The sequence below is a fragment of the Micromonospora sp. NPDC050686 genome (assembly GCF_040654475.1).
Taxonomy (GTDB): domain Bacteria; phylum Actinomycetota; class Actinomycetes; order Mycobacteriales; family Micromonosporaceae; genus Micromonospora.
On the sequence record NZ_JBFAID010000030.1, the window covers coordinates 1 to 57,671 of the forward strand.

The 57,671-nt window shown below is 72.3% G+C and carries 46 protein-coding genes and 1 pseudogene (1 of these 47 running past the window's edge); 18 read left to right on the top strand and 29 right to left on the bottom strand.

Annotated features, from left to right (window positions below; translation table 11 throughout):
* Nucleotides 1-122: 122 nt before the first annotated feature.
* Together AB0H57_RS19420 and AB0H57_RS19425 are read left to right on the top strand one after the other, a co-directional pair.
* The gene (locus AB0H57_RS19420; protein WP_357508275.1) at nt 123-845 is read left to right on the top strand and encodes an alpha/beta fold hydrolase; all 723 of its coding nucleotides are present in this window, start codon (nt 123-125) and stop codon (nt 843-845) included.
* A 74-nt stretch (nt 846-919) separates the two neighbouring features.
* Nucleotides 920-2,857, top strand: a complete 1,938-nt coding sequence (locus AB0H57_RS19425; protein WP_357508276.1) for a hypothetical protein — start codon at nt 920-922, stop codon at nt 2,855-2,857.
* A 25-nt stretch (nt 2,858-2,882) separates the two neighbouring features.
* Here AB0H57_RS19425 and AB0H57_RS19430 read toward each other — a convergent pair whose 3' ends face one another.
* Nucleotides 2,883-4,124, bottom strand: coding sequence for a hypothetical protein (locus AB0H57_RS19430; RefSeq protein WP_357508278.1), 1,242 nt, complete (start codon nt 4,122-4,124; stop codon nt 2,883-2,885).
* A gap of 159 nt (nt 4,125-4,283) precedes the next feature.
* Nucleotides 4,284-4,622: a DUF952 domain-containing protein gene (locus AB0H57_RS19435; protein ID WP_357508280.1), complete on the bottom strand. Its 339-nt coding sequence runs from the start codon at nt 4,620-4,622 to the stop codon at nt 4,284-4,286.
* A 130-nt stretch (nt 4,623-4,752) separates the two neighbouring features.
* On the opposite strand from AB0H57_RS19435, the gene AB0H57_RS19440 reads away from it, so the two are divergent.
* From AB0H57_RS19440 to AB0H57_RS19450, 3 genes are all read left to right on the top strand, one after another.
* Entirely contained in the window at nt 4,753-5,064 is a 312-nt protein-coding gene (locus AB0H57_RS19440) for a hypothetical protein (RefSeq protein WP_357508282.1), read from the top strand.
* 125 nt (nt 5,065-5,189) lie between these two features.
* Nucleotides 5,190-5,846: a response regulator transcription factor gene (locus tag AB0H57_RS19445; protein WP_357508284.1), complete on the top strand. Its 657-nt coding sequence runs from the start codon at nt 5,190-5,192 to the stop codon at nt 5,844-5,846.
* Nucleotides 5,847-5,855: 9 nt separating this feature from the next.
* Entirely contained in the window at nt 5,856-7,316 is a 1,461-nt protein-coding gene (locus tag AB0H57_RS19450) for a HAMP domain-containing sensor histidine kinase (protein ID WP_357508286.1), read from the top strand.
* Here AB0H57_RS19450 and AB0H57_RS19455 read toward each other — a convergent pair.
* From AB0H57_RS19455 to AB0H57_RS19470, 4 genes are all read right to left on the bottom strand, one after another.
* The gene (locus AB0H57_RS19455) at nt 7,313-8,263 is read right to left on the bottom strand and encodes a TAXI family TRAP transporter solute-binding subunit (protein ID WP_357508288.1); all 951 of its coding nucleotides are present in this window, start codon (nt 8,261-8,263) and stop codon (nt 7,313-7,315) included. The genes AB0H57_RS19450 and AB0H57_RS19455 overlap by 4 nt on opposite strands.
* 125 nt (nt 8,264-8,388) lie before the next feature.
* Nucleotides 8,389-9,051 carry a hypothetical protein gene (locus tag AB0H57_RS19460; RefSeq protein ID WP_357508290.1) on the bottom strand — a complete coding sequence of 221 codons (663 nt, stop codon included), beginning with the start codon at nt 9,049-9,051 and terminating at the stop codon, nt 8,389-8,391.
* A 426-nt stretch (nt 9,052-9,477) separates the two neighbouring features.
* On the bottom strand, nt 9,478-10,275 hold the full coding sequence (yaaA, locus tag AB0H57_RS19465; protein ID WP_357508292.1) for a peroxide stress protein YaaA: 798 nt from the start codon (nt 10,273-10,275) through the stop codon (nt 9,478-9,480).
* A gap of 21 nt (nt 10,276-10,296) precedes the next feature.
* Nucleotides 10,297-11,913 carry a hypothetical protein gene (locus AB0H57_RS19470; protein ID WP_357508294.1) on the bottom strand — a complete coding sequence of 539 codons (1,617 nt, stop codon included), beginning with the start codon at nt 11,911-11,913 and terminating at the stop codon, nt 10,297-10,299.
* Between the two features lie 184 nt (nt 11,914-12,097).
* Here AB0H57_RS19470 and AB0H57_RS19475 point away from each other — a divergent pair, with 184 nt between their 5' ends.
* Nucleotides 12,098-13,081, top strand: coding sequence for a phosphatase domain-containing protein (locus tag AB0H57_RS19475; protein WP_357508385.1), 984 nt, complete (start codon nt 12,098-12,100; stop codon nt 13,079-13,081).
* Between the two features lie 153 nt (nt 13,082-13,234).
* On the opposite strand, the gene glgB is transcribed toward AB0H57_RS19475, so the two are convergent.
* The 4 genes from glgB to glgA form a co-directional block, all read right to left on the bottom strand.
* On the bottom strand, nt 13,235-15,343 hold the full coding sequence (glgB, locus tag AB0H57_RS19480) for a 1,4-alpha-glucan branching protein GlgB (protein ID WP_357508296.1): 2,109 nt from the start codon (nt 15,341-15,343) through the stop codon (nt 13,235-13,237).
* Nucleotides 15,331-17,526 carry a maltotransferase domain-containing protein gene (locus AB0H57_RS19485; RefSeq protein WP_357508298.1) on the bottom strand — a complete coding sequence of 732 codons (2,196 nt, stop codon included), beginning with the start codon at nt 17,524-17,526 and terminating at the stop codon, nt 15,331-15,333. The genes glgB and AB0H57_RS19485 overlap by 13 nt, the downstream gene beginning before the upstream one ends.
* Before the next feature lie 89 nt (nt 17,527-17,615).
* On the bottom strand, nt 17,616-18,056 hold the full coding sequence (locus tag AB0H57_RS19490; protein ID WP_357508300.1) for a VOC family protein: 441 nt from the start codon (nt 18,054-18,056) through the stop codon (nt 17,616-17,618).
* 150 nt (nt 18,057-18,206) lie between these two features.
* A complete protein-coding gene (gene glgA / locus AB0H57_RS19495) occupies nt 18,207-19,409 on the bottom strand; it encodes a glycogen synthase (protein ID WP_357508302.1) in 1,203 nt (400 codons plus the stop codon).
* Nucleotides 19,410-19,505: 96 nt separating this feature from the next.
* On the opposite strand from glgA, the gene glgC reads away from it, so the two are divergent.
* Together glgC and pgm are read left to right on the top strand one after the other, a co-directional pair.
* Nucleotides 19,506-20,738 (top strand): glucose-1-phosphate adenylyltransferase, encoded by a 1,233-nt coding sequence (glgC, locus tag AB0H57_RS19500; RefSeq protein WP_357508304.1) that lies wholly within the window; start codon nt 19,506-19,508, stop codon nt 20,736-20,738.
* Between the two features lie 67 nt (nt 20,739-20,805).
* Nucleotides 20,806-22,449 (top strand): phosphoglucomutase (alpha-D-glucose-1,6-bisphosphate-dependent), encoded by a 1,644-nt coding sequence (gene pgm, locus AB0H57_RS19505; RefSeq protein ID WP_357508306.1) that lies wholly within the window; start codon nt 20,806-20,808, stop codon nt 22,447-22,449.
* Between the two features lie 12 nt (nt 22,450-22,461).
* On the opposite strand, the gene AB0H57_RS19510 is transcribed toward pgm, so the two are convergent.
* Together AB0H57_RS19510 and AB0H57_RS19515 are read right to left on the bottom strand one after the other, a co-directional pair.
* Nucleotides 22,462-23,385, bottom strand: a complete 924-nt coding sequence (locus tag AB0H57_RS19510; RefSeq protein ID WP_357508308.1) for an NAD(+)/NADH kinase — start codon at nt 23,383-23,385, stop codon at nt 22,462-22,464.
* A gap of 98 nt (nt 23,386-23,483) precedes the next feature.
* Nucleotides 23,484-26,582, bottom strand: a complete 3,099-nt coding sequence (locus AB0H57_RS19515) for a M14 family zinc carboxypeptidase (protein ID WP_357508310.1) — start codon at nt 26,580-26,582, stop codon at nt 23,484-23,486.
* A gap of 233 nt (nt 26,583-26,815) precedes the next feature.
* Here AB0H57_RS19515 and AB0H57_RS19520 point away from each other — a divergent pair, with 233 nt between their 5' ends.
* Nucleotides 26,816-27,721 carry an FkbM family methyltransferase gene (locus tag AB0H57_RS19520; RefSeq protein WP_357508312.1) on the top strand — a complete coding sequence of 302 codons (906 nt, stop codon included), beginning with the start codon at nt 26,816-26,818 and terminating at the stop codon, nt 27,719-27,721.
* Nucleotides 27,722-27,758: 37 nt separating this feature from the next.
* Here the strand turns inward: AB0H57_RS19520 and AB0H57_RS19525 are convergent, their stop codons facing one another.
* Genes AB0H57_RS19525 through AB0H57_RS19535 form a run of 3 tightly spaced genes read right to left on the bottom strand, consistent with a single transcriptional unit; the run spans nt 27,759 to nt 31,029 of the window.
* On the bottom strand, nt 27,759-28,658 hold the full coding sequence (locus AB0H57_RS19525) for an SDR family oxidoreductase (protein ID WP_357508314.1): 900 nt from the start codon (nt 28,656-28,658) through the stop codon (nt 27,759-27,761).
* Nucleotides 28,655-29,950: a glycosyltransferase family 4 protein gene (locus AB0H57_RS19530; RefSeq protein ID WP_357508316.1), complete on the bottom strand. Its 1,296-nt coding sequence runs from the start codon at nt 29,948-29,950 to the stop codon at nt 28,655-28,657. Before AB0H57_RS19530 ends, AB0H57_RS19525 begins: the two co-directional genes overlap by 4 nt.
* Nucleotides 29,951-29,958: 8 nt before the next feature.
* A complete protein-coding gene (locus AB0H57_RS19535) occupies nt 29,959-31,029 on the bottom strand; it encodes a polysaccharide biosynthesis protein (RefSeq protein WP_357508319.1) in 1,071 nt (356 codons plus the stop codon).
* 249 nt (nt 31,030-31,278) lie between these two features.
* Between AB0H57_RS19535 and wecB the strand changes: the two genes are divergently transcribed.
* The 6 genes from wecB to AB0H57_RS19565 all read left to right on the top strand — a co-directional run bounded on the left by wecB (nt 31,279) and on the right by AB0H57_RS19565 (nt 38,555).
* Nucleotides 31,279-32,403, top strand: coding sequence for a UDP-N-acetylglucosamine 2-epimerase (non-hydrolyzing) (gene wecB, locus AB0H57_RS19540; RefSeq protein WP_357508321.1), 1,125 nt, complete (start codon nt 31,279-31,281; stop codon nt 32,401-32,403).
* Between the two features lie 40 nt (nt 32,404-32,443).
* On the top strand, nt 32,444-33,334 hold the full coding sequence (locus AB0H57_RS19545) for a class I SAM-dependent methyltransferase (RefSeq protein ID WP_357508323.1): 891 nt from the start codon (nt 32,444-32,446) through the stop codon (nt 33,332-33,334).
* Nucleotides 33,335-33,377: 43 nt separating this feature from the next.
* Nucleotides 33,378-34,277 carry a class I SAM-dependent methyltransferase gene (locus tag AB0H57_RS19550; protein ID WP_357508325.1) on the top strand — a complete coding sequence of 300 codons (900 nt, stop codon included), beginning with the start codon at nt 33,378-33,380 and terminating at the stop codon, nt 34,275-34,277.
* A gap of 77 nt (nt 34,278-34,354) precedes the next feature.
* On the top strand, nt 34,355-35,695 hold the full coding sequence (locus AB0H57_RS19555) for a glycosyltransferase (protein WP_357508327.1): 1,341 nt from the start codon (nt 34,355-34,357) through the stop codon (nt 35,693-35,695).
* Nucleotides 35,696-35,700: 5 nt separating this feature from the next.
* Nucleotides 35,701-36,939, top strand: a complete 1,239-nt coding sequence (locus tag AB0H57_RS19560; RefSeq protein WP_357508329.1) for a glycosyltransferase family 4 protein — start codon at nt 35,701-35,703, stop codon at nt 36,937-36,939.
* Nucleotides 36,940-37,061: 122 nt separating this feature from the next.
* Nucleotides 37,062-38,555: a hypothetical protein gene (locus tag AB0H57_RS19565; protein WP_357508331.1), complete on the top strand. Its 1,494-nt coding sequence runs from the start codon at nt 37,062-37,064 to the stop codon at nt 38,553-38,555.
* 40 nt (nt 38,556-38,595) lie between these two features.
* On the opposite strand, the gene AB0H57_RS19570 is transcribed toward AB0H57_RS19565, so the two are convergent.
* From AB0H57_RS19570 to AB0H57_RS19595, 6 genes are all read right to left on the bottom strand, one after another.
* Complete coding sequence (locus AB0H57_RS19570; protein ID WP_357508333.1) at nt 38,596-39,579, bottom strand: glycosyltransferase; 984 nt, start codon at nt 39,577-39,579, stop codon at nt 38,596-38,598.
* Nucleotides 39,580-39,730: 151 nt separating this feature from the next.
* The gene (locus tag AB0H57_RS19575) at nt 39,731-41,155 is read right to left on the bottom strand and encodes an oligosaccharide flippase family protein (protein WP_357508335.1); all 1,425 of its coding nucleotides are present in this window, start codon (nt 41,153-41,155) and stop codon (nt 39,731-39,733) included.
* 130 nt (nt 41,156-41,285) lie between these two features.
* The gene (locus tag AB0H57_RS19580) at nt 41,286-41,942 is read right to left on the bottom strand and encodes a sugar transferase (protein ID WP_357508337.1); all 657 of its coding nucleotides are present in this window, start codon (nt 41,940-41,942) and stop codon (nt 41,286-41,288) included.
* A 95-nt stretch (nt 41,943-42,037) separates the two neighbouring features.
* Nucleotides 42,038-43,090 carry a GNAT family N-acetyltransferase gene (locus AB0H57_RS19585; RefSeq protein WP_357508339.1) on the bottom strand — a complete coding sequence of 351 codons (1,053 nt, stop codon included), beginning with the start codon at nt 43,088-43,090 and terminating at the stop codon, nt 42,038-42,040.
* On the bottom strand, nt 43,090-44,208 hold the full coding sequence (locus AB0H57_RS19590) for an aminotransferase class I/II-fold pyridoxal phosphate-dependent enzyme (RefSeq protein WP_357508341.1): 1,119 nt from the start codon (nt 44,206-44,208) through the stop codon (nt 43,090-43,092). Before AB0H57_RS19590 ends, AB0H57_RS19585 begins: the two co-directional genes overlap by 1 nt.
* 210 nt (nt 44,209-44,418) lie before the next feature.
* On the bottom strand, nt 44,419-44,859 hold the full coding sequence (locus tag AB0H57_RS19595) for a hypothetical protein (RefSeq protein ID WP_357508387.1): 441 nt from the start codon (nt 44,857-44,859) through the stop codon (nt 44,419-44,421).
* 213 nt (nt 44,860-45,072) lie between these two features.
* On the opposite strand from AB0H57_RS19595, the gene AB0H57_RS19600 reads away from it, so the two are divergent.
* A complete protein-coding gene (locus AB0H57_RS19600) occupies nt 45,073-46,032 on the top strand; it encodes an LCP family protein (RefSeq protein ID WP_357508343.1) in 960 nt (319 codons plus the stop codon).
* A gap of 43 nt (nt 46,033-46,075) precedes the next feature.
* Here AB0H57_RS19600 and AB0H57_RS19605 read toward each other — a convergent pair.
* Nucleotides 46,076-48,549: pseudogene (locus AB0H57_RS19605) on the bottom strand (Tex family protein).
* An 88-nt stretch (nt 48,550-48,637) separates the two neighbouring features.
* Between AB0H57_RS19605 and dgt the strand changes: the two are divergent.
* The gene (dgt, locus tag AB0H57_RS19610) at nt 48,638-50,149 is read left to right on the top strand and encodes a dGTP triphosphohydrolase (RefSeq protein ID WP_357508345.1); all 1,512 of its coding nucleotides are present in this window, start codon (nt 48,638-48,640) and stop codon (nt 50,147-50,149) included.
* 54 nt (nt 50,150-50,203) lie between these two features.
* Here the strand turns inward: dgt and AB0H57_RS19615 are convergent, their stop codons facing one another.
* The 7 genes from AB0H57_RS19615 to AB0H57_RS19645 form a co-directional block, all read right to left on the bottom strand.
* The gene (locus AB0H57_RS19615; RefSeq protein ID WP_357508389.1) at nt 50,204-51,292 is read right to left on the bottom strand and encodes an MBL fold metallo-hydrolase; all 1,089 of its coding nucleotides are present in this window, start codon (nt 51,290-51,292) and stop codon (nt 50,204-50,206) included.
* A 176-nt stretch (nt 51,293-51,468) separates the two neighbouring features.
* Entirely contained in the window at nt 51,469-51,648 is a 180-nt protein-coding gene (locus AB0H57_RS19620) for a hypothetical protein (protein ID WP_357508347.1), read from the bottom strand.
* Nucleotides 51,649-51,665: 17 nt separating this feature from the next.
* The gene (locus AB0H57_RS19625; RefSeq protein WP_357508349.1) at nt 51,666-51,941 is read right to left on the bottom strand and encodes an SDR family NAD(P)-dependent oxidoreductase; all 276 of its coding nucleotides are present in this window, start codon (nt 51,939-51,941) and stop codon (nt 51,666-51,668) included.
* Nucleotides 51,938-53,122, bottom strand: a complete 1,185-nt coding sequence (locus AB0H57_RS19630; RefSeq protein WP_357508351.1) for a zinc-dependent alcohol dehydrogenase — start codon at nt 53,120-53,122, stop codon at nt 51,938-51,940. Before AB0H57_RS19630 ends, AB0H57_RS19625 begins: the two co-directional genes overlap by 4 nt.
* A 514-nt stretch (nt 53,123-53,636) precedes the next feature.
* Entirely contained in the window at nt 53,637-54,398 is a 762-nt protein-coding gene (locus AB0H57_RS19635; RefSeq protein ID WP_357508353.1) for a succinate dehydrogenase/fumarate reductase iron-sulfur subunit, read from the bottom strand.
* Nucleotides 54,395-56,329 (bottom strand): fumarate reductase/succinate dehydrogenase flavoprotein subunit, encoded by a 1,935-nt coding sequence (locus AB0H57_RS19640; RefSeq protein WP_357508355.1) that lies wholly within the window; start codon nt 56,327-56,329, stop codon nt 54,395-54,397. The genes AB0H57_RS19635 and AB0H57_RS19640 overlap by 4 nt, the downstream gene beginning before the upstream one ends.
* A 1-nt stretch (nt 56,330) precedes the next feature.
* Nucleotides 56,331-57,062 carry a succinate dehydrogenase cytochrome b subunit gene (locus AB0H57_RS19645; RefSeq protein WP_357508357.1) on the bottom strand — a complete coding sequence of 244 codons (732 nt, stop codon included), beginning with the start codon at nt 57,060-57,062 and terminating at the stop codon, nt 56,331-56,333.
* Between the two features lie 29 nt (nt 57,063-57,091).
* Here AB0H57_RS19645 and AB0H57_RS19650 point away from each other — a divergent pair, with 29 nt between their 5' ends.
* Nucleotides 57,092-57,671 carry the 5' portion of a LysR family transcriptional regulator gene (locus tag AB0H57_RS19650; protein ID WP_357508391.1) on the top strand. The gene runs 359 nt beyond the window's last position, so 580 of the gene's 939 nt are visible here — the first part of the coding sequence; it begins with the start codon at nt 57,092-57,094; its stop codon lies off the right edge, out of view.

Genomic DNA, 57,671 nt, shown 5'->3' on the forward strand with positions numbered 1-57,671 from the left:
CGCCAACCCCCCTTCTGGGTACCCCCACACACCGGGCGCCGGCTCCCCCGGGGGAGCCGGCGCCTGACGCTTTCCCGACGGGCTCTCGCGCATCCGGTCCGGCCGGTGGCACACTGCCGCCTATGGCCGATGATCCGCTGCTGCTGCTCCTGCACGGCATGGGCGCCACCGGCGAGGTGTGGCTGCCGTGGGCGCCGCTGCTGGAACGGGACTGGGCCGGCCGGTGGCTGGCACCCGATCTCGCCGGGCACGGCTGGGCGCCCGGGCTGTCCGGGTACACGTTCCCCGGGCTCGCCGGCCGGGTCGCCGAGGGGCTCGACGCCCGCGACCGGCTGGTCGTCCTCGGGCACTCGCTGGGCGGGGTGGTCGCGCTGGCGCTGGCCGCGCGTACCGCCGGGCTGCCGGTGGCGGCCGTGGTGGGTGTGGGGATCAAGGTGGCCTGGTCGCCGGCCGAGCTGGGCAGGGCACGGGAACTGGCCGACCGCCCGGTCACCTGGTTCGCCACCCGGGACGAGGCGGCCCGCCGGTACCTGAGGGTGGCCGGCCTGACCGGCCTGGTCGCCCCGGACCATCCGGTGGTCGACGCGGGGCTGCGCCGCGAGGAAGGCCGGTGGCGGCTAGCCATGGACCCCGCCGCGTTCGCCGTCGGCGCGCCGGACCTGCCGGCCCTGCTGGCGGCCACCGACGTCCCGGTGCTGCTGGCGCGGGGCGAGCACGACCCGCTGGTGACCGACGCGCAGCTCGCGGAGTTGGGCGTGCCGGTGGTCACCCTGCCCGGACTCGGCCACAACGCGCACGTGGAGGACCCGTCGGCGGTGCTGGCCCTGGTCGAGCCGTACCGCTGAACGACGGCCCGGCGTCCGCGCGTCGCGCAGACACCTGTCGGGCCGCCGCCAGAGGCGGACGTAAGATCCCACGGGTGACGAAACGCCAGTCCTCCGTCGCGCCGACCGGCGAGGACACCAGCCGCACCAGCCCGCGCGACCTCCGCCCCCCGGACACCGCGCGGACGGGGGAGGGGCCGGCGGCCGAGCGGCCAGCCGACCCGGTCACCGGTGCGGAACCGGCCGGCGACGCGCCACCCGCCGGCGCGGCCGGACCCGGCCCCGGCGCGGAGGTGGCCCGACGGCCGTGGTGGCGCGGGACCGGGCTGCTGGCCGGGCTGGCCTACCTGGCGGTGGCGCTGGTGGTCACCGGCCGTGGCTGGGCCGACCCGTACGGGACCCTGATGGGCACCCGGCCGGCCGACCAGAGCTTCAACGAGTGGATGCTGGCGCACGGCGCCCACGCCACCGCCCACCTGGACAATCCGTTCTTCACCACCCTGCAGAACGCCCCGGCGGGGGTGAACCTGATGACCAACGTGGGCATGCAACTGCCCGGTCTGGTGCTGACCCCGGTCACCCTGCTCGGCGGGGCAGCGCTGTCGTACCTGGTCTTCCTCACCCTGAACCTGATCGGCACCGCTCTGGCCTGGTATCACGTGCTGTCCCGGCACGTGGTGGACACCCGGGCGGCGGCGTTCCTCGGCGGGCTGTTCTGCGGTTTCGCGCCGGCGATGGTGTCGCACAGCAACGGGCACCCGCACATCACCGCCCAGTGGCTGGTGCCGTTCCTGCTGTGGCAGGTGGTCCGGTTGACCCGGCCCGAGGGCAGCCCGGTCCGCATCGGGCTGACCCTCGGCGCGCTGGTCGTGGCGCAGTTCTTCATCGGCCTGGAGATCCTGTTCCTGGTCGCGGTGGGGTGCGCCCTGGCCGCGCTGGCGTACCTGCTGCTGAGCCCGCGCCGGGCGGTGCGGGCGGCGCCCCGGGCGCTGGCCGGCCTGGCGGTCACCGGCGTGGTGGCGGCCGTGGCGACGGCGTACCCGCTGTGGATGCAGTTCGCCGGCCCGCAGCACCGCACCGGTCATCCCGGCGACCACGACGTGTACGCCCTGAAGCTGGCCTCGTTCGCCGCGCACGCCACCCGGACCATCTTCGGCGGCGACACCAAGGGTCTGATCGCCAACACCACCGAGGAGGCGAGCTTCTTCGGGGTGCCCGCGCTGCTGTTCACCCTCGGCGTCGCGGTCGTCCTCGGGCGGCTGCTGGTGGTGCGGATCCTGGTCGTGGTGGGCGTGCTGACCGCGCTGCTGTCGATGGGCTCGACCTGGACGTGGGGCCGGGAACGCACGGACGTGCCGGCGCCGTTCGCGCTGCTGGCGCACCTGCCCGTCTTCGACTCGATGGTGATCGCCCGGTTCGCCCTGATCACCACGGTGGCGCTCGGTCTGCTGCTGGCCCTCGCGCTGGACCGGCTGCGCACCGCCACCGCCACGGCCGCCCCCGCCCGGCAGCGGGCGGTGCGGCTGGCCGGCGGGGCGGCGCTGATCGCCGCGCTGCTGCCCATGGTGCCCACTCCGCTGCCCACCGAGCCGCGACCGCCGGTGCCCGAGTTCGTCACCTCCGGCGCGTGGCGCGCCCACGTCGCCGAGGGCCGGACGCTGGTCCCGGTGCCGGTGGACAACCTGACCTCCATCCGCTGGGGAGCCGCCGCGGTCGCCGGTTTCGCCGTGCCGCAGGGCTACTTCCTCGGCCCGACCTCGCCCACCGACGACACCGGCCGCTGGGGGGTCGAGCCGCAGCCGACGGCCGTGCTGCTGCGCGAGGTCGCCGAGGGCGACCACCGGACGACGGTCACCGAGGTGGAACGGGCCCGGGCGGTCGCCGACGTGCGGTACTGGCGGGCCGACGCGGTGGTGCTGCCCGTGGACCACCCGCGCGCCGCCGAGCTGACCGCCGTGCTGGACGCCTGCTACGGCCCCGGCCGGCGGGTCGACGACGTGCAGGTCTGGGACGTACGCCCGCTGACCCGCTGACCGCCCGCGGGCCCGGCGCGGGCGGTCAGGGCGACGACGTCCAGACCAGCGTCAGATAGCCGCCGAAGTACGCCGACACGGCGGTCAGCAGGACCAGCACCGGGTACGCCCGGCCCCGCCGCGCCCGGGCCAGCGCGCCGGCGACGGGCAGCAGCAGGGCGAAGGCGGGCAGCAGGAACCGGCCCTTGGAGTGGTAGTAGCCGGCGGCGCCGATCGTCGTCACCAGGAGCAGCCCGCTGTAGAGCAGCAGCGGCCACGGCTGCCGGTCCATGATGCTCAGCACGAAGAGGGTGAGCGCCGCCAGCAGAACCAGCGCCACCATGTAGTGCTGGAACCGGGAGGGCGAGTCGAGGATCTCCCCGGTCCGGCTGACGGTGAACGCCCCGCCGTCGAACGACGAGTTCCAGCCCTCCCCCTGGATCCGGAACCAGCCGTCCAGCCCGCCGGTGCGATCGCCCACCCAGACCACGAAGCCGACCCAGCCCAGCGGCGCCAGGAGCATCGCGGCCAGCGGTCGCCACCACGGGGCCCGCCGGCGGACCAGCGCGACGAGCGCGGCGAGGCCCACCACCGCGATCAGCGACGAGGCGGTGGGCCGGGTCAGGCCGGCCAGCAGGCAGAGCAGGCCCGCGGTCAGCCACCGGTCGGTCAGGACGGCGTACAGCGCCCAGGCGGCGAAGGCGGTGAAGATCGCTTCGGTGTAGGCCAGCGACTCCACCACGGCGTGCGGCACGACGCCCCAGACCACCGCCAGCAGCACCCCGGTCCGCCGGTCGGCCAGGTGGTTGCCGATCGCGAACAGCCCCCAGGCGGCGGCGAGCGAGCCGAGCCAGGAGACGGTGAGGGCGGCCTGCTGCGGGTCCAGCGCCCACGACTGGTCCAGCAGGCGCACCAGCCACGGGTAGAGCGGGAAGAACGCCATGTTGCTGTGCAGGCTCTCGGCGTGGTCGTAGCCGTGTGCGGCGATCCCGAGGTACCAGTCGCTGTCGTACCGGCCGGCGAGGATTCCCTCCAGCCGGGACCCGCGCGCGGAGCCCCAGATCCAGAGCGTCACCAGCCCCACCGCCCGCACCGCCGCATAGCCGAGCAGGGCCGGCCAGGCCAGGGCCAGCGCCGCCAGCGGCCCCCGACGCGGCGGCCGGGCCACCGCGTCGGTGGTCGGCTCGTCCGGCGGGGGGTGGAGGGTCGTCGTCTCCGGAGCGTCGGGTACGGGGTGGGGCCCGGGTTGGCTCGCCTCGTCGCGACTGTCTTCCGCTGCGACGTCCATGTGTGTTCCTTTTTGGGCGCTGCCCAGCCGAGCCCCTGCGGGGCCCGGTGGAGCGTCTGATGATCAGGAAACTGCGCGATGCAGCCTAACAAGGCATCAATCCGGCCGGCGCGCACCGCCGGCCGTTCGGCGACGGCGAGTCGCGGCGGGCGGTGCGGATCAGGACAGCAGTTCCGCGACCGCGTCGGCGGCGGGGGTGTCCACCGGCAGCGCCTCCGCCGCGACCACCGCCGTCACCGGCAGCTCCCCGTACAGGTGGGGGAAGAGCGCGCCGCCGCGCGACGGCTCCCACCGCAGCGCGGCGCCGAGCCGGTCCGGATCCACCGTCAGCAAAGTCAGGCCGGTGGCCCCGGCGAAGTGCCGCCGCGCGGTCTCCACCACCTGGTCCGCGGCGGAGAGGTGGATGAAGCCGTCCTGGTGGTCGACGGCGGAGCCGGTGAACCGGCCCCGGGCCAGGGCGTCCGCCCACTCCGCCGAGGGCAGCAACTTGTAGATCACCCGCCCAGCGTACGGCGGCGGCCCGTCCCGCCACGGCCTGCGCGGTTTTCCCGCGACCGGCCGCGCCGGGGCGGCATGCTCAGTGGAGCCGGCCGGTCGGCGCGGCGACGGACCGGTGCCGGGAGGACGCATGGAGAGCTACGACGAGGACTGGACCGACGGGCAGCGCGCGGTGTACGACGAGTGCTACCGGGCCGGCGCCGAGTGGGCCGCCGACCCCGACACCCCCGACGAGGACCTCCAGCATGTGATCAATCTCGGTCAGGCGGACGACGACACCCTCGCCGACTCCGAGACCGACCACCCGGCGCTGGTGGACGCGGTCACCCAGGCCACCGGGGAGAACGTGACAAGCATCCCGGCCAGCCACGACGACCCCGGCTTCCGCGGCTTCACCGACGGCGTACGCGACGCCGTCTCCGACGAGGTCTTCGGCCTGTAGACCGCCCACCGGCCCGGCCGTCGGACCACCGCCGTGGACCCGATCTGCTGCCCGGCCGGCCCCTCCCGCCGGGCCGCCGCGTCTGCCACCATTCGTGGTCGACAGACCGACGAACGGGGGCACCGGTGCGCATCCTGCTGGTCGAGGACGACCGTCGGGTCGCCGCGGCCCTCTCGTCCGCGCTGACCCGGCGCGGCTACCAGGTGGAGCACGCCGCCACCGTCGCCGCCGCGCTCTCCGCCGCCCCCTGCGACCTGGTGCTGCTCGACCTGACCCTGCCCGACGGCGACGGCACCGACCTGTGCCGGGAACTGCGCCGGCGCAGCAGCCAGCTCGGCATCATCGCGGTCACCGCCCGGGGCGAGGAGCGGGACCGGGTGCTCGGCCTGCGGCTGGGTGCCGACGACTACGTGGTCAAGCCGTTCTCCATGGTCGAACTCCAGGCCCGGATCGAGGCGGTGCTGCGTCGGGCCGCGCACACCCTGCCGGAGCGCAGCGTCATCGAGGTCGGCCCGGTCCGCATCGACGTCGAGGGCCGCGCGGTCACCGTCGCCGGTCGGGCGGTGGCACTGACCCGCAAGGAGTTCGACATCCTGCTCTCGCTGGCCCGGCAACCCGGCGTCGCGGTGCCCCGGGACCGGATCCTGCTCGACGCCTGGGGCACCACCTGGGCGGACCGGCACACCGTCGAGGTGCACGTGGGATCGTTGCGCGGCAAGCTGGGCGACCCCACCCTGGTGGAGACCGTACGCGGGGTCGGCTACCGGCTTCGCGGCGAGTGAGGAGACCAGGTGCGTCGTCGGCTGGTGATCAGCTACCTGCTGCTGATGGTGCTGGTGCTCCTGGCGTTGGAGACCCCGCTGGCGGCCACCCTGGCCACCCGGGAGACCGACCGGGTACGCGCCGACCGGCTGGCCGACGCCACCCGGTTCGCCTCGCTGGCCCGCCCGGCGCTGCGCAGCGGTGCCCCCGGCTCGCTCGGCACCGAGCTGCGCGCCTACCACCAGCTGTACGGCATCGACGCCGCCGTGGTCGACCGGGAGCGCCGTACGGTGGTCAGCTCGGCCGGCTGGCCGGTCGGCGCGGCCGGCGAGGAGGCGCTGGACGCCGCCCTCTCCGGCCAGCAGGCCAGCGGCCCGGAATCGGTCTGGCCCTGGGTGGACGGGCCGGTGGTGGTGGCGGTGCCGGTCAACGACGGCGGCGAGGTGCTCGGCGCGGTGGTGACCGCCACCCCGGCCGACCGGGTCCGGCGCACCGTGACCGCCTGGTGGCTGCTGCTGGCCCTGATCGGCCTGGTCGCCGTGTCGGCCTGCGTGCTGACCGCGTTCGGCCTGGCCGGTTGGGTGCTGCGCCCGGTGACCGAGCTGGACGCGGTGACCCACGAGATCGCCGAGGGGGACCGGGGCGCGCGGGTCCAGCACCGGCTCGGCCCGCCCGAGCTGCGCCGGTTGGCGGCCAGCTTCAACAACATGGCCGACGTGGTGTCGGACGTGATGGACCGGCAACGAGCCTTCGTCGCGCACGCCAGCCACCAGCTGCGCAACCCGTTGACCGCGCTGCGGCTGCGGGTGGAGGAGCTGGGGCTCAGCCTCACCGACCCGGACGGCCGGACCGAGCACCGGCTGGCGCTGGAGGAGACCGACCGGCTCGCCCTGGTGCTCGACGCCCTGCTCACCCTGGCCCGGGCCGAGCGGACCGAGAACGAGCGGGTGGTGGTGGACGCGGCGACGGTGGCCGCGTCCCGGGTCGCGGCGTGGCAGCCGCTGGCCCGGCACCGGTCGGTGACGCTGCGCCTGGCGGTGGAGACCGCCCCGGCGTACGCCCGGACCGTGCCCACCGCCATCGACCAGTCCCTGGACGCGCTGATCGACAACGCGGTCAAGTTCAGCGGGGCCGGCGGGACGGTGACGGTGACCGTGCGGGGCGCCGCCGCCGGGATCGGGCTGGAGGTGCGCGACACCGGGCCCGGCATGACGGAGAGCCAGCTCGGGAAGGCCACCGAGCGGTTCTGGCGGGCGCCGGAGGCGCAGAACCTCGACGGCGCCGGGCTGGGCCTGACCATCGTCGCCGTGCTGGTCGACGCCTCCGGCGGCCGGCTGACCATGCGCCCGGCCGAGCCCCGGGGACTGGCCGCCGGCCTCTGGTTCCCGGCGGGCCGCCCGGAGCCCGCCGCCGGACCGGTCGCGCCGGTCGCCCCCGCCACCGCGGTAGCGGCCGGCGCCGACCTGCCACGGCCGAGGCGGGACGGTTAGGGCTTGGCCCGGCGGTACCAGTCGGTCGCGCCCGGATGCAGCGGCACCGGGTCGGTGGCGATCGCCGAGCGCGGGCTGATCCGCCCGGCCGCCGGATGCGCCCGGGCCAGCTCGGTCCGGCGCTCCATCAGCAGCCGGGTGATCTCGCGGACCAGCGGGTCCGGCAGGTTCGTGCGGACGATCAGGTAGTTCGGGTTCGCCACCGTGCTCACCGGCTCGGTGCGGTACGCCGAGCGGGGGATGTCCCGGGTGACGTAGACCTCGCCGTGGGCGCGGCGCAGCGGCTCGGTCCACTCGCCCAGGTCGACGACACGGGTGGCGGTGGTGGCGGTCAGCTCCCGCACCGCCCGCACCGGCAGGCCGCCGGAGAAGAAGAACGCGTCGACCCGGCCGGCGCGCAGCGCGGCCACCGAGTCGTCGAGGCCGAGGTGTTGCTGGCGGACCCGGCCGTCGAGCTGGGCGACGTCCAGCAGGCGGGTGGCGGTGATCGCGGTGCCGGAACCGGGCGCGCCCACCGACACCCGGCGCCCGGTCAGGTCGGCCAACGTCCGTACCGGGCTGCCGGCCAGGGTGACCAGGTGCAGCAGGTCGTCGTAGACCCGGGCCACCGCCCGCACCCGCCCGGCCGATTCGGTGGTCAGCGCGTCGGCCTGGGTGAAACCGAGCTCGGCCTGGCCCGAGCCGACCATGCGCACGTTCTCCTCGGAGGCGGCGGTGACCACCACGCTCGCCCGCACCCCGGGCAGTTCCCGGTTGAGGATGCCGGCCAGCGACTCGCCGAAGGCGTGGTAGACGGCGGTGGCGCTGCCGGTGGCGATCCGGATCGGGACCGGTCCGGCCGGCTCGTCCCGGCAACCACCGAGCTGCGGCAGCGCCGCCAGCAGCAGCACGCACACCACCAGCCGGGCCCACCCTCGGCGGCCCGGGCGCAGCCGGCCACGGTTCACAGGCAGCACTCTGCGCCGCGCGGCGCCGCGGTGCAAGCCCGGACGCGGGGCGGTCGGCCGTACCGGGCGGGAACGTCCCGGTACGCGGTAGATCACGCCGGGGCGGTCGCCGGCGCGGCAGCGGATCAGGCCGGGGCGGCCGCCGGGGCGAGGGCGGCGCTGTCCAGGATCCGGCGCCGGTGCGGGCCGTCCGCGACGCACACCACGAAACAGCCGGCGCCGGGACGCAGCAGAGCGGGCACGTCCAGCAGGGCGGCACCGCGGACCAGCACGGCGGCCAGTTCCCGGTCGACCAGCCGGACCCCGAGGATGTGCCGGCGGACGTGCCGGCCACCGGCCAGCAGCGCCGACCGCCAGGCCGCGGCGGCGAGCCGGGTCCGCCACACCCGACGCACCGTGGACGCGCCCGGCTGCGGGCCGAGCAGCTCCCGGCGGCCCTGCCGCCAGCCCGCCGCCACCAGCCCGGTGTACGCGGACCGGTGCGTCCGGGGCACCGCCAACCGGTGCAGCTCGTAGCGGCGGCGCAGCCCGCCGGTGGTCACCTCGTGGTCCACCGGCACGTCCAGCCGGGCGAGCAGGTGGCGCATCCGGTGCGCCGCCTCCGGGCGGTTGAACTCGGCCGGCCCACCCCGGTACGGCCCGGCGCCGCCCCGGCGGCCGGCGTCGGCGGGCGGCGGCATGCAGCGGACGAGGCAGGCGACCTCGAAGGCGTCGGCGAGGGTGTGCCAGTCCAGCGGTGGCGGCGACGGCGGGCCTGGCCGGTCGAGCAGCATGGTGTGCGGTGCCATCACGGTGCTCCTTGGGGGCGTCGGGTACGTCTACCGTCGCCCGCCGCCGCCCGGGAGGAAACGGATCGGCCCCAGCCTTGAGGAAAATTTGCGGCTACCGAGGTGCGGGCCCTTCAGGTCGGGGGTGAAGGCCCGCGCTGGGAGGGCCGTCAAGGCCCGAGCCGTGCCGTTGACCTGACGTCAGCAGGCGGTGATACGGTGATCACGTGCGGGGCGAAGGGTAGTTCCGGAAGCTCCGAAGTGTCACGACCGACACAGCGTGACAACGTCGCCGCAGGGCTTGCGGAGACGGTAAACGCCTGTGGAGCGGACGTAAGACCAGGACTTGTCCCGGCTGGCTGCGGTGAAGCAGGAACCCGCCCGGGTGTTGCGCGGTTCCGCGCGCAGCGCGGAGGGAATCCCTGCCATCTATGGCGGTGGAGGATGTCAAAGCTCGCGCACCACGACGTCCAGCTGCCGGGGTCGGCCGGGAGCCGTCGGCTGCTCCAGCACCTCGTACTTCAGCTCGCGCAGCGCGGTGACCAGCGCGGCGGCGGTGCGCGGCCGGGCGCCGGCGGTGAGCAGGTCGCGGACCAGCCGGCCCTTGGTGGCCTTGTTGAAGTGGCTGACCACGGAGCGGACCGGCGACCCGGCCACCTCCCGCTCGTGCAGCACCCGCACGGTCACCGTCCGCTCGGCCAGCGGCCCGCGCGGCGCCCAGGTCGCCGCGTACGCGCCGGAGCGCAGGTCCAGCACCGGACGCTCGCCGGCCGCCGCCGTCATCGCCGGGCCGAGCGCCCGCCGCCAGTACGCCGCCAGCGCGCCCACCCCCGGCAGCCGCGCCCCGATCGGGCAGCGGTACGGCGGGATCCGGTCGGCCAGCCGTACCACGCCCCAGAGGCCGGAGCTGATCAGCACCGACCGGCGGGCGAGCCGCTCGGCGGCCGGCGGCAGCGTGGCCAGGTCCAGCGCCTCGTAGAGCACCCCGGTGTAGATCCGCGCGGCCGGGGCGGTGGCCGCCGCGCGCAGCCGGGCGTTGCGGCGCAGCTCGTCGCGCTGGCCCTCGCTCAGGCCCAGCGCCGCCAACCCCGCCTGCCGGTCGGGGCCGGTGCTGACGGCGACCAGCGCGTCGAGCACCTCGGCGCGGGCCGGGTTCAGCTCCGGCAGGCAGAGCCGGGACAGGTCCAGCCGACGGCCGGTCCCGGCCTCGGCCTTGCCCTCCGAGGGCGGCAGCAGGATGAGCACCGGGCCAGCGTACGGGCCGGGTCAGCGCCAGGGCCGGAAGGCCGGCTCCGGGTGGTACACGCGATAGCCGCCCACCTCGGCGACGGTGGCGGCGGCGGTGCGGTCGCCGAGCAGCGCACGCAGCCGCCGGTCGGCGGGGGAGTCGGCGGCCAGCACGTACCCCGGCCGGGCCGCCCCGGCCACCCGCGTCCAGTACGGCGGGTAGCGGTTCTGCCCCGGCGCGAGCTGGCCGTCGAGCACCGCGCAGGCCACCGTCTCCCCGGTGTTGAAGACCAGCCGGTGGCAGGTCCAGTACTCCGCGTACACCTCCCGCAGCCCGTGCCGCCGCAGCGCGTCGGCCAGGTCGCGGGCCTGCCGCTCGTCGGTGCGCGCCGCGCCCGTGCCGGCGACGAAGCCGACCGTCCCGACCAGCGCGGCGGCGGTGAGCGCGGCCAGCAGACCGGCGCCGAGGGTCCCGCCGATCCGGGCGGCCGCCCCGGCCGCGCCGCGGTGCAGCCGGGCGGCGGCGAGCCAGAGCGGCCAGAGCACCGCCGGCAGCGAGATCTGCAGCACCGACAGGTAGCGGGCGTTGTCCAGCGGCGCGGTGGCGGCCAGCGGGCTGCGCACGTACGCCAGCAGGGTCAGCCCGGCCCCGGCGAGCAGCGCGAGGTGGGTGAGCGGGCCGACCCGGACGGCGGCCGGGCGGCCCGCGGTCCGGCGGTACGCGACCACCGCGAGCACCGCCGCGCCGACCAGCAGCAGCGGATACAGCAGCCCGAACCAGGACGATCCGCGGACGCAGCCGGTCACCGGGCACAGCCCGGTGGCCAGCGGCACGCCCACCAGCAGGCCACCGGCCAGCCGGTCCGGGACCGGCGGGGCGGCGCCGGTGCCCCCGCTGAGCTGCCGCAGCACCGACAGCGAGTCCTCGCCGGGTGGCGCGAGCAGGTTGTCCCAGAGCAGTGGCGCCGCGCCGAGCAGGAAACCGGCCAGCAGCAGCATCCCCGCCCAGCCGACCAGGTCCCGCCCGGCCACCGCGGCGAGCAGCAGGCCGGCCACCGCCACATACGGCACGATCAGCCAGTCCGACCAGATCGCGAAACCGGCGAGCAGGCCGAACAAGCCGATAGCCAGCCAGCGCCGGCGGATCCGCCGCTCCGCCAACCCCACGGCCACCAGCAGCATCAGCAGCACCGCCGGCTTCACCTCGGGCCGGCCACCGACGGCGGTCAGCTGGTCCCGCACCACCCGCTCGGAGCCGAGCGCGAGCAGCCCGACGACGAAGGCGGCGAACCACGGCGAGCAGATCCGCCGGGTCAGCCGGTAGGTCAGCCAGAGGAAGACGGCGTAGAGCGCCAGCACCGGCAGCCGCAGCACCGGCCAGCTCGGCCCGGCCACCGCGATCAGCGGGGCCGCCAGGTAGGACTCGGCCGTGCCCATGTAGCGCTGCCCGTAGAGGAAGACCGGATGCTCCCGGCCGGCGGCGATGTGCATCGCGGCCAGCCCGAACGTCGCCTCGTCGCTGTTCGAGGCGGGCAGCGTGGCCAGCACGAGGACCAGCCGGTAGCTGACGCCGGCCAGCCCGAGCAGCAGCGCGACCAGCGCCGGTGCGTCCGGACGCGGCCGCCACCGCCAGCGGTGCCGCACTGAGGTCGACACGACCACGCCCCCGTCGTCCCGCCCGGAGTCTGTCACGTGCCGGGCGTCGCGCGCGGCGGATCGGCGCGGTCGGTGGGCGGGCGCTCGCCTGGCCGCTGCCGGCCGGGTGTGGCAGGGTGGCAGCGTGCCACCATCACCGCCCACCGGCGAGCTCGCCGTACCGACCCTGCACCGGGCCGCGCGGATCGAGGACGCCGTGCACCAGCTGGTGGAGCGCCGGCTGCGGCGCACCGGCTGGCAGATGAAGATCGTCGCGTACGCCGGCTACGGCGCGCCCGGCTGGGCCCGGGTGATGTGCCGGGTGCTGCTCGGCCGGCCGGAGGTGCGGGCGAAGGGCAAGCCGGAGAAGGTGCGCGGCTGGCGCAGCTTCGCCACCCTGCCCGCCAAGCACGTCCGGGTCAAGATCGAGGCCGGCGGGGTGGTGCACGAGGCGTGCGCCGACCGCAGCGGCTTCGTCGACACGGTGGTCGAGGCCGATCTGGCCCCCGGCTGGGCCTCGGTACGCCTCAGCGTCGCCGACGCGGAGCCGGTGGAGGCGCTGGTGCGCGTCGTCGACCCCACCGTCCGGTTCGGCATCATCTCCGACATCGACGACACGGTCATGGTGACCGCGCTGCCCCGCCCGCTGCTCGCCGCGTGGAACACCTTCGTGCTGGACGAGCACGCCCGCACCGCCGTGCCCGGCATGGCGGTGCTCTACGAGCGGCTGGCCACCGCGCACCCCGGCGCCCCGGTGCTCTACCTCTCCACCGGGGCGTGGAACGTCGCGCCCACCCTGACCCGGTTCCTGTCCCGGCACCTCTACCCGGCCGGCCCGCTGCTGCTCACCGACTGGGGCCCGACGGCCGACCGGTGGTTCCGCAGCGGGCGGGAGCACAAGCGGGCCACCCTGGCCCGGCTGGCCAAGGAGTTCCCCGACGTCCGCTGGCTGCTGATCGGCGACGACGGCCAGCACGACCAGGAGATCTACCGTGAGTTCGCCGCCGCGCACCCGGAGAACACCGCCGCGGTGGCGATCCGCCGGCTCTCGCCCACCCAGGCGGTGCTGGCCGGTAGCCTGCCCGCCCCGGCCGGCCAGTCCTCGTCCGGCCCGGTCGGGCAGAAGTGGCTGTCCGCCCCGGACGGCGCCGGCCTGTGGAAGCTGCTGCGCGACGCCGGCCTGGTCTGACCGTCCCGCGCCGGGCCAAGGGCCCCGCGACAGGGCCGACGTGCCGTAAGTCGGCCGATCGTGCGGCCGGGACAGGCCAACGTGCCGCAAGTGGGCCGGTCGCGGGGCCGGGATAGGCCGACGTGCGGCGTGGCGCGCCGTCCCGGGCGGTGGTCAGGCCGCCGACGGGCGGAGCCAGAGCACGCCCAGCGGTGGCACCCGTAGCGCCACCGAGGAGGGCATCCCGTGCCACGGGACGTCCTGGGCGTGTACCGCGCCGAGGTTGCCGACCCCGGAGCCGCCGTAGTGGTGGGCGTCGGTGTTCAACACCTCGGTCCAGGTGCCGCCGGCCGGCAGCCCGACCCGGTAGTCCTCCAGCGGCAGGGCGGAGAAGTTCGCCACGCAGACCAGCGTCTGGCCGTCGGGGGCGATCCGGACGAACGAGACGGTGTTGTTGGCCACGTCGTCCCCGGCGATCCAGCGGAAGCCGGCCGGCTCGGTGTCCTGCGCCCACAGCGCCGGGGTGCCCCGGTAGACCCGGTTCAGGTCGCCGACCAGCCGCTGCACCCCGGCCCGCGCCGGGTCGTGGGTCAGGTACCAGTCGAGGCCGCGCTGCTCGCTCCACTCCCGGTCGTCGGCCAGCTCGCAGCCCATGAAGAGCAACTGCTTGCCGGGGTGCGCCCACATGTACGCCAGCAACGCGCGCACGTTGGCCAGCCGCTGCCAGGTGTCCCCGGGCATCTTGCCGGCCAGCGAACCCTTGCCGTGCACCACCTCGTCGTGGCTGATCGGCAGCACGTAGTTCTCGCTCCAGGCGTACGCCAGGGAGAAGGTGAGCTGATGGTGGTGGTGCTGGCGGTAGATCGGGTCCTTGGCGGTGTAGAGCAGGGTGTCGTGCATCCAGCCCATGTTCCACTTGAACCCGAAGCCGAGCCCGCCCTCGGCGGTGGGCCGGGTGACCCCCGGCCAGGCGGTGGACTCCTCGGCGACCATCAGCACGCCCGGGTGGTGCTTGTAGACGGTGGCGTTGGTCTCCTGGAGGAAGGCGATCGCCTCCAGGTTCTCCCGGCCGCCGTGCACGTTCGGCGCCCACTGCCCCTCCTGGCGGGAGTAGTCCAGGTAGAGCATCGAGGCGACCGCGTCGACCCGCAGGCCGTCGACGTGGAACTCGTCCAGCCAGTAGAGCGCGTTGGCGACCAGGAAGTTGCGCACCTCGCGGCGGCCGAAGTCGAACACGTACGTGCCCCAGTCGGGGTGCTCGCCGCGGCGCGGGTCGGGGTGCTCGTAGAGCGGGGTGCCGTCGAAGCGGGCCAAGGCCCACTCGTCCTTGGGGAAGTGCGCCGGCACCCAGTCGAGGATCACCCCGATGCCGGCGGCGTGCAGCCGGTCGACCAGGTGGCGGAACTCGTCCGGGTCACCGAAGCGGGCGGTGGGGGAGTAGTAGCCGGTGACCTGGTAGCCCCAGGAACCGCCGAACGGGTGCTCCATCACCGGCAGGAACTCCACGTGGGTGAAGCCCAGCTCGGTGACGTACGCGGTGAGCTGCTCGGCCAGCTCCCGGTAGCTCAGCCCGGGCCGCCAGGAGCCGAGGTGCACCTCGTACACGCTGACCGGCTCCTGGTGCGGCTGCCGCTTCGCCCGCCGGGCCAGCCAGGCGGCATCGCCCCACTCGTACGTCGAGTGGTGCACCACCGAGGCGGTGGCCGGCGGCGCCTCGGTGCGGGTGGCCATCGGGTCGGCCTTGTCCCGCCAGTGCCCGTCGGCGCCGAGGATCCGGTACTTGTAGCGGGCGCCGGCCGGTACGCCGGGCACGAAGATCTCCCACACCCCGCTGGAACCGAGGGAGCGCATCGGCCAGCCGTCGTCCGGGCCCCAGCCGGTGAAGTCACCCACCACCCGGATGCCACGCGCGTTGGGCGCCCAGACGGTGAAGGCCACCCCCTCGTCGAAGACCCGGGCGCCGAGCGCCTCCCACAGCCGCTCGTGCCGCCCCTCGCCGATCAGGTGCAGGTCCAGCTCGCCCAGGGTCGGCGGGTAGCGGTACGGGTCGTCGAGCACCGCGCCGTCCACCTCGACCCGGTAGTCCAGCACCTCGCCCGGCACGTCGGCGGCGAAGACACCGGCGTCGTGCACCCGCTTCATCGGGTGCCGCTCGTCGCCGACCAGCAGGGTCACGTCGGTGGCGCCGCGGCGCAGGGCGCGTACGGTGGTCCGGCCGTCGGCGGGGTGCGCGCCGAGCAGCGCGTGCGGGTCGTACGACTGGCCGGCGATCAGCTGGTCCATCGGGCGTCCTTCCGGGCGGGTGCGGTCGGGACGTCGCCGCGCTTGCGGCCCTTGCCGCGGCGCGGGCGGGGTCGGGCGTCGGCCGTGGCGGGCTCGCTCGGCAGGCCGTCCGGCTGGGCGGGCCGGGTCGCGGCGGTGCCGCCGGACAGCTCCTCCGGTACGGCCTCGACGGTCAGCGCCACGGGGGCGGTGGCCGCCGGCTCGGGTGCGGGCGGTGGCGCCGGGCGCCGGACCGTCAGCACGTGCGCGGGCTGCAGGTACGGGTCGAGCCGCACCGGGTTGCGCTGCCCCCAGTCGTAGCCGGCGCCGGTCAGCTCGTCGCGCACGCTGAACCGCTCGTGCCAGTCGAAGCCCAGCGCCGGCATGTCCAGCGTGGTGTTGCCCCACTGCACGGTCTGCGGGTCGAACGAGCAGACCACGATCACCGTGTTGCCGGTCTCCGGGTCGTGCTTGGACCAGCAGAGCAGCGCCGGGTTGTCGATGTCGTGGAAGCGCAGGTTGCGCAGCCGGTGCAGGGCCGGGTTCTCCCGCCGGATCCGGTTGAGGGTGGCGATGAACGGCGCCAGGGAGCGCCCCTGCGCCTCGGCGGCGGCCCAGTCCCGGGGCCGCAGCTCGTACTTCTCGTTGTCCAGGTACTCCTCGGCGCCGGGGCGGGCCACGTGCTCGAAGAGCTCGAACCCGGCGTACATGCCCCAGGAGGGGGAGAGCAGCGCGGCCAGCACCGCCCGGATCTTGAACATCGGCGGGCCGCCGTGCTGCAACGAGGAGTGCAGGATGTCCGGGGTGTTGGGCCAGAAGTTCGGCCGCATGTAGTCGGCCGCCGCGACCAGCTCCTCGCAGTACGCCCGCATCTCCGCCGCGGACGTGCGCCAGGTGAAGTACGTGTACGACTGGGTGAAGCCGATCTTGCCCAGCCCGTGCATGATCGCCGGCCGGGTGAACGCCTCGGCCAGGAAGAGCACGTCCGGGTCGACCCGCTTCACCTCGGCGATCAGCGAGTGCCAGAAGTCGAACGGCTTGGTGTGCGGGTTGTCCACCCGGAAGATCTTGATGCCCTCGCCGACCCAGTGCAGCACCACCCGCAGCACCTCGGCCCGGATGCCGTCGGGGTCGTTGTCGAAGTTCAGCGGGTAGATGTCCTGGTATTTCTTGGGCGGGTTCTCCGCGTACGCGATGCTGCCGTCGGCCCGGGTGGTGAACCACTCCGGGTGCTCGGTCACCCAGGGGTGGTCCGGCGCGCACTGCAACGCCAGGTCCATCGCCACCTCCAGGCCCTCCTCGGCGGCGGCGGCGACGAACGCGCGGAAGTCCGCCGGCGTACCCAGGTCGGGGTGGATGGCGTCGTGGCCGCCCTCGGCGGCGCCGATCGCCCACGGCGAGCCAACGTCGTCGGGCCCGGCGGTGAGCGAGTTGTTGGGGCCCTTGCGGTTGACCCGCCCGATCGGGTGGATCGGCGGCAGGTAGAGCACGTCGAAGCCCATCGCCGCGACCCCGCGCAGCCGGTCGATCGCGGTCAGGAAGGTGCCCGAGCGCGCCGGTTCGTCGACCGTCGCCGGCACCGCCCCCTCCGAGCGGGGGAAGAACTCGTACCAGGCGGAGTAGAGCGCCCGCGGCCGGTCCACCCAGATCCGGTGCCGCTCACCGGTGGTGACCAACTCCCGGACCGGATGGTCCCAGAGCAGGTCGGCCAGCTCCAGCGCCGGGGCCACCCGGCGGGGCAGGTCCAGCGCGGTGTCGTCCAGCGCCGCGACCGCGGCCCGGACCCGGTCGGCGTCCGCGGGCGGCACCAGGTCGACCGCGGCGGTCAGCACGCGTACGCCCTCGGCCAGGTCGTTGGCCAGCTCGGCCGCCCCCTGCCCGGCGGCGATCTTCTTGGTCACCGCGTTCTGCCAGGTCAGGTACGGATCCTGGAACGCCTCGACGGCGAACTCCCACTCGCCGACCGTGTCCGGGCGGATGGTGGCGTGCCAGGTGTCCTGCCCCGGCTCACCGGGACGCATCCGGGTGAACGGGCGCGCGCCGCCGTCCGGGCCGAGCCAGACCACGTTGCAGCCGAGCGCGTCGTGCCCCTCCCGGTAGGCGCGGGCCGACACCGGCACGATTTCGTCGACCACCGCCTTGGCCGGGTAGCGACCGCAGGCGACGGAGGGGGAGACGTCTTCGATGGGGAACCGTCCGCTCACCCGCTCAACCTACTGTGCGAGATCGCTTCGCGCTCGGGCAAGCGGCGCGACGGCCGCTCTCAGCGCAGCGGTGCTCAGCGCAGTCGTGCTCAGCTCAGTTGTTCGGCCAGCGCGAGGATGATCCCGCTCGGCCCGCGGAGATAGCAGAGCAGGTAGCTGTCCTCGTAGCGCGTCACCTCGCCGACGAGTTCGGCGCCGTGTGGGCGGAGGCGGGCCAGGGTGTCCTCGATGTCGTCGACGGCGAACATGACGCGGTGCAGGCCCAGCGTGTTCGCCGGGGTGATCTCCGGCTCGGGGGTGATCGCCTTCGGGCTGTGGTACGTCGCCAGTTCGAGGCGGCCCGGGGCGTCCGGGACCCGCATCATCGCGATCTCGCTCCGCATGTCGTCGAGCCCGACGACCTTGCCCGCCCACCCGCCCTCGATCGGCATCCTGCCTTCAAGCTCCATGCCGAGCTCGGTGAAGAAGGCGACGGCGGCGTCGAGGTCGTCGACGACGATGCCGACGTTGTCCATGCGCTGAATGGTCATGTCCCCGAGGGTAGGCACGGGGTCCGACGCCACCGTCTCCCCCACCCCGGCCGTCTCCCGTCAATCTTGGACAGTTGCCGTTCGCCGCGGACGGCGCGGTGTTAAGCGGGGGCCCCGCCTCTACCAGATGCGTTAAGCGAGGGCGGCGCCTTACGCGCCCACCGACCGGTACACCTCCAGGGTGCGCGCCGCGATCGTGTCCCAGGAGAAGTGCTTCACCGCCCGCCGCCGCCCGGCCAGCCCGAACTCCTCGGCCCGTTTCGGGTCGGCCAGCAACTCGTTCAGGCGGGCCGCCAGGTCGGCCTCGAACCGCGCCGGGTCCAGCGGGGTGCCGGAGCCGTCACCGGCCTGCTCGATCGGCACCAGCAGGCCGGTCTCGCCGTCCGCGACCACCTCCGGGATGCCGCCGGTGGCGGTGGCCACCACCGCGGTCTCGCAGGCCATCGCCTCCAGGTTGACGATGCCCATCGGCTCGTAGACGGACGGGCAGACGAAGATCGTGGCGTGGGTGAGCACCTGGATCACCTCGTGCTTGGGCAGCATCGCCGCCACCCAGACCACCCCGGAGCGGGTGGCCCGCAGCTCGCCGACCAGCTCCTCCACCTCGGCGGCGATCTCCGGGGTGTCGGGGGCGCCGGCGAGCAGCACCAGTTGGGTTTCGGCGGGCAGCTCCCGGGCCGCCCGCAGCAGGTACGGCAGGCCCTTCTGCCGGGTGATCCGCCCGACGTACACCACCGAGGGGCGGGCCGGGTCGATGCCGAGCCGGTCCACCACGTCGGTGCCGTGGTCCGGGGCGTACTGGGCGGTGTCGATGCCGTTGTAGACCACCCGCACCCGGTCCGGGTCCACCGCCGGGTACGCGGTCAGCACGTCCCGCCGCATCCCCTCGCTGACCGCGATCACCGCGTCGGCGGCCTCCACCGCGGTCCGCTCGCTCCAGGAGGAGAGCGCGTAGCCGCCGCCGAGCTGCTCGGCCTTCCACGGCCGCAGCGGCTCCAGGCTGTGCGCGGTCAGCACGTGCGGCACCCCGTACAGCAGCTTCGCGGTGTGCCCGGCCAGGTTGGCGTACCAGGTGTGGCTGTGCACCACGTCGGTGCCGGCGCAGCCGGCCGCCATCTCCAGGTCGACGCCCATCGTGCGCAGCGCCGGGTTCGCGCCCGCCAGGCCGGCCGGCTCGGCGTACGCGGTGACGCCCGGCTCGATGCGCGGCGCGCCGAAGCAGTGCACCCGTACGTCGGCGAGCCGGCGCAGCTCCCGGGCCAGGTACTCGACGTGTACCCCGGCCCCGCCGTACACCTCCGGCGGGTACTCCCGGGTGAGCAGGTCGACGCGCAGCCGGTCCGAATCCGTCATGCCCGGCACCCTAACGCGGAAACCCGTCCCGCACCCGGCGCGGATCTGTGCGGCGTACGAGTGGTGAAGTCGGGGCGGGATGGATAGCGTCGTCACATGGCAGCAAAGGTGCTCGCGATCGTGCTGGCCGGCGGCGAGGGCAAGCGACTCATGCCGCTGACGACGGACCGGGCCAAGCCCGGCGTCCCGTTCGGCGGGATGTACCGCATGGTCGACTTCGTGCTCTCCAACCTGGCCAACGCCGGCTTCCTCAAGATCGTCGTGTTGACCCAGTACAAGTCGCACTCGCTGGACCGGCACATCACCAAGACCTGGCGGATGTCGACCCTGCTCGGCAACTACGTCACGCCGGTGCCCGCCCAGCAGCGCCGCGGCCCGTGGTGGTTCGCCGGCTCGGCCGACGCCATCTACCAGAGCTTCAACCTGATCAACGACGAGCAGCCGGACCACGTGATCGTGTTCGGCGCCGACCACATCTACCGGATGGACCCGCGGCAGATGGTCGAGGACCACATCGCCTCCGGCGCCGGGGTCACCGTGGCCGGCATCCGCCAGCCGCTGTCGGCGGCCGACCAGTTCGGTGTCATCGAGGTCGCCGAGGACGGCCGGCGGATCCGCGCCTTCCGGGAGAAGCCCACCGACGCGGTCGGCCTGCCCGACGCGCCGGACCAGGTCTACGCCTCGATGGGCAACTACGTCTTCACCACCCGGGCGCTCTGCGAGGCAGTCGAACGCGACGCGGAGGACCGGACCAGCAAGCACGACATGGGCGGCAGCATCATCCCGATGCTGGTCGAGCGGGGCGAGGCCAACGTCTACGACTTCAAGGACAACGAGGTGCCCGGCAGCACCGACCGGGACCGCGGCTACTGGCGAGACGTGGGGACGCTCGACTCGTTCTACGACGCCCACATGGACCTGATCAACGTCCACCCGGTGTTCAACCTCTACAACTTCGACTGGCCGATCTACACCGAGCAGCCGCCGTACCCGCCGGCGAAGTTCGTCCACCAGTGGGGTGAGCGGGTCGGCCGGGCGGTCGCCTCGATGGTGTCGCCCGGTGCGGTGATCTCCGGATCGCTGGTGGAGAACTCGGTGGTCTCGCCCAAGGTCAAGGTCCACTCCTGGGCGCACGTCGACGGCGCGGTGCTGATGGAGGGCGTCGAGATCGGCCGGCACGCGGTGGTCCGCCGGGCCATCCTGGACAAGAACGTCTTCGTCCCGGAGGGCGCCGAGATCGGCGTCGACCTGGAGAAGGACCGACAGCGGTACACCGTCTCCGACAACGGCATCGTGGTGATCGGCAAGGGCCAGCGCGTCGAGCCGTGAGGCAGGTGTGACCCCGGCCCCGGCCGGGAGAGAACCACCGTTCCCACCGTCCCTGGAGGTAGCAGCAGTGGCCCATTCCCGTGCCGGACAGCCCGCCCGGACCGCCGACCTGGTCGACGTGCCCCGGCTGGTCACCGCCTACTACGCCGAGCACCCGGACCCGAGCGACCCGGCGCAGCAGGTCTCCTTCGGCACCTCGGGCCACCGGGGGTCCAGCCTGCGCAACGCCTTCAACGAGGACCACATTCTCGCCGTCACCCAGGCGCTCTGCGACTACCGGCGGGAGCGGGGGCTCGACGGGCCGCTCTTCCTCGCCCGGGACACCCACGCGCTCTCCGCCCCGGCCGAGGCCAGCGCCCTGGAGGTGCTGGCCGCCAACGAGGTGACCGTGCTGCGGGACAGCCGGGACGGCTACACCCCCACGCCGGCGCTGTCGCACGCGATCCTCACCCACAACCGGGGGCGTACCAGCGGGCTCGCCGACGGCATCGTGATCACCCCGTCGCACAACCCGCCCGACGACGGCGGCTTCAAGTACAACCCGACCAACGGCGGGCCGGCCGACACCGACGTCACGAAGTGGATCCAGGACCGCGCGAACGCCATCCTGGCCGCCGGGGGCAAGGAGGTGAAGCGGATCCCGTACGCCCGGGCCCGCGCCGCCGACACCACCGGGACGTACGACTTCCTCGCCGGCTACGTCGACGACCTGCCCTCGGTGCTGGACATCGACGCGATCCGGGACGCCGGGGTGCGCATCGGCGCCGACCCGATGGGCGGGGCGAGCGTGGCGTACTGGGGCGAGATCGCGCAGCGGCACCGGCTCGACCTCACCGTGCTCAACCCGACGGTCGACCCGACCTGGCGGTTCATGACCCTCGACGGCGACGGCAAGATCCGGATGGACTGCTCCTCGCCGAACGCGATGGCCTCGCTGATCGCCGCCCGCGCCGACTACCCGGTCTCCACGGGCAACGACGCCGACGCCGACCGGCACGGCATCGTCACCCCCGACGGCGGCCTGATGAACCCCAACCACTACCTGGCCGTGGCCATCGGGCACCTGTTCCGCACCCGCACCGACTGGGGCCCGGCCGCCGCCGTCGGCAAGACCCTGGTCTCCTCCTCGATGATCGACCGGGTCGCCGCCGACCTGGGCCGGCCGCTGCTGGAGGTGCCGGTGGGCTTCAAGTGGTTCGTGCCGGGCCTGCTCGACGGCGCGGTCGGCTTCGGCGGCGAGGAGAGCGCCGGCGCCTCCTTCCTGCGCCGCGACGGCAGCACCTGGACCACCGACAAGGACGGCATCCTGCTCTGCCTGCTCGCCGCCGAGATCATCGCCAGCACCGGCCGCACCCCCAGCCAGCACTACGCCGACCTGGCCGAGCGCTTCGGCGCGCCCGCGTACGCCCGGATCGACGCCCCGGCCACCCGCGAGCAGAAGGCGGCGCTGGGCAAGCTCTCCCCGGAGCAGGTGACCGCCGCCGAGTTGGCCGGCGAGCGGATCATCGCCACGCTCACCGAGGCGCCCGGCAACGGCGCGAAGATCGGCGGCCTGAAGGTGACGACCGAGTCGGGGTGGTTCGCCGCCCGGCCGTCCGGCACCGAGGACGTCTACAAGATCTACGCCGAGTCGTTCCAGGGGCCGGAGCACCTGGCCCGGATCCAGGAGGAGGCGAAGGCGCTGGTGGACGGGGTGCTCGCCAAGGCGTGACGAGGCGGGCGGTCAGAAGGGTGGGGGCAGCTCCCGCTGGGCGTGCGGCTGCCGCAGTTCCTCGGGGAGCAGCTCACGCAACTGGTCCGGCAGGAACGGCAGGTCAAGCAGGCTGAGCTTCAGCTGGTTGCGCTCCTGGTGGCGTACCGGGTCGAAGCGGACCACCTGGCCGGCGTCGCGCCGGTAGCGAATGTCCACGGTTCCCTCGGTCGCCCCGTCGTTGATGACGACGCCGTCCATCTCGACGGCGACCGCAGCCGAGTGCGGCCGCAACTCCAGCCGGATGGTCTCCTCGGGGGAGAGGACCACCGAGCGGGAGATGCCGGCCATCGGCGCCGACGGGGTCACCACCACCGCGTGCGCCGCGGGGGAGACCAGCGGCCCGCCGGCGGCGTAGCTGTACGCGGTCGAGCCGGTGGGCGTGCTGACCACCAGGGCGTCGCAGCGGTAGTAGCCGTACCGCTGGCCGTCGACGGCGAGGGTGGCGGTGACGAAGCCGGACCCGGGCTGGCGGATCAGCGCGATGTCGTTGAAGGCGACCACGTCCTCGCCGCACACGCCGCAGGCCAGGCAGGCGTGGGACTCGACGGTGAAATCCTCCGCCAGCAACCGGCTCAGCGCCGCCGGCAGGTCCGGCGGCGCCACCTCGACGAGGAAGCCGAGCCGGCCCAGGTGCACGCCGAGCACCGGCTTGGGATCGCGTACGGCCGAGCGGAGCGCACCGAGCATGGTGCCGTCCCCGCCGATGCTGATCAGGGCGTCCGCCCGGGTGGCCAGCTCCGCCTCGGGCACCGGTGCGACGCTCGCCGGCACCCGGCGCCGGTCCTCCGCGCGCACCAGCAGCGACTTGCGGTGGCGCGCCGCCCACCGCTCGATGATCGCGACCACCTCGGAGACGTCCCGGGTGGGGTGCAGTACCAGACCCAGCCCCGCCACCCGTACAGCTCACCACATCCGGGTCGGACGCGCCTCTCGTAACGGAAGGTGCGCCGGCGGTGAGGTCACCGCCGGCGCACCATCGGTCGTGCTGTCGCCTAGCGGCGTTGGTGCAGGTGCTTCAGCGACCGGGCGACCAGGTCGTCCCGGGCCGCCGGGGCCAGCCCTTCCAGGCCGAAGCCGAGGTAGACGGTGTCCGCGGTGACCACGGTCGCCCCCTCCTCGAACGCCTGCTGGCTGCGCGTCCAGTTGTTCGCCGGGGTGGCCGAGCCGGCCGGCGGCGCGGCGACGGTCCAGCCGCCGAGGTCCGCCTCGAAGGAGGTCTCCGAGACGACCGCCCCGTCGGCGATCACCCGCGCGTCGTCCAGGAAGACGCCCAGGCCCTGGGTGCCCCAGTCGGAGACGTACGAGATGGCCACCTCGACCCGCTTGCCGGCGTACGCCGTCAGGTCGATCTTGAACTCCTGCCAGCCGCCGGAGGACCCGGTGGCCGCGTTCCAGCTACCTGTGCTGCCCGTCGGCGAGCAGTCCGCCCCCTGGTAGTGCGCCAGGAACGGGTGCAGCTGCTGCACCCAGCCCGACTGGCAGCTCTCGCCGGTGCCGGTGCCGGTGTGCCCGTTGGCGTCCGGCAGCGTGGTCCAGTTGTCGGTGCCCACCTCGTGCGCCTCGACGATCATGTAGTCCCAGTCCGACTCGATGTCGTACGAGGTGAAGAAGCGCAACTCACCACTGGTCGCCCCGGTCAGGTCCACCGTCCGGGCCAGCCGCTTGTACGCCTGGTCCGCCCGGTCGCTGTACAGGTACCAGTCGCCGGTGCGCGGGTCGAATGGCGCGCCGCCCGGCCGCACCCAGTCCACCGCCGCCGAGCTGGCGAACTGCGGGAACTTGTCCGGCTTCAGGAAGCTCGACGTGGTCAGGAACGACGCCGTGTGGTCCTGGTTGCCGGCCGATCCGGCGGCGTTGAGGTCACCGGCGAAGCCGGTGAAGGCGCCCGCCGAGCCGCGCACCGGGTACGGGTCGCCGTCGGCCGAGGTGCCGCCGTCGCTGACGTAGTTGTACGCCCCCAGGTAGTACTGCTGGAAGTCGTTCAGCAGCGGCAGGCAGGCCACGTCGCTCGGGTTGGTGCACTCCGGCGGGGCGCCGGGCCGGTAGGCGTACGAGCCGTTGGCGGCCTGCGCGAAGAGCGCGTACTTGCCGCTGACCAGGACCTTGCCGCCCTCGTTGAGGTAGTCCCGGACGGCCAGTTCGGTGGTCAGCGCCGCCTCCGCCGCGGTGCCGGCGACCTGGCCGGGCGAGCGGAGGATGATGTCGTCACCGGTCTCCCAGATCACCGTCTGGTAGTGCGACAGCACGCCCAGCGGGTGCGGGGCCGTGCGTCGCATGGCGTCGAAGTCGTACACGTTCGCCCGGTGCCCGGCCTTCTGCACCGACGCCGCGATCTGGCCGGCGTACTTCGCGGTGGGGCTGTTCTGGGCCGGGCTCAGGCCGGTGGTGTCCTCCATCGCCAGCACCAGCACGTCGCCGCCGATGTCCTGGTGCACCCGGTAGGTGAAGTGGCTGCTGGCGGCCGGGCCCTGGCCGGGCTTGACCCCGGTGAACCAGACCTCGACCCGGTCGCCCGGCTTCGTGCCGGTGACCGTGCCGCGCAGCTCGGCGTAGTAGTCGTTGTTGGTGTCGCCGTAGCGCTCACCGCCCCGCCACTCGCGGACCTTGACCGTCGTCGGCCGGCCGCCGTTGACCACGTAGTGCATCCGGACGTCCTGCAACGCCCGGCGGGCGGTGGTGGCGACCTCCTGGGTCCGCCCGTACGAGGTGTCGAACGAGTCCACCACGAAATCCGGGGTGCTGCGGCCGACCACCGACACCGGGTCGTCCGGGTCGGCCGCCGACTTGGCCACGGCGAGGGCGAACGGGAGGTTCTTGGCCACCTCGGCCGAGATCAGCTTCTCGTCGTCGGGGAAGATGAAGCCGCTGACGCAGTCCGCCGGGTCCCACTGGTCGTCCGGGTCGGACGCCGAGGCGCTCTGGCAGGTGGACATCTCCGGGGTGAAGGCGAGGGTCTTGTAGTTCACCTGCGCGTGGCCGTCGGTCTCGCCGTTGGTGGTGTACAGCTCGGCGGAGATGTCCGGGTCGTAGCCGGGAATCGCCGGGTGGGCGTCGTCGCCGGCCATCGTCTCGAAGATGACGTCGTCCGGGGTCGGGGTGCTCACCTGCCAACCCACGCCGTAGAGCAGCAGTTCCGCGGCGGAGTGGTAGTTGATCATGAACTTGAAGCCGATCCGCTGGAAGAGACGGTCCAGCGCCTTGGTCTCCGGCTCCGAGTTCGGCCCGGTGCCCCGGTAGGTCTCGCTGCTGAAGTCCGGCGACGACCCCTCGTCGTCGTAGCCCCACTTGTACGCGAAGTTGCGGTTCAGGTCGACGCCGTCACCGCTGGTGATCTGCCCGTCGCCGTCGTTGTCCCGCAGGTTCTTGCGCCACAGCCGGTTGCCGGGGGTGAACGTGTGGTCGTAGCCGTCGGGGTTGGCCACCGGCAGGAACCACAGCTCCCGGGTGTCCACCAGGGAGGTGATCTCCTGGTCCTTGCCGTAGTTGTCCAGGTAGTGGTGCAGCAGCCGGCGGGTCATCTCCGGCGTGATCCACTCCCGGGCGTGCTGGTTGCTGGCGTACAGCACCGCCGGGCGAGTGCCGTCCGGCACCGAGCGGGCGTTCTTGGTCACCTTGACCGCGAGGATCGGCTTGCCCTGCACGGTGGTGCCGATGGTCTCCAGCTTGGCCAGCTTCGGGAACCGGGCCACCGTCGCGGTCAGCTCGTCCCGGATGCCGCCCGGCTCGCTGTACGAGCGGAACGCCTTCCAGCCCGCGGCGGACTGCTCGCGCAGCACCTGGGAGGCGTCCTTGCCGCGGATCTGCTTGACCCGCAGCGGCACGCCCTGCCCGGTCAGCCGCTTCGCCTCGCGCCGGCTGAGCACCGTCTCGACCCGGGTGCCCGCGGCGCCGGTCTCGAGCGTGTCGTGCCCCAGGTCGACCCCGGCCGCGCGCAGCTTCTCCAGTTGCTCCGCGTTGACTGTGCCGACGTACACCTCCAAGCTGTCGCGGCCGACCGGATCGGACGGTGGCCGCGCGCTGGCCGGAGCGGTCAACGCCAGCGCGCCGACCAGAGTGAACACGCCGGCGATCGCCAGCCGTCTGCGCCTCATCGCGCCCCCTTCGTAAGGACCTGTAGCCGCGAGCCTTGCCGTGAGGTAAAGGCATGTCAATAGACCGATCAAGCGGATGTCGACGATCGTCGGGTAACGTTTTCATCCGAAATGCCGTTATCCAGAACGGCGGCGATGCCACGCGGGTGGCGCCCGAACACCTCGGTTACCGGCGAAGCCGGTGTCACCCGCCGCGTTCGTCGTAGGTTGACCACACCGAGGATGGAGAGCAAATGCCTGTCGCCTCACGCCGCGCCGCTGCCCTGGCGGTCGACACGCTCTGCAGCGTGGTCGGTAGGCGCCACACCGTGCGGGTGGCCCGTTTCGCGCTCAACCAGGCCCGGCTCGACCTGCCCAACTCGCCCGAACACAACGGGGAGTACGCCCTCCAGCGCTGGATGCTGTCGACGGCCTCGCACGCAGAGCCGTTCACGGTGCTGGACGTCGGTGCGAACATCGGCGACTGGTCTGTCGCCCTGCTGCGCCAAGCGAACGAGCGAGGCCTGCGCGACCAGGTGCGGCTACACGCCTTCGAGCCCACGTCGTACACCTACGGCATCCTGCGGCAGCGGTTGCCGGTCACCGCCCAGGCCAACCGGCTGGCTCTCTCCGACACCGCAGGGCAGCGCCAGATGTTCGTCGTCGCACCGGGCGCCGGACGCAACTCGCTGCACCAGGGAGCCGAGGCGGACGAAGCTGACGCGTCGACCGAGATGGTGACCGCGGAAACGGTGGACGGCTACCTCGAGGCGTACGGCCTCACCCGCGTCGACCTTCTCAAAATCGATACCGAGGGCCATGACTTCGCGGTCCTGCTCGGTGGTCAGGCATCCCTGGCCGAGCAGCGGATCTCCGTCATCCAGTTCGAGTACAACCATCGCTGGGTGTACGCCCGGCGCTTTCTGAAGGATGTCTTCGACCTCGCGGGCCGGTATGGATACCGAGTCGGCAAACTCACCCCGCGGGGCGTGGAGACGTACCCCGGATGGGACCCGGACCTGGAGACCTTCGTCGAGGGAAACTACCTCCTCGGCACCGACAACGGCCTCCGTCGTCTGCCGCAGGTCGCCTGGTGGAAGGCGGCGGGAAGCTCCCGAACGCCGTTGCCTCGTTCATGGTGGGGGCAACGGATCCGGTAGCGCCCGGGGCGCCGGTGCCCGGTCATCCGCGAGCGGGTCAGACCGTTGTCGGCAGCGCCGGGGGCAGTCCCCAGTGCCCCCGCGCAGCGCGCAGCTGCGAGATCATTTGATGCCAGGGGGGCGGGCGGTAGCCCGTTCGCAGCGCCAGTGCCTCCGCCGACATCGACCGGTCGCAGGACAGCCTGTCGTCCGGGACTATCCGCCCTGGCCAGCCGTACGCTTCGGCGACCAGGCGTAGCAGGTCGTACTTGCTGATCGGGCTGGCTGCCACGTGGTAGAGCCCGGTCAGGTGATCCCTGGGAATCACCACCGCGCCGAGGAGGTGGGCGAACTCCGTGGTGGTGACACCGCTGTAGATCGCCTTGGTGAAGCCGTGGACCTCCTGGGTCTGGGAGAGGAACCAGTCGATGAGCGACCGGTTGCTGGACACCTCATGGCCCACGATCGAGGTGCGCAGGGTGAGCGCGGGGGCGCCCAGCTCGCCCAGCAGCTTCGACCGACCGTAGAGGTCGGGTGGATCCGGTATGTCGGTCTCGACGTAGCCGCCGCGGTCTCCGGAGAACACGCAGTCGGTGCTCACGTGGATCAGTCGGCTGTCGCGGCGCGCACACTCCGTGGCGAGCAGGTGCGGGAAGAGGGCGTTGAGGGTCACCGTGTGCACCGCGTCCCGGACGTCGGGCCGTTGCTTGATCACCCCCACGCAGTTCACCACCACCTCGGGCCGGACCCGGTCGAGCAGCCGCTCCACCTGTGCCATGTCCCGTACGTCGACACCGCCGACGATCCGGGCCGCCACGTCGCGCGGAAAGATCGCGCCGAGGGCGTCGCTGGTCCGGGCGGAGCCGTACACCTCCAGGCCGGCGGTCTCGCCGAGCTGACGGACCAGGGTGTGGCCGAGCATCCCGGTGGCGCCCACGATCAGTACCCGTCGGGTCATCGGTGCCTCCCGGTTCCGACCCGTACACCGTGCTGGGCAGCGGCGGCCAGCAGGCCGGCCAGGCGCAGTGAGTTGATCTCCTCGCTCATGACCCGCAGGTAGTGGTTGCGCCCGTTGCGCCCCATCGCGATCAGATCCGGGCGGGGCACCCCACGGGCGTGCCGGATGACACGGGCCAGCGCGGCGGGGTCGCCCGGCGGGGTGGTGAAACCCGCGCTGGCGTCCTCGACCACCCGCGCCGCGTCCCCCGGGGCGCAGACCAGCAGGGGCTGCCCGCACGCCATGATGGACTGGACCTTGCTCGGCATGGTGATCTGGAACAGCGGTTCGTCGGCGAGCGACACGAGTTGGAGGTCCGCCGCCGCCATGAAGGCCGCCATCCGGTCCGGTGCGACCCGGTCCACGAAGTGCACGGTACGCAGCTCGAGCTTGTCCACCAGGGACCGCAGGACCGGACGTTCGATGCCTTCCCCGACCAGCACAAGGTGCACGTCCGGAAGGTCGCGCAGCTTCGCCATGGCCCGGACCGCCACGTCAAGACCCTGCGCCGCGCCGACGTTGCCGCCGTACATGACGACGAACCCGTCGGTCAGTCCCAGCTCGGCGCGGAGCCGGGGGTCGGGTTCGGTCGGCTGCATCAGTTTCTCGTCAGCCCAGTTGTAGATCACCGAAACCTTCTCGGGCGGTACGCCGCGCGCGATCAGCACCTCCCTCATGCCGGGGCAGGTGACGGTCACGTGAGCGGCGAGCCGGTAGGTCCGGTCGGTGAACCAGTGCAGCGTCCCCTCGGCGATCCGCCGGCCCCGCCCCGGGTCGAAGAATCCGGTGGAGAAGATCGAGTCGGGCCAGAGGTCCATGACCATCAGCACGTACGGCAGGCCCCAGCGCCGGCGGGCCGCGATGGCGGCCGTGGCAGCGGTCGCCGGCGAGGAGTACACGAGGGCGACGTCGGCGGACCGGAGCATCGGTCCGCCGAGCAGGGTGGACGAGGCCGCGTAGCTCAGGTAGTTGGTTGCTCGCCGGAGGGCGGACTGGTCGTGGCTGGGATACAGCGGGGTACGGCGGATCGGGAAGCCGTCCCGCGTCTCGCTGCTCCGTCGCCAGGCGGAGTAGCCCGGGGTCACCCGGCCGGTCGGGTAGTTCGGCACGCCCGTCAGCACGCCCACGTCCAGCCCTTGGTTCCGCAGGGCACGGGCGAGCCCGAGCGGTATGGCGGCCGGCTCCGGCGGGAACCACTGGGTGACGAAAGCCACCCGGGTGGGCCGCTCCAGCACGTTGTCCGAGTTCCTCATCGCGTCGCTCACGCTCCGCGGGCGTTCGCGACGCCGGCCGTTTCGCCCCGTCGTCCCCGCGCCTCCTCCACCGCCGCTCGTACCTCGGGCAGGGTCAGCAGCAGGGACATGATCTCGGGTACGTCGAGCCGGCGGGCGTTGTGCGAGTTGTAGTCGGAGCTGTGTTCACTGCTGGTGTCGCCCTCTTCGAAGTAGAGCGAGTAGTTGAGGTCGCGGCTGTCGACCGGAACCCGGAGGAACTTCCCGAAGTCCTCCGCACGCGCCAGTTCCTCGCGGGTCGCGAGCGTCTCGTAGAGCTTCTCCCCGTGCCGGATGCCCAGCACGTCGATCTTGGGAGGCGCGTCGAGGAGCCCGCAGAGCGCGATGGCCAGGTCGCCGATGGTGCAGGCGTCCGCCCGACGGATGAAGACGTCGCCCGGCTGGCCGTTCCGGAAGGCGTGCTCCACCAGCTCCACCGACTCGGACAGCGACATGAGGAAGCGCGTCATGGTCGGTACGGTCACCGTGGGTGGGATGTCGTTCCTGATCTGCTCCAGGAAGAGGGGGATCACCGAACCTCGCGAGCACATGACGTTGCCGTACCGGACACAGCAGACCCGCGTCCGGGCGGCCGGGTTGTTGCGGGCCTGGGCCTGGGCCACCTTCTCCATCAGTCCCTTGGTCATGCCCATGGCGTTGACCGGACGGACGGCCTTGTCGGTGCTGAGCAGCACCAGGCACTCGACGCCGTTGCGCTCGCAGGCGTCGACCACGTTCGCGCTGCCGAGCACGTTCGTCCGGACCGCTTCCAACGGAAAGAACTCGCAGGACGGGACCTGCTTGAGCGCGGCGGCGTGGAACACGTACTCCACGCCTCGCGAGGCCTTGGTCACGCTGTCCGGGTCGCGCACGTCGCCGACGTAAAAGCGGACCCGCTGGTCGCGCAGGCGCAGGCGCATGGCGTCCTGCTTCGCCTCGTCACGACTCAGGACGCGCACCTCGGCCGCGCCGGCGTCGAGCAGCCGTCCGGCCATGGTCTGTCCGAAGGACCCCGTCCCGCCGGTGATCAGAAAGCGTCGGTCCGAAAGCGAGGACGTCACGTCTTCCTCCTGCCCATCCCCGTCGCGCAACGGGGTCTCCTCGGCCTCTTGTCGCAGGTCACCATACGCCCCGCTAATCACCTAAAAGGCCGATAATGCCGAAAGAAGTCGATAAGCGGGTCGACTCTTACTAAGGTCGGCCGTTTACCGCGCAGACGTGACGTGTCTCGCGGATCGCCCGGTTCGTTGGGTCAACGACTGGTGGGGGCGGGCCGACACCGGTCAACCGGCCGGAGAGGACGATGTGCGATGACGCGGGTAATGACGGTGGTGGGGACACGGCCGGAGATCATCCGGCTGTCCCGGGTGATCGACGTGCTCGACCGCACGGTCGACCACGTCCTCGTCCACTCCGGGCAGAACTGGGATCCGGCCCTGTCGGACGTGTTCTTCCGTGATCTTCGGATCCGCCGGCCCGACCGGTTCCTGCACGTGGACACCACATCCCTCGGGCGGGTCCTCGGCGGGGTGCTGGTCGGTGTGGAGGATGCGATCCGGGAACTTCGGCCGGAAGCCCTCCTGGTACTCGGTGACACCAACAGCTCCATAGCCGCGCTGATGGCCCGCCGAATGCGGGTGCCGGTCTACCACATGGAGGCGGGCAACCGGTGTTTCGACCTGAACGTGCCGGAGGAAACCAACCGGTGTCTCGTCGACCACGTCGCCGACTTCAACCTGGTCTACACGGAGCACGCCCGACGCAACCTCCTCGCCGAGGGCCTGCACCCGCGCCGCATCCTGCACACCGGCTCGCCCATGCGGGAGGTCCTGGAGTACCACCGGGGCGACATCGCCCGCTCCACCGTTCTCGACCACCTCGAACTGCGGCCGGGCGGGTACTTTGTGGTCAGCGCGCACCGGGAGGAGAACGTGGACCGCCCGGACCGGCTGCGCCGCCTGCTTGACTGCCTGCGGGCGGTACGCGACGAGTGGGGCCTGCCGCTGCTGGTGTCCACGCATCCCCGTACCCGCAAGGCGCTCGAGGGGCTGGCCGTCGATGACACCGCGCTGGAGGGCGTCGCCTTCCACGAGCCGTTCGGACTGTTCGACTACGTACGCCTGCAGAGCGCCGCACGCTGCACGCTGTCGGACAGCGGCACCGTCAGCGAGGAGGCGGCGATCCTCGGCTTCGCGGCGGTGACCCTGCGGGAGTCCATCGAACGGCCCGAGGCCCTCGACGCCGGCGGGATCATCATGACCGGTCTGGACCCGCACGGAGTGGTGGAGGCGGTCCGCGTGGCGGTCGACCAGGTAGCGGCGCACGGGGTGCCCTGTCCGGCGGACTACCTCGTGCCCGACACCTCCCGCCGGGTCGTCGAGTTCATCCTCTCCACCGTCCGCCGACACCACGCCTGGGCCGGCATCCGGGTCTGAGCACGCGAACCCCGATGACTCGGGCGCGACGTAACGCTCCGTGTTCCTTCCCGTTGAACCTTCGGCAGCGGCGGCGAACGGCGGCGGATTCGTGATCTCGCGGAGTCCCACCGCCCGCCGACCGGCGAGGAGGCCATTGGATCGCCCCGGTGGCGGGCGGAAGGGATGCATCGTGAGTCGGCCGATCAACCTGCTGCGAGCGATCAGCGAGAAGCGAGCGAACCTGCACGACGGATTACGCCGGACGTATCGCCGGGACGGCTCGGGCGCTGCGATCAGATTCGCGGTTCGGTGGGGCGTCGAGGGGGCCATGCGCCCGGCGAACAACGTTCGGCATCGCCGGTTCGACCGCCGCCTGGGCATCGAGACGACCGGCCGGACCGGGGTCACCGCTGCCATGCGGTCCGCAGCCGCCCATGCCGACGGCACCCGGTATGAGGCGATGGCCCCCCACCAGTTCCGGCGAATCCTGAGGCGCCTGCCGCTCGGCTCGCCGGCGGACTTCGCCTTCGTCGACCTCGGGTCAGGCAAGGGTCTTCCGCTGCTGCTGGCCGCTGAGCACGGGTTCGGCGAGGTGGTCGGGGTGGAGTTGAACCGCGACCTGATCGAGATGAGCCGGCGCAATGTGCGGTCGTTCGAGGCCCGCCGGCCCGAGCAAGCCGGAGTCATCGCGGTCCACCACGATGACGCGGCGAAGTTCACCCTGCCGTCCCGAGCCACCGTGCTGTTTCTCTTCAACCCCTTCGGTGCGGCGACGCTGCGCGTCGTCGTCGACAATGTCGAACGGTCGCTGAAGGAGTCGCCCCGGCGGTTCTTCGTGATCTACGGCAACCCGTTGCACCGGGAGGTGCTGGACGAACGGCCGATGCTCCGGCGGCTTTCAGCAACCACCCGGTGGGCCCTGTACGACACCGCACCGGCAAGACCTTGACGGTGACGAGTGCGGACACCGTCCACACCCTGCGATAGCAATCATGCCATTTGTTCACGTATGGCCACCTACGTTGATACTGTCACATTCAGGTCGAATCGCAGTGGGACGGCGAGGTCGTCCCGGGTCGTGGACTCGCGGTGACCCAGGACGGTGGTGGACGGTGGACAGGTCGTCGGCGTACGGGGAGAGTCGGTTCTACCAGACGTACACCTCTGATCACGCGGGACCGAGCGATCGCCGGGCCTGCGCGCTCGCGTACCGCAGGGACATCCGGCCGTACCTGCGGCGGAGTTCTGGACGCCCGTGCCGCGTGCTCGACATCGGCTGCGGCCAAGGCGACCTGGTGGAACTCATGCTCGCCGACGGTATCGATGCGTACGGTATCGACATCAGTGCCGAGCAGGTGGCAGTGGCTCACTCGAAGGGGGTGGACCGGGTCCGCCTCGGTGACTTCCACGGTCCGCTGCGAGCGGAGGCGGAGAGCTGGGACGCCATTGTCGCCACCGACCTGCTGGAGCACCTCTCCCGGGACGACCTGCTGCGGACGTTCGACGAGGTCCTGGCTGCGCTGCGACCGGGCGGCGTGTTCCTGGCCCGAGTCCCGAACGCGGTCAGCCCGACGGGCGGCCACGTCATGTACGGCGACATCACCCACCGGACCTGGTTCACGTGCCGAAGCGTGGCCCAGCTCGCCTCGGCGGCGGGCTTCGGTTCGGTCGCCGTCTCCGCCTGCCCGCCCGCGGTGCACGGCTTCGCCAGCCTGCTGCGGTCCGCGGTCTGGTGGCCGATCAGCGCGGCCTGGAAGGTCGCCCTCGCGGCGGAGACGGGCCAGTTGCGCGGCCATGTCGTCACCCAGAACCTCGTCTTCGTCGCTCGTCGAGAGCGCCGGCATGCCGTCGAACAGACGCAGCGCCGACCGGTGTCCGCAGCGCGCGGGTAGCAGCCCGTTCCATATATGACTGTTGTGCCGTTTCGTGACCGAGGGACGCGCTCCTCGTTGCTCACATCATGACGAGGATGACGGGGCCGGTGCCCTCGCTCGCGAGGTTTCGCACGGCGCTCGAGGTGCAACTGGAGCGCGGTCTGACGGAACCGGTGGGCGGGTTGTCCAGGCAGCGGAGGATCGCCCTCGTCACGCACGGCTTCCATCGAGGGGGAGGAGTCCGCACCATCGCCCGGTGGCTGCGCGGGGCGCTCATCCAGACCGGTGGTTACCAGGTCGACGTGCACGACCTCGCCAGTTGGAGCCGCGACCCGTCCAGCCGGCGGCTGGTCAGCCCGACGACCTGGCTGCGGAAGAGCCTCTGCGAGCCGCTGGAGGATTCCTCGTGCTGGCACTGGGGTGCCAACGCGGCCGAGGTGGAGTGGATGCGTTACCGGCCCCGCCGGGAGCTGTCCCGGATCCTGTCCCAGTACGACCTCGTACAGGTGGTGTGCGGGGGGCCGGCATGGGCCAGGGTCGCCACCGGTCTCGGAGTTCCCGTCGTGCTGCAGGTGGCGACCATGGCCTCCTGGGAACGCACCGCCCTTTTCGCCGAGGTCGGCGGCGTCTCCGGCTGCTGGCGACGTCTGATGACCGCCGGCGTGTCGGTGCTGGAGCGAAGGGCGCTTCAACAGGTCGGTGTCGTGCTCGTGGAGAACGAGCGGATGGCGGCGCTCGCGCGCTCGCTCGGGGCCGTGAGGGTCACCCTCGCCTTTCCGGGAATCGACACGGACCGCTTCGCGCCCGGCCCGGCCGGCTGGAGCGCCGACGGCTACCTGCTCTCGCTGTGCCGGCTGGCGGACCCCCGGAAGGGCCTGGATCGCCTGATCGAGGCCTACGCCATGCTGGTCCGGGAGAACCCCGGAACGCCGGCCCTGGTGATGGCCGGTACCGGCCGGCTGCCCGCGGAGCTCGTCGCTCTCATCGGCCGCCTGGGTCTGGCCGACCGCGTGGTGGTCCGGCCCGACGTCGCTCCCGCCGATCTGGTCGCCCTCTACCAGGGGGCTTCGGTGTTCCTCCAGGCATCCCACGAGGAGGGGCTGGGCCTGTCGGTCATCGAGGCGATGGCCTGCGGTCTGCCGGTGGTGTCCACAGCCAGCGCCGGCGCCTGCGAGTCGGTGGTGAACGCGTCGACCGGTTGGTTGGTCCCCATGGAGCCGGCCGGTGGCGTACCGGCCGCGCTCGCGGCGCGCACCCGAAGCGTGTTGAACGGCGCCGGGGGTGAGCTCGGGCAACGGGGCCGCGATCGGGCGGTGCAGCGGTTTTCCACTCAGGTCGCCCTGCGGGACATCCTGGCGATCTACGACGATCTCCTCCCCCCGGCGGGCCGGACCAGCGCGGTGGCGCACCTACCCGGGACCGCGTCGGAGGGGTGATTCGAATGGCTTCGCTTCCGGCCGCCTCGTCGGCAGATGCTCCCGACACGCTGAACGACGTACCCACGACGTACCGCGTCCTGGCCACCTGCGGGGTCTTCGAGCCAGGTTTCCGTGGCGGCGGTCCGGTGAAGTCGGTGGCCAACGTCCTCGACACCCTCCCCGGGCACATCGAGCTGCTGCTGATAACAAGTGATCGCGATCTCGGCTCGTCCGACCCGTATCCGGGCCTCACCAGCACCTGTGTCCGACGCGGCGAGCGGGCCGCGGTCTTCTACCTCGCCGCGCGCAGCCCGCGAAGTTGGGTACGGCTACTGCGCCGGGTCCGGGCGCAGCGAATCGACCTCCTCTACCTCAACAGCTTGTGGTCGCCCTACTCCCTGGTGCCGATCTCGGCCCTCGCAGCCGGTCTGCTGTCCGTGTCCGCGGTACTGATCGCCCCGCGTGGAGAGCTGTCTCCCGGCGCGCTCGGGGTGAAGCGACGCAAGAAGCAGATCTTCCTCCGCGTCTGGTCCCGGGTCCTGAAGCGGCTCGACGTCCGGTGGCACGCGTCCAGCGACCTCGAACGGACCCACGTCCTCGAGACATTTCCCTGGGCTCGGGTACTCGTCAGGGGCAGCGAGGGCATCGCGCCGGCCCGGCCCGTCCCACCCGTCGGCCCCCGCCCCGGACCCCTGCGTCTCGTGTTCATCGGCCGGCTCTCGCCGATGAAGAACCTGACGCTGGCCCTGACAGCACTGCGTCCGCTGCGCCGGCCGGTGGAGTTCGACATCTTCGGGCCGCTGGAGGACAGCCGGTACTGGGCCGACTGCCAACGGCTGATCGCGGAACTGCCCTCCTGCGTCCGGGTGCGCTACCGCGGGGAACTCGCACCGGAACTGGTGCGACCCACGTTCAACGAGTACGACGCATTCCTCTTCCCGACCCTCGGCGAGAACTTCGGGCACGTCATTCTGGAGAGTCTTTCCGCTTCCTGCCCGGTCGTCTGCTCCGACGCCACCCCGTGGAGTGCCCTGATCGAAGCGGCGAGCGGAGTGATCGTACGTCCGTTGACGGTTGCCCGGTTGACAGCGGAGCTGGAGGCGTTGTCCCGGCGGTCGCCGCTGGATCGGTTCCGGGAACGGCAGCAGGCGGAGAGGGCGTACCGGGCCTGGCGGCAGCAGGTGCCGTCCGGGAACGTGCTCGAGCAGGCGACTACTGCGTTGACCGAACAGACTCCGCAAAAGGGAAATCCGGAAAAATGAAGCAGAGCGGGTGATTTGCGGGCACCAGCCGTCACCGGCCTGCGCCGCCGACGTTGGTGGTAGGGCGCCGCCGTTCGCCCCGATGATGGCGGATCGGCGGTGGCAGCTTGGACGAGGTAGGGGTGGGTGACATGACGACGTCTGTCCTGGCGGGAATCATCCTCCAGGGGGTGGCCGTGTGGTTCACCCACCGGGCGATCAACGGGCAGTGGCTCACCCGCGTCGGTGGCCTGTTGCTGCTGATGGCGGTCCTCTTCCACGGTGTCACCGAGATCGTGCAGTGGATCTGGCCGGGGCGGAACGGGTACCGGCAGATCGTCGGCCAGGATGCCATCGACTCGTGGACACTCACGGTGTCGGTGGCGATCCTGCTGTACGCACTCGTGTACGGCGGAATCTGTCTCCATCGCCTCCCGAAGGGGCAGCGCGCGCGCGAGGCCGACGGCACCAGCTCGTACATCGAGGGACTTCGGCTGCGCTGGCTGCTGCTGCTCGCCGTGCTGCTGGGCGGCGTCACCGTCTCGGGCTTCGGACTGGCCGCACCGACGCTCTACGGGCAGGCCCCGTCCAGCGAAGGTGACTATCTCGTCTCCGGTCTGGTCAGTCAGTTCCTCGTCACCGTCGCCGGGCTCGTCGGCGCCGTTGCTCTCGTGCGATACGGCCGCCGCTGGGCGCTGCCTCTTCTTCTGATCCAGGGTGGATGTCTCATCGTCGCAGGATCGAGATCCACCATGCTCGTCAGCGCGGTCCTCTCGCTGTACGGGGCCGCGCTCGCCGGCGTGCGACTGCCCCGTCGGCAGTTGGTCGGTGCCGCGTTGCTGGTGGCGTTCCTCGCGATCTCGCTATCCGCCGCCCGCGGCGCCGTCGGGCGCGACGCGTTCCTGCCGGACCGTGGGGCCGCTCGGGTCGAGGGCCTGGTGGACGGCGTTCTGGCGCTTTCGTCCAGGCAGAGTCAGGAAGCGATCCTCGAGGACAGCGTCTACCGGTTCGACGGCAACACCTTCGGTGCGCTCGTCCATGACCGGCTGCAGGACGGGGTGCAGCCGGTAGGGCTGGTCACGATGTGGAACAACCTGCTCCTCGGCGTCCCGAGCTTCATCGACAAGGGCAAGTTGGAGCGGAGCGTGGAAGCGCGGAACGAGGAGACCTACCTCAACCTGCACTTCAGGCTGGACCCGTCGATCGACTACCTCCCCGGCATGCTCGGTCCGATGCTCGGCTACTTCGGTGTGCCGGGCCTCATGGTGCTGGTGATTCTGCTCGGCCTGGTGTTCGCCGGGGTCGACCTGCTGGTCACCGCCACGGCCTCCGCCGCTCGCCTCCTGCTGGGCATGGGATTCGCGCAGTGCGCACTGTTCTACGAGACCGGCCCGCCCACGTTCGTCACCACGCTGCGGGGCGTACTAACGCTCATCGTGCTCGTGTGGGCTGCCCGACTGGCCGGAAGGCTTCTGCGTGGGCAGGACACCTGGGCGCCGGGAGCGGCGCGCCGACCAGTGGCAGGGCAGTCGCCGCCGACCAGCCGGACAACCGGTGATGGCCAGCGCGGGGCCTTCGGCCCGCGGCGGGGGACCGACATGGTTCCTCCGGCGGCTCGGGCAACCTGGGCGGGCTGAGTGGCGCCAACGAGTCCCGCTGCTGCGCCGGAGCCGGCGTCTACGACAGTCGATCGAGAATGATCGGCAGCCGGTTCTCGTAGGTGTGCTCGGAGTGGGCCCGCTTGCTCGCGGCGTCGCCGACCTCGGCGGTCCGGTGCGGAACGTCGAGCAGTTCCCTCACCCCTTCGAGAAGTTCGGCGAACGTCGTGAACGGCAACACCTCCCGGTCCGGCTCGTACAGGTCCGAAAGGACCTCCCGCTGCTCGCACAGCACTGCGGCGCCAGCGGCCGTGGCCTCGAAGAGCCGGCAGTTGACGCTCCGCATCTCCGCTGGATGGAGGTTGTTCAGGACCCCGGCCGCGGTCCGGAAGATCTGCGACTTGGCCTCACCGAAGACGGGATACCCCTGATGGATGCCCGGCGGCAGCACCCTGGCGACGTCGCGAGCCGGCGGCGCGCCGTAGACGGCGAGGGGGACGTCCGCCTCGAGCAGCCGTCGGAGCAGCATCATCCGGCTGGGATAGGTGTTGCCGACGACGACGATCCTGCGCGCTGAGCCGGGCTCGCCGATCGGCCGGTGTATCTGCGGGTTGCAGGCTTCGGGGAGGTAGTACGCCGGAGCGCCGAGCACGTCGACCAGGCGTCGAACGAGCAGCGGGTCCTTGAAGAAAAGCGCAGTGTAGGGTGCGGCCAGCATGCGTTGCCGACCGATGTTTGCCACACAGTCGGGAAACCAGAGCCCCACCGGCACCTTGTTGCGCCGTAGCTCGCCGACCGTTCTCGGCGTGAGGTTGGAGTCGGTGGAGATGACGGCATCGCAATCATGCTCAAGAGCCCGTCGCGCCAGGTGCCGCTGTGCCTGCGCCTCGACGCGCCGTGAGGCCCGCAGCGCTGTCGCGGCAACCTCCTTCCAGAGGAACCCGCCCCGTCGGGCATAGGTCGAGCCCAGGAGGACCACCTCGTGTCCCATGCGGGGCAGGGTCGCTGCGATGTTGTCGGCGAAGGTGTCGGAACCCGGGGGCCCTATGATGCCGATCCGCACTGCGCTCCGTCTCCTTCATCCATAATTCCGCCTCGTCGTCATGCGGCTGGCCGGCCACCCGCCAGGTCGGTGGAGTGTCCACGGCTGGCCCCGGTGACGCCGGCGCTGGTCGATGACGGACCTTCTGGACTGGGTCCGCTGTTGACGACGATCACCGCCGGTTCAACGATCCGTCGATCCGCGCGGTGACGGTGGCGGGCGTCTCCGGCGCCGCGCCGTCCGGCTCGTCGCCGGGCTTGGTCTCCTGTCCCGGGATGGTCCTGCCGCCCTGTCGTTTCCGACCGGAGGTCAGGCCGCGGAGTTGAAGGAGCATGAGTCCGAGCGCGAGGGCCGCGGCAGCGCTCGCGGCGAGCGCCGCTCCGGCCACGCCGAGACGGGGAACCAGCACGGCCAGCAGTGCGATGTTCACCGCGGCGGCGGCCACCTGGGTGCGGGCGACCGCCAGCGGACGGCCGTAGCCGCGCAGGACGTCACCGCAGACGGCGGTGCCGGCGAGGCAGAGACCGGCAGGTAGCAGCAGGGCGACCAGCGGGACGGCGGACCGGAAGGCGTCGCCGAAGATCGCCGGGATGAACCAGGGGGCGCCGACCGCCAGGGGAACCAGGAGCAGACCCGCAGCGACCAGGCTCGCCAGGATACTGCGACGGTGCAGTCGGGTGGCCAGCCGCGGGCTGAGCTTTCGGGACGCCAGCAGGGGAAAGGCTACCGCGCCCAACGCCGCAGCCACCGGCTGGGCCATGGCGGTGAGTGAGGTGGCGATCGCGTAGTTGCCCAGCACGGCCGGGGCGACCGCGACGGATAGCACCAGCTGGTCCAGCCGGACGGCGACCACGCCCGGCACGGTTGAGGCGAGGTGACTCAGGCCGAAGCGAGCCATGCGACCGACCAGGCGGCCACGGAAACGGCCGCCGGCCAGCATCATCCGGCGGGCCAGCAGGTAGGCGAGGACAGCCTGGGTGGTCATCGTGGCCGACAGCGCGATCAGAGCATTGATCAGCGTGAGCCGCCCGACGGCAGCCAGGGGGACGACCACGATGAGGAACGCCACCGGCTGGTAGAGCCGCACCACGTTCCATCTGCCGATGTGGCTGGCTTGGAGACCGAAGACGTAACCAGCCCCGATGAACGACACCATGCACACCGTGAACATCAGTCGGTAACCGGTGACCACCGTTCCGTCCTGGCCCTGGGCGAGCCACGGTGCCACGAGCCACCCGAGCGCCAGCCCGGCCAGGCCCGCCACGACCATCACCGTTCGGCAGGTCGCGACGTAGTCCCGGGCGCGGTCCGGGTCGCGGGCGACGAAGAAGGTCGTGGCGGCCGTCTGCCCGAGCTCACCGACGATCAGCACCACCCCGAACCAGGCGATGATCGCGGCGTACGCGCCGCGGTCGGTGGGCCCGAGCGCCCGTGCGATGACCACTCCGCTCAGTACGTTGGCCGCGGCCGCGGCGAGGTTGAACGTCGTGGTTCTGAGGAGTCGGGTGCGAAGTCCGGTTCGGTCCACGGCCGCGGCCACCGGTGGGTGTTCGGGCTCCGACGTCCGGACCTCGGCTGCCGTCGGTACCTCCGTCACCCGTCCGCCCCCTGTGTCACTCGGATCTCCACCGTCCGTGGCGTCAGCTCCCGGAGGCCGGACAGCCGAACGAGCATGCCTCCTCCTTGTCTTCCGCGGACGGCAGGAGCCGTGGCAGCCCAGCCAATGGTCAGCGGGCCGCTCGCTGGAGACCCGGTAGGTGATCCGGGCGGGACTGCGCAGTTCCCAGGAACGGGGGCGCGGTGGCGTGACCGTCCGCCGAGATGCCCTCGCGGCGCAGCACCTTGATCACTGTTCGGAGCAGAATGCGCAGGTCGAGGCGGAGAGATCGGGTATCGACGTAGCGCACGTCGTAGGCGAACTTCTCCTCCCAGCTCAGGGCGTTGCGGCCGTTCACCTGCGCCAGCCCGGTGATGCCCGGCCGCACCTCGTGGCGCCGGGCCTGCTCCGGCGTGTACCGGTCGAGGTACTCGACCAGCAGGGGACGGGGGCCCACGAGACTCATGTCCCCCCGCAGAACGTTCCACAGTGTCGGCAGTTCATCGAGACTGGAGGCCCGCAGCCAACGACCGAAGCTGGTCAGCCGCTCGGTGTCGGTGGCCCGGCTGCGGCCCGGAGGATGCATTGTCCGGAACTTCCGCAGCTCGAACAGCCTGCCGCTGAGGCCGGGCCTGGTCTGGCGGAAAATGACCGGCCGGCCCAGCGCGCACCGGACGGCGACAGCCACGCCGAGCATGACCGGCGACAGCAGCAGCAGCCCGAGCCCGGCGATCAGGACGTCGACTCCTCGCTTGACTCCGTCGTAGCGGATCAGGTTGGCGGTCACGGCGTACTCCCTGGTGATCGGCTGTTCTGTCGCACCCTGCGGTCCCGCTCGGGGGACGGGGCTGCGCGCGGAAACGTGGCGGGCCGCAAGGCCGTTCAAGCGGTTGCCGGCGGCGCCGGCAGTCGGTAGGCGGGAAAGAACCCGGAACGGCGCAGTTCGTCGGCCGGCCGGTGGAGTTCCACGGCCCGCTGACGAACCAGCGCGTCGTACCGGGCCGGGTCGATGACCACGGATGCCGTCCAGAACTCGGTGCGGACTCCACCGAAGGACTTCTTGAACTGGAACAGGCTGTCGTCGGGTCGTACGCCGCCGCCCAGGTGGACCGTGGCACAACCGTGGCCCGCCGCCCACTCGAACACTGTCCAGAGCAGCAGGTTGTTGGCGCCGCTGCGCGCGGCGGAGACGTCCGAGCCGGCCAGGTGGTAGTGCATCCGGTCGCCGTGGCGCATGAACAGCGCCGAGGCGACCACCACACCGTCGGGGTCGTGCACCTCAGCAACGAGGAGGGACTTGCCCAGGTCGAGGTGCAACAAGCGGTAGTAGCGGTCGGGAAAGACGTACCTGGGGTCGCTTCCCACCCGTTCCATGGTCCGCTCGTACAACGTCCGGAACGAGGACGCGGCGGTCAGGTCGTCGCCGTCGGCCCGGCGTATCGATGCCTCCAACCCGCTACGTAGTGCCTTTCGGACCGCCGTGCGGCATCGTCCCGCCATGCCATCCCAGACAGCCTGCGCGCCCTGATGCACGGCGACGGCGACGGTGTCGGCCCGGCGGATCATCGTGATCGCGCCGAGCGTCCGGGCCGCCGCCACCGACGCCATGTCCAGTGGGGAGAAGCGGAGGAACATGCTGACCAGTCCGAGGTTCCTCCATTGCCCCACGGTCTCCGACCAGCACCGGGCCAGCTCGTCCGCGGGGCACCCGGTTTCGACGTGCAAGCCGGAGTAGCCGTACGGGCTCTGCGCGTCGTGCAGGCCGCCGGCGAGCGGCTGGACGAGGTAGGGCGCCATCAACCGGCCCGGCGCGTACGCGAGGTGCCAGGTGCCGCCGTCGGCGGCGGCGACTGCGGCACCGTAGCCGGGCGTGAAGTACACATCCGGGTAGGTCTCCGGTGCGCCTCCGCCGGGCCCGTCGAGGAAGCGAACCATCACCGACCGTCCAGGAAGTTTTCGATCCGGGCCGTGAGCTGGTCGACCTGGGCATCGGTGAGACACGATCCGCTGGGCAGGGTCAGCCCTTGGGCGAAGAGTCGTTCGGCATTGCCGGTCAGGACGGCTGATGAGCCGTGGAAGGCGGGTTGGAGGTGCATGGGCTTCCACACCGGCCGGGTCTCGACGTTCGCCCGGCCCAGGTGGTCGGCCAGGTCCCGGGCGCGCCACCCGGCTTCTTCGGGATCCACCACGATCACCGTGAGCCAGGAGTTGGCCCCGGGGTCGGCGTCGGCGAGCAGTCGTACGCCGGGAATTCCGGCAAAGATCTTGGCGTACCGGTCCCGAAGGCGTCGGCGTCGGGCGATCATCTCGTCGAGTCGACGGAGCTGAGCGCGACCGAGGGCGGCGAGCAGATTGCTCAGTCGGTAGTTGTATCCCGTCTCGGTGTGCTCGTAGTGGTGCGCCGGCTGGCGCGCCTGGGAGGCGAGGTAGCGGCAGCGGCGGACGAGGTCGAGGTCGTCGGAGAGCAGCATTCCGCCGCCAGAGGTGGTGATGATCTTGTTGCCGTTGAAGGAGAGCGCGGCCGCCAATCCGAAGGAGCCGGCCGGTCGGCCCTGGTGGCTGGCGCCGAGCGACTCGGCCGCGTCCTCGACGACGGGCACGCTGACCGCCGCGCACAGCGGCAGTAGCGCGCTGTAGTCGACACAGCACCCGAACATGTCCACGGGCACGACGGCGGCGACCCGCCGGCGACCCGCGAGCACCTGCTCGACCAGCGCCACGTCGATGTTGCCGGTTTGCGGATCGCAGTCGACGAAGACCGGCTCGGCCCCGGTGTAGCGGACAGCGTTCGCGGTGGCGACGAAGGTCAGGGTGGGCACGACCACCACGGTGTCCGGGCCCACGCCGGCCGCCAGCAATGCCAGGTGCAGCGCGGCGGTGCCGGAGCTGAGAGCCACCGCGGCGCGTCTGCCGGTCCGCTCGCTGATCTCGCGCTCGAACGCGTCGAGATCCGGTCCCGCCGGCGCAGCCCAGCCCGACCGCAGGGCGCGAACGACGTAGGACTCCTCGAGCGGTCCGATGTCGGGAGCGGAGAGGTGGATCCGCCCGCTCATCGCGTCGCCACCGGTCGGGATTCGTGCGGGTGGCGCGGTTTGCCCGTGTGCCGGCATTCGGCTGTCATCCTCCCGCGCGACAAACTCACCTCAGGGTTATATCAGGATGACAGTCAGTAAATCCCCTAATGGGCATGATACGAGCACCGAGTCGGGCTCGTCACGGTCCGGTTTCGGGTGGGCGCCGTCCGCCCCTGGGCAATGGCCCGGTCAGGGCCAGTCGTCGCCGGCAGCCAGTCGGCGGCTGAGCAACTCGCGCAGTGGGACCGACTCCCCATCACGTCCGCCTCTTCCCACTGTCAGCGGCGCGGGCTGCGGCTGTGGGTCCGCGCCGAACAGGCGTGCCCGGAGGCTGGGCGGGACACCCAACAGGTAGAAGTTTCCCCGCGCGTCGACGGCTCGGCTCCGGGCCCTGTCGACGTACCACCCGGTGAGTCGGCTGCGATACCGCCCGCCGCCGTCGTACGGCTGGACCATGAGCCGCTCGCGGCGCAGGCCACGCCGGTCCGCCTCGGCCGCGAACCAGGCCACCAGCCGGGCGGCCTCCGCCGCCTCGTCGGCGCGGCGCCGCTCGTCCGCGGCCGCATGCGCCCGTAGCGCCTGCTCCCGTTGTTCACGCCAGGCGAGTGCGCCGTCGTCCATGGACCCCAACGGTACGCGCCGGAATGACGGCGACATGTGCGCCAATTGGCCATGATACGCGGTGCAGATGGCGTAATGTCCGCTTCCATGGCGGGGCAGGTTCATGTGGACGAGACGTCCGCGGCGCGACGGTCACCTTGGGATCCGAACGGCCATGGTGCCGGTCCGGGCAGACGCCGCCGCCGGTGGTGGCCGCGGCGCCCGTGGGCGCAACTGGTCGCCGTGCTCGCGATCCTGGTGCTCCTGCTGATCGGCGGCGGTGGCCTCGCCGGCTGGCTGTACCTGCGGTCGGTGGAGCACGAGGTCAAGCGGGTCGACGCGTTCCGGGGTCTGCCGGACGAGCAGCGGCCGGTGCGCGCGGCGGCCTCGGCGCTCAACTTTCTGGTGGTCGGCACGGACAAGACCGAGCCGGGCGACAGCGTCTCGCGCACCGACACCATCATGGTGGTCCACATTCCGCGCAGTCGGGACCGGGCCCAGCTGATCTCGATCCCGCGGGACACCTGGACCACGATCCCGCAGTCGTTGCCCGAAGACGGCGGCGGGCCGCGGAAAGCCAAGATCAACGCGGCGTACGCTTGGGGCGGGGAGCCGCTGCTGGTCCGCACCATCGAGCAGTTCACCCGGGTGCGCGTCGACCACGTCGTCGTGGTGGACTTCGCGGGTTTCGGCAAGGTGATCGACGTCCTCGGCGGGGTGGAGGTCAGCGTCGACAAGCCGTTCGTGTCGGAGCTGGCCCCCGGCGGGCTGCTGAAACCGGGCATGCACCACATGGACCGTGCCCTGGCGCTGGACTACGCCCGGCAGCGCAAGCAGTTCGCCGACGGCGACTACAGCCGGATGCGGCACCAGCAGGCGATCGTCGCCGCGGTCATGCGGGAGGCCGGCCGGAAGGGTGTGCTGGCCGACCCCGGCCAGCTCAATGACTTCCTGCGGGCCACCGCCGGTGCGGTGCAGGTGGACCGGGACCTGGCGTTGTCCGACACCGTGTGGGGCCTGCGTCAGATCCGCTCCGACAAGGTCACCATGCTGACGAGCCCCACATCCGGGGTGGGCACGGTCGGCGACCAGAGTGTGATCTTTCCGGACCTGCCCGCGTCGGCGAAGCTCTTCGATGCGGTCAAGAACGACCGGATGGACGCCTGGCTGGCCGAGAACCCGTCCGCGGTCGACGGCAACTGAGTCGGCGGCCCGGGAGCCACGGGGGGTCCCGGGCCGCCGGCCGTCAGGCCAGACCGGCCCGGCGCAGGGCGTCCGCCATGGCGCCGCTCGCCGGAGCCCCGCCGTCTCGGCCCCCGCGCTGCTGCTGCCCGCCCCGCGAACCGCTCCGGTCCCCTCGCGGCGTGCCGCCCTGGCCGCCCCGCGGACCACCGCCGCCCTGCCCGCCGCGCTCCCGCCGGCCGTCGTCGGACGGGCGGCCACCGCCGGCCGGTGCCTCATCCTCCAGCCGCAGGGTCAGCGAGATGCGCTTGCGCGGCACGTCCACGTCGAGCACCTTGACCCGGACCACGTCGCCGGACTTCACCACGTCCCGCGGGTCCTTGACGAAGGTGTGCGACATCGCCGACACGTGCACCAGCCCGTCCTGGTGCACGCCCACGTCGACGAACGCCCCGAAGGCGGCCACGTTGGTGACCACGCCCTCCAGCAGCATCCCCGGCGTCAGGTCGCTGATCTTCTCCACCCCCTCGACGAACGTCGCGGTCCGGAACTCCGGCCGCGGGTCGCGGCCGGGCTTCTCCAGCTCGGCGAGGATGTCGGTGACGGTGGGCAGGCCGAACGTGCCGTCGACGTAGTCGGTGGCTTTCAACCCGCGCAGGATGGCCGACTTCCCGATGACCGACCGCAGGTCCTGCCCGGTGCTGGCGAGGATCCGCCGCACCAGCGGGTACGCCTCGGGGTGCACGCTGGACGAGTCGAGCGGGTCGTCGCCGCCGGGGATGCGCAGGAAGCCGGCGCACTGCTCGAACGCCTTCGGCCCGAGCCGCGCCACCTTCTTCAGCTCCGACCGGGTGCGGAACGGCCCGTTGGCGTCCCGGTGCAGCACGATGTTCTCGGCCAGCCCGGCGCCGATGCCGGAGACCCGGGTGAGCAGGGGAGCGGAGGCGGTGTTGACATCCACGCCGACCGCGTTGACGCAGTCCTCGACGACGGCGTCCAGCGAGCGGGACAGCTTCACCTCGGACAGGTCGTGCTGGTACTGGCCGACCCCGATCGAGCGCGGGTCGATCTTCACCAGCTCGGCCAGCGGGTCCTGGAGGCGGCGGGCGATGGAGACCGCGCCGCGCAGCGACACGTCCAGCCCGGGCAGCTCCTGGGAGGCGTACGCGGAGGCGGAGTAGACCGACGCGCCGGCCTCGGAGACCATCACCTTGGTCAGCTTCAGCTCCGGGTGCCGCTTGATCAGGTCGGCGGCGAGCTTGTCGGTCTCCCGGCTGGCGGTGCCGTTGCCGATGGCGACCAGCTCCACGCCGTGCGCGGCGGCCAGCGTGGCCAGCGTGTGGAGCGAGGCGTCCCACTGCCGGCGCGGCTCGTGCGGATAGATGGTGTCGGTGGCGACCACCTTGCCGGTGGCGTCGACGACGGCCACCTTCACCCCGGTACGCAGGCCCGGGTCCAGGCCCATGGTGGCCCGGGTGCCGGCGGGTGCGGCGAGCAGCAGGTCGCGCAGGTTGGTGGCGAAGACCCGCACGGCCTCCTCCTCGGCGGCCTGCCACAACCGCATCCGCAGGTCCGCGCCGAGGTGGATGAGGATCCGGGTACGCCAGGCCCAGCGCACCGTGTCCGCCAGCCACTTGTCGGCGGGGCGCCCCTGGTCGCTGACCCCGAACCGGCCGGCGATGGCCGCCTCGTACCGGGTGGGGCCGGTGACGACCGCGTCGGCGTCGCCGTCGGCCTCCGGGGCCATGGTCAGGTCGAGCACGCCCTCCTTCTCGCCCCGGAACATGGCCAGGATCCGGTGCGAGGGCAGCTTCGGGTACGGCTCGGCGAAGTCGAAGTAGTCGGCGAACTTGGCGCCGGCGGTCTCCTGGCCCTCGCGTACTCGGGAAACCAGCCGGCCCCGCGACCACATCTGCTCGCGCAGCGTGCCGATCAGGTCGGCGTCCTCGGCGAAGCGTTCGATGAGGATGTGCCGCGCGCCCTCCAGCGCGGCGGCCGCGTCCGCGACGCCCTTGTCGGCGTCGACGAAACCGGCGGCGGTCTCCCGGGGGTCCCGCGTCGGGTCGGCCAGCAGCGTGTCCGCCAGGGGCTCCAGCCCGGCCTCGCGGGCGATCTGCGCCCGGGTCCGCCGCTTCGGCTTGTACGGCAGGTAGATGTCCTCCAGGCGGGACTTCGAGTCGGCCGCCATGATCTGCGCTTCCAGGGCCTCGTCGAGCTTGCCCTGGCCGCGGATGGACTCCAGCACCGCGGCGCGCCGCTCGTCCAGCTCGCGCAGGTAGCGCAGCCGCTCCTCGAGGGTGCGCAGCTGCGCGTCGTCGAGCAGGCCGGTGGCCTCCTTGCGATAGCGGGCGATGAACGGCACGGTGGCGCCGCCGTCGAGCAGCTCCACGGCCGCCCGCACCTGGCGTTCGGCGACGCCGAGCTCGTCGGCGATGCGCTGGTGAACAGACTGGGTCACGATCTTGATCCGCCTTCGCTGTGGGTTCCGTGCCGATTCTGCCGCCCCCCGCCCTCAGGTAAGGCGGGGGCCCTTCTTATCGCCTTCTGTTGTATAGGGGCCGCCGCCTAACCAGCGGTGCGCCCGACGCGGCGCGCGTGGCGGTGTCGCCCCGCTATCGTGGCGATCATGGAACTACCTGCGGATCCGCGGGCCCGTCGGCTCTTCGGCGGCAGCGCCCGGGCGCTCGGCGACCTGGCGGCGAGCCCCTTCCGGGCCGACCGGGACCGGATCGTGGCTTCGCCGTTCTTCGCCCGGCTGAACGGGGTCACCCAGGTGATCAGCCCGTCCGGGTCGGGCCTGCTGGTGCACAACCGGCTCACCCACAGCCTGAAGGTGGCGCAGGTGGCCCGGGCGATCGCCGAGCGGCTCACCGCCGACGACGAGCACCGCGCGCTGCTGGCGAAGCTGGGCGGCTGCGACCCGGACGTGGTGGAGGCCGCTGCGCTCGCCCACGACCTGGGGCACCCGCCGTTCGGGCACCTGGGGGAGCGGGTGCTCGATCGGCTGGCCCGGGAGCGGCTCGGCCTGACCGACGGCTTCGAGGGCAACGCGCAGTCGTACCGGATCGTTACCAGCACCGAGATCCGCGGCGCGGCGACCACCGGGCTGGACCTCACCGCGGCGGTGCGGGCGGCGATGCTGAAGTACCCGTGGACCCGCCTCGACCACCCCGACCCGCACCCGCGCACCCTGGACCCGGCGCCGCGTGGCGCGGCCGCCCCGCCCGACGATCCGGAGAGCGGGTCGGTGAAGTTCGGGGCGTACCGGACGGAGCTGGCCGATCTGCGGCAGGCCCGGGAGCCGTTCGCCGGCCGGATCGCCGACTGGCAGCAGACCGTCGAGGCGTCGATCATGGACACCGCCGACGACATCGCGTACGCCATCCACGACGTGGAGGACTTCTACCGGGTCGGGGTGCTCCAGCAGGGCGCGGTGGCCGCCGAGCTGATGGCCTGGCAGCGCGACGTCGACCACTTCCGTACCGCCACCGACGGTGGCCTGGACGGCGCGGCCCGCCGGCCCGGCGCGGCGATCGAGCGGCTGCGCCGCCAGTTGCACCGCAAGGACTCCTGGATCGCCGACGACGAGGCGTTCGCCGCCGCTGTGGAACACGTCCGGCAGGAACTGGTGGAGGGCCTGCTCGCCTCGCCGTTCGACGGCTCGATCGAGGCCGAGCAGTACGTGGCCCGCTTCTCCGCCCGCTGGTCCACCCGATTCGTCGACGCCATCCGGGTGACCGCCGACCCGCACGTCCGCTCCGGGCACGTCCTGCTGGCCCGGGCGCAGTGGCACGAGGTGCAGGTGCTCAAGTTCGTCCACCACCGGTTCGTGCTGGCCCGCCCCGACCTTGCCCTGCACCAGCGGGGGCAGGCGCGGCTGCTCGGCACCCTGGTCGAGGCGCTGTGGGAGTGGCTGCTCGACCCGGAGGAGGAGTCCCGGCTGCCCCGGCGGCTGCACGACCTGGTCGAGCTGGCGGAGGCGGAACTGCATCCGCGTACCCCGGACCGGGTGGGCCGGGCCCGTGGGCGGGCGATCGTCGACTTCGTCGCGCAGCTCACCGACGGGCAGGCGGTGGCGATGCTGGACGCGCTGTCCGGGCGGTCCGGGGCACTGTGGACCGACGCGTTCGTACTCTGATCGGCGCCTGCGGTCCGGCAGGGCCTCCGTGCCACGCCAGGTGCCCCGCGCGCCTCAGGCGATCGCCTGCCACCACCCGTCCACCGCCGGCGGGTCGTCCACCACCACCCGCTCGCCGGGCCGGGGCACCGCCAACCGCACGTCGCGCGCCTTCGCCTCGGCCCAGAGCCGGTCCACCGGCTCCGACCAGTCGTGCAGGGCCAGGTTGAACGTCGCCCAGTGCACCGGTACGAACAGCCCGCCGCGCAGGTCGAGGTGGGCGGCGACGGCCTCCTCGGGGAACATGTGGATGCTCGGCCACGCCCGGTCGTACGCGCCGATCTGGACCAGCGTGACGTCGAACGGACCGTGCTCGGCGCCGATGGCGGCGTACCCGTCGAAGTAGCCGGAGTCGCCGGTGTAGAAGACCTTCCGGTGCGCGCCGGCGATCACCCACGAGCTCCACAGCGTGCCGTCGCGGCGCAACCCGCGCCCGGAGAAGTGCTGCGCGGGGGTGGCGGTCAGGGTCAGCCCGTCGACCTGGTGCTGCTCGGACCAGTCCAGCTCGACGATCCGCTCCTCGGGCACGCCCCAGCGGTCCAGGTGGGCGCCGACCCCGAGCGGGACGACGAACGGGGCGGACTGGTGGGCGAGTAGCCCGCGCACGGTCGCCATGTCCAGGTGGTCGTAGTGGTCGTGGGAGATCAGGATGGCGTCCAGCGGCGGCAGCTCGTCGAGGCGCACCGGGGGTTCGTGGATGCGCCGGGGGCCGACCGCCGCGGCGGGGGAGCAGCGGTCGCTCCACACCGGGTCCAGCAGCACCCGGCGGCCCTCGATCTCGACCAGTGTGGAGGCGTGGCCGTACCAGACCACGTTGAGTTCGCGGTCGGTGTCGCCGCCGGTCGGCGTGCCGCCCGGGTGCAGCAGCGGGACGGCCGTGCCCGGCCGGCGCTTCTGCTTGCCGAAGATCAACTCTTTGAGCAGGTTGCGGCCGGGGTCGGCGACCATCGTCCGAGTGCCGGCGAGGTTGTGGAAGATGCCGTCGCGGAACTGCGGCGACCGGCCCGCCCGCTCGGCCCGCCGGCCGGCGAGCCGACCGCCGAGCTGGGCGGGCACGTCCCGGGCCGTCCAGGCCAGGCCGGCCACTGCGGCGAGTCCCGCCATCCGCCACAGCCGCCCGCCGCGGGCCTGCTCGACCGTCCGCTCCGCCGCGTCGCCCATGCGCCGTCCTCTCCGCCTCGGTCTCCTCGTACACGCTAGTCACCCGGCGGCCCGCGCGCCCACCCGCCGCGGTCCGGCCGGGTGCCGGGCCAGGACGGACTGCCGGCGCGGGGGAGGGCTCAGCCGTCGCGGCGCAGCACGGCGGCGGCCGAGCCGCCGACCGCCTGGGCGGCCCGTGCGCCCCGGGCGAGGGCGTTGCCCACGGTACGGGCCAGCCGGGGCAGGTCGGGCAGCCAGCCGCCGCGTACCGACGCGCTGGCCGGGTCCGGCGCGAACACCACGCCGTCGGTCGGCGGCACCAGCCGGCCGGTCAGCCCTAAGCCATCACGGCCGCGGTGTGCACCCAGACGTCGATCCGGCCGAAGCCGTCCACGGCGGCCGCCGCGAGGGCGTCCAGCGCGCCGGGCTCGGTGACGTCGGTGGGGACCGCCAGGACCTCCGCGCCCGCCCGGCGGCACTCCCGGCCCACCTCGGCCAGCGTCCCCCGGTCCCGGGCCGCGAGGACCAGGCGGTCCCCGCGCTCGGCGAACTCGCGGCCCGCCGCCCGGCCGATGCCGCTGGTCGCCCCGGCGATCACCACCACCCGACTCACGGCGCGAGCACGACCTTCACGCAGCCGTCCTCCTTCTTCTGGAACATCTCGTACGCCTGCGGCGCCTGCTCCAGCGGCAGCCGGTGGGTGCGCAGGTCCGCCACGCCCAGCGGGTCGTCGTCGCCGGCGAGCAACGGCATGATCTCGTCGGTCCAGCGGCGTATGTGGCACTGGCCCATCCGCAGCTGGATGCCCCGGTCGAACATCTCCATCAGCGGCATCGGGTCCTGCTCGCCGCCGTACACCCCGGAGACGGAGACGGTGCCGCCGCGGCGCACGGCCTTGAGCGCGGCGTGCAGCACCACGAGCCGGTCCACCCCGGCCTTGTCGATCAGGGGCTGGGCCAGCTTGTCCGGCAGCAGGCCGGCGGCGGTCTGGGCGAACCTGCCGACCGGCGCGCCGTGCGCCTCCATGCCGACCGCGTCGATCACGGCGTCCGGGCCGCGGCCGTCGACCAGGTCGATCAGCGCGCCGGGCACGTCGTCGAGCTGGGTGACGTCGAGGGTCTCGATGCCGTGCCGGCGGGCCATCTCCAGCCGCTCGGGCACCAGGTCCAGGCCGATCACCCGGCCGGCGCCGAGGTGGCGGCCGATCCGGGCGCAGAACTGGCCGACTGGTCCGAGCCCGAAGACGGCCAGCGTGCCGCCGGGTGGAGTGTCGGCGTACTTCACCGCCTGCCACGCGGTGGGCAGGATGTCGGAGAGGTAGAGGTACCGCTCGTCCGGCCCGCTCTCCGGGATCTTGATCGGGCCGAACTGGGCCTGTGGTACCCGCAGGTACTCGGCCTGCCCGCCGGGCACGGAGCCGTAGAGGGAGGTGTAGCCGAACAGCGAGGCGCCCTTGCCCTCGGCGGTCACCTGGGTGGTCTCGCACTGGGCGTAGAGCTGTCGCTGGCACATCCAGCAGTCGCCGCAGGAGATGTTGAACGGGATCACCACCCGGTCGCCGGGCTTGAGCCGGGTCACCCCGGGCCCGACCTCCGCGACGACGCCCATCGGCTCGTGGCCGAGGATGTCGCCGGGCTTCAGGTACGGCCCGAGCACTTCGTACAGGTGCAGGTCCGACCCGCAGATCGCGGTGGAGGTGATCCGGACGATCGCCTCGGTCGGCTCCTCGATGCGGGGATCGGGTACCTCCTCCACGCGGACGTCCCGCTTCCCCTGCCAGGTAAGCGCCTTCATGCCTGATTTCCCCTCTCGGTGCCGTCCGTGGGACTGCTACCCGGGAGAGCGCACTTGAACCGGCGCCACCCGCCGCACCGGCCGTCGCCGGTCGCGCCGGTCCCGCTGGTCGCGCCGGCCTGCGGTGGCCGGGCCACGCGGGCCCCGCCCGCTCACCGACGGTCAGGCTCCCGCCTCCCGAGTACGACCACCTCGCCCGCCTTTGCTCTGCTTCAGCCGAGGCAACAGGCACGTAGTGTGATCGGGGCGTGGACCTTCGTCCGGCTATTCACGCCGACTGTTGCCTGTTCAGCGCGGTGTTGCCTGGAGTGAAGCAGAGCAAAGGCGCTCGGGTGGGGGTGGTGGGCCCGAGCGGGGCGGTCACGCTCGGTTGTCGCCTCGTTCGTCCCTGAGGGTGACTGCGGGTGACGGTGGCGCCGGCGGTTTCGGCGCGGGGATGTGCCGCCCGCGGAAGCGCCGGCCGTCGTGCCCGTCACGGGTACGGCGGCTGGCGCTCGCCGGGGTGTTCGCCCGGTCAGGAACCGGGGGTGTCGCCGCGCTTCGCGGTCGCCGCGAGGTAGTCGCGGTTGAGCCGGCCGATGGTGTTCAGCGGGATGCCCTTCGGGCAGACCGCGGTGCACTCGCCGGCATTGGTGCAGCCGCCGAAGCCAGCCTCGTCGTGCGCGTCGACCATGCCGATCACCCGGGTGTAGCGCTCCGGCTGGCCCTGCGGCAGCAGCGAGAGCTGAGTGATCTTGGCAGCGGTGAAGAGCATGCCGGAGCCGTTCGGGCAGGCCGCCACGCACGCGCCGCAGCCGATGCAGGCGGCCGAGGAGAAGGCGGCGTCCGCGTCGGCCTTGGCCACCGGGGTGGCGTGTGCCTCCGGGGCGCTGCCGGTCGGCGCGGTGATGTACCCGCCGGCCGCGATGATCTTGTCGAAGGCGCCCCGGTTGACCACCAGGTCCTTGATCACCGGGAAGGCGCGGGCCCGCCACGGCTCGATGTCGATCGTGTCGCCGTCGGAGAACTGCCGCATGTGCAGCTGGCAGGCGGTGGTGCCGCGCTGCGGCCCGTGCGCGTCGCCGTTGATCATCAGCCCGCACATGCCGCAGATGCCCTCGCGGCAGTCGTGGTCGAACGCGACCGGCTCCTCCCCTTCGAGGATCAGCCGCTCGTTGAGCACGTCGAGCATCTCCAGGAACGACATGTCCGGGGAGACGTCCTCGACCTGGTAGGTCACCATCCGACCCTTGTCGTCGGGGCCGCTCTGGCGCCAGATGCGCAGGGTCAGGTTCACTTGTAGCTCCGCTGCGTGGGGTGGACGTACTCGAACTTCAGGTCTTCCTTGTGCAGCACGGGCTGGCCGCCGCCGGCGTACTCCCAGGCCGCCACGTAGGCGAACCGGTCGTCGTCGCGCTGCGCCTCGCCGTCCGGGGTCTGGTACTCGCCCCGGAAGTGGCCGCCGCAGGACTCCTCGCGGTGCAGGGCGTCGATGCACATCAGCTCGGCCAGCTCGAAGAAGTCGGCCACCCGGCCGGCCTTCTCCAGCGACTGGTTCAGCCCTTCGCCGTCACCCGGCACCCGGACCCGCTGCCAGAACTCCTCGCGCAGCGCCCGGATCTCGTCGATCGCCTTGCGCAACCCGGCGTCGGTGCGCTCCATGCCGCAGTGTTCCCACATGATCTGGCCCAGCCGGCGGTGGAACGAGTCGACCGTGCGGTCGCCGTTGACGGCCAGCAGCCGGGCGATCCGCTCCTCGACGTCGCGCCGCGCGGCGACCGCCTCCGGGTGACTCGGCTCCACCTTCTCCAGCGGGCCGGACGCCAGGTAGTTGGCCAGGGTGTTCGGCAGCACGAAGTAGCCGTCGGCCAGTCCCTGCATCAGCGCCGAGGCGCCGAGGCGGTTCGCACCGTGGTCGGAGAAGTTCGCCTCACCGATCACGAACAGGCCGGGGACGGTCGACTGGAGGTCGTAGTCGACCCAGAGGCCGCCCATCGTGTAGTGCACGGCGGGATAGATCCGCATCGGCACCTCGTACGGGTCCTCGCCGGTGATCCGCTCGTACATCTCGAAGAGGTTGCCGTACTTGGCCTCGATGGCCTTGCGGCCGAGCCGGCCGATCGCGTCGGCGAAGTCCAGGTAGACGCCGAGCCCGCCCGGGCCGACGCCCCGGCCCTCGTCGCAGACATTCTTCGCGGCCCGGGAGGCGATGTCCCGCGGGACCAGGTTGCCGAAGGAGGGGTAGATCCGCTCCAGGTAGTAGTCCCGCTCGTCCTCGGGGATGTCCCGCGGGGCGCGGTCGTCGCCCTTGGCCTTCGGCACCCACACCCGGCCGTCGTTGCGCAGCGACTCGCTCATCAGGGTCAGCTTCGACTGGTGGTCGCCGGAGACCGGGATGCAGGTCGGGTGGATCTGGGTGTAGCAGGGGTTGGCGAAGTACGCGCCCTTGCGGTGCGCCCGCCAGGAGGCGGTGACGTTGCAACCCTTGGCGTTGGTGGAGAGGTAGAAGACGTTGCCGTAGCCGCCGGAGGCGAGCACGACCGCGTCGGCCATCTCGGTGCTGATCTCGCCGGTGACCAGGTCCCGGACCACGATGCCGCGGGCCCGGCCGTCGATCACGACCAGCTCCAGCATCTCGTGGCGGGAGTTCATCTCCACGTTGCCCAGGCCGATCTGCCGCTCCAGCGCCTGGTACGCGCCGAGCAGCAGCTGCTGGCCCGTCTGGCCCCGGGCGTAGAAGGTGCGCTGCACCTGCGCGCCGCCGAAGGAGCGGGTGTCGAGCAGGCCGCCGTACTCGCGGGCGAACGGCACGCCCTGGGCAACGCACTGGTCGATGATGTTGACCGAGACCTCGGCGAGCCGGTGCACGTTCGACTCGCGGGAGCGGAAGTCGCCGCCCTTGACGGTGTCGTAGAAGAGCCGGTGCACCGAGTCGCCGTCGTTGCGGTAGTTCTTGGCGGCGTTGATGCCGCCCTGCGCGGCGATCGAGTGCGCCCGGCGCGGGCTGTCCTGATAGCAGTAGGACCTGACGTGGTAACCCTGCTCGGCCAGGGTCGCCGCGGCCGAGCCGCCGGCCAGGCCGGTGCCGACCACGATGACGGTCAGCTTCCGCCGGTTGGCGGGGTTGACCAGCTTCATCTCGAACCGGTGGCGGTCCCACCGGGTCTCGATCGGGCCGTCCGGGGCCTTGGTGTCGGCGACCGGGTCGCCTTCGGTGTAGAGGTCCATGTCAGGCCACCAATCCGGTGAGTACGGCGAACGGGACCAGCAGGTAGCCGGCGCAGAGCGCGACGGCGAAGACCAGTGCGGCGGTCCGCGCCCGGCGCTCGCCCTTCGGGGTCTGCTGACCGAGGCTGCGGAACGCGCTGAAGGCGCCGTGGCGCAGGTGGAAGCCGAGCGTGACGATCGCCAGGGTGTAGAAGAGCGTGACGTACCAGCGCTCCGGCGCGAAGTCGGCGACCACGTTGCCGTACGGGTTGGCCGGGTCGCCCTGCGGGTTCAGGTGCCCCGTGGTCAGGTCCAGGATGTGGTAGATCACGAAGAGCAGGATGATCACCCCACCCCAGCGCATCGTCCTGGCCGCGTAGCTGCCCTGCACCTTCTTGCGGTGCGCGTACCTCACCGGACGGGCGGCCCGGGCGCGCAGCGCCAGCACGGTGGCGGCGGCGATGTGCGCCAGCACGGCCACCACCAGCACGGTGCGCTGGATCCACAGGTACCAGGTGGTGGGGAGCAGCGGCGTGCCGATGTCCCGCAGCCAGTGGGCGTAGTGGTCGAACGACGTCTCGCCGGTGAACACCTTGAGGTTGCCGAGCATGTGCAGGATCAGGAAGAGCACAAGGAGAATGCCCGTCACCGCCATGACGGCCTTGAGGCCGACGTTCGAGCGGATGGGCGACCGAGTTTTCGTGATTACCACATGCCCGACGCTAGGAGCAGTTTGATCAGTCGTCCAATGCATCGACCTCGCAGTCTTGATAGCCGTAGGCTATTCTGATGCAGCTCCATCAGCTCCGGTACTTCGTGGCGGTCGCAGAAGTCCGGCATTTCACCCAAGCCGCCGACCTGGTGGGCATAACCCAGCCGTCGTTGAGTAAGCAAATTCACGCCCTGGAGGCCGACCTCGGGGCCCCGCTCTTCGAGCGGGTAAGAGGCAACATCGCCCTCACCTCGGCCGGCGAGGTGCTGCTTCCGCTCGCCAAGCGGATCCTCGCCGACGTCGACACCGCCACCCGGGAGGTGCAGGAGCTGGTCGGGCTGCGCCGGGGCCGGGTCCGGCTCGGCGCCACCCCCAGCCTGGCCACCTCGCTCGCCCCGCCGGTGCTGCGCCGGTTCCGCGACGCCCACCCCACCGTCGACCTGCGGGTGGAGGAGGGCGGCTCGCAGGACCTGGTCCGCGACCTGGTCCGCGGCGACCTCGACCTGGCGCTGATCATCATGCCGGCCGCCGGCACCGACCCCGGGCTGCGCACCGACCCGATCCTGCGGGAGAGCCTGGTGGTCGCCTCGGTCGACCCGCTGCCGGCCGCCGGGGACACCGGCCAGCTGCGCATCACCGACCTGCGCGACC

Coding starts and splice junctions, on each gene's coding strand:
- AB0H57_RS19420 (WP_357508275.1), top strand. CDS start 123: ATGGCCGATGATCCGCTGCTGCTGCTCCTGCACGGCATGGGCGCCACC.
- AB0H57_RS19430 (WP_357508278.1), bottom strand. CDS start 4,124: ATGGACGTCGCAGCGGAAGACAGTCGCGACGAGGCGAGCCAACCCGGG.
- AB0H57_RS19440 (WP_357508282.1), top strand. CDS start 4,753: ATGGAGAGCTACGACGAGGACTGGACCGACGGGCAGCGCGCGGTGTAC.
- AB0H57_RS19460 (WP_357508290.1), bottom strand. CDS start 9,051: ATGGCACCGCACACCATGCTGCTCGACCGGCCAGGCCCGCCGTCGCCG.
- glgB (WP_357508296.1), bottom strand. CDS start 15,343: ATGGACCAGCTGATCGCCGGCCAGTCGTACGACCCGCACGCGCTGCTC.
- AB0H57_RS19490 (WP_357508300.1), bottom strand. CDS start 18,056: ATGACCATTCAGCGCATGGACAACGTCGGCATCGTCGTCGACGACCTC.
- glgA (WP_357508302.1), bottom strand. CDS start 19,409: ATGACGGATTCGGACCGGCTGCGCGTCGACCTGCTCACCCGGGAGTAC.
- glgC (WP_357508304.1), top strand. CDS start 19,506: ATGGCAGCAAAGGTGCTCGCGATCGTGCTGGCCGGCGGCGAGGGCAAG.
- AB0H57_RS19515 (WP_357508310.1), bottom strand. CDS start 26,582: ATGAGGCGCAGACGGCTGGCGATCGCCGGCGTGTTCACTCTGGTCGGC.
- AB0H57_RS19520 (WP_357508312.1), top strand. CDS start 26,816: ATGCCTGTCGCCTCACGCCGCGCCGCTGCCCTGGCGGTCGACACGCTC.
- AB0H57_RS19525 (WP_357508314.1), bottom strand. CDS start 28,658: ATGACCCGACGGGTACTGATCGTGGGCGCCACCGGGATGCTCGGCCAC.
- AB0H57_RS19530 (WP_357508316.1), bottom strand. CDS start 29,950: ATGAGGAACTCGGACAACGTGCTGGAGCGGCCCACCCGGGTGGCTTTC.
- wecB (WP_357508321.1), top strand. CDS start 31,279: ATGACGCGGGTAATGACGGTGGTGGGGACACGGCCGGAGATCATCCGG.
- AB0H57_RS19550 (WP_357508325.1), top strand. CDS start 33,378: ATGCCATTTGTTCACGTATGGCCACCTACGTTGATACTGTCACATTCA.
- AB0H57_RS19555 (WP_357508327.1), top strand. CDS start 34,355: ATGACGGGGCCGGTGCCCTCGCTCGCGAGGTTTCGCACGGCGCTCGAG.
- AB0H57_RS19560 (WP_357508329.1), top strand. CDS start 35,701: ATGGCTTCGCTTCCGGCCGCCTCGTCGGCAGATGCTCCCGACACGCTG.
- AB0H57_RS19585 (WP_357508339.1), bottom strand. CDS start 43,090: ATGGTTCGCTTCCTCGACGGGCCCGGCGGAGGCGCACCGGAGACCTAC.
- AB0H57_RS19590 (WP_357508341.1), bottom strand. CDS start 44,208: ATGAGCGGGCGGATCCACCTCTCCGCTCCCGACATCGGACCGCTCGAG.
- dgt (WP_357508345.1), top strand. CDS start 48,638: ATGGAACTACCTGCGGATCCGCGGGCCCGTCGGCTCTTCGGCGGCAGC.
- AB0H57_RS19615 (WP_357508389.1), bottom strand. CDS start 51,292: ATGGCGGGACTCGCCGCAGTGGCCGGCCTGGCCTGGACGGCCCGGGAC.
- AB0H57_RS19630 (WP_357508351.1), bottom strand. CDS start 53,122: ATGAAGGCGCTTACCTGGCAGGGGAAGCGGGACGTCCGCGTGGAGGAG.
- AB0H57_RS19640 (WP_357508355.1), bottom strand. CDS start 56,329: ATGGACCTCTACACCGAAGGCGACCCGGTCGCCGACACCAAGGCCCCG.
- AB0H57_RS19645 (WP_357508357.1), bottom strand. CDS start 57,062: ATGCATTGGACGACTGATCAAACTGCTCCTAGCGTCGGGCATGTGGTA.